The 55,573-nt window shown below is 64.6% G+C and carries 59 protein-coding genes (2 of these 59 only partly in view); 29 read left to right on the top strand and 30 right to left on the bottom strand.

The genetic code is table 11. The annotated features are described in order from the left end of the window. From KFK14_RS04170 to glmM, 5 genes are all read right to left on the bottom strand, one after another. Positions 1–194 carry the 5' portion of a site-specific DNA-methyltransferase gene (locus tag KFK14_RS04170; protein WP_212609977.1) on the bottom strand. Its footprint begins 940 nt before the window's first position, so the window shows 194 of its 1,134 coding nt (coding positions 1–194); its start codon is at positions 192–194; the stop codon falls past the left edge of the window. A gap of 339 nt (positions 195–533) precedes the next feature. Beyond that, entirely contained in the window at positions 534–1,145 is a 612-nt protein-coding gene (locus KFK14_RS04165; RefSeq protein ID WP_246524869.1) for a ribonuclease HII, read from the bottom strand. After that, a complete protein-coding gene (gene thiD, locus KFK14_RS04160) occupies positions 1,138–1,974 on the bottom strand; it encodes a bifunctional hydroxymethylpyrimidine kinase/phosphomethylpyrimidine kinase (protein WP_212609975.1) in 837 nt (278 codons plus the stop codon). The genes KFK14_RS04165 and thiD overlap by 8 nt, the downstream gene beginning before the upstream one ends. Beyond that, positions 1,975–2,202 carry a DUF1272 domain-containing protein gene (locus tag KFK14_RS04155; protein WP_212609974.1) on the bottom strand — a complete coding sequence of 76 codons (228 nt, stop codon included), beginning with the start codon at positions 2,200–2,202 and terminating at the stop codon, positions 1,975–1,977. Positions 2,203–2,313: 111 nt separating this feature from the next. Further along, a complete protein-coding gene (gene glmM / locus KFK14_RS04150; RefSeq protein WP_212609973.1) occupies positions 2,314–3,654 on the bottom strand; it encodes a phosphoglucosamine mutase in 1,341 nt (446 codons plus the stop codon). 92 nt (positions 3,655–3,746) lie between these two features. Here glmM and KFK14_RS04145 point away from each other — a divergent pair, with 92 nt between their 5' ends. From KFK14_RS04145 to KFK14_RS04135, 3 genes are read left to right on the top strand one after another with little or no spacing between them, the layout of a single operon-like run. Continuing rightward, entirely contained in the window at positions 3,747–4,742 is a 996-nt protein-coding gene (locus KFK14_RS04145; RefSeq protein ID WP_212609972.1) for an aldo/keto reductase, read from the top strand. Between the two features lie 57 nt (positions 4,743–4,799). After that, positions 4,800–5,297 carry a hypothetical protein gene (locus tag KFK14_RS04140; RefSeq protein ID WP_212609971.1) on the top strand — a complete coding sequence of 166 codons (498 nt, stop codon included), beginning with the start codon at positions 4,800–4,802 and terminating at the stop codon, positions 5,295–5,297. Between the two features lie 41 nt (positions 5,298–5,338). Beyond that, positions 5,339–6,715 carry an alanine/glycine:cation symporter family protein gene (locus KFK14_RS04135; RefSeq protein WP_212609970.1) on the top strand — a complete coding sequence of 459 codons (1,377 nt, stop codon included), beginning with the start codon at positions 5,339–5,341 and terminating at the stop codon, positions 6,713–6,715. A gap of 788 nt (positions 6,716–7,503) precedes the next feature. On the opposite strand, the gene KFK14_RS04130 is transcribed toward KFK14_RS04135, so the two are convergent. Genes KFK14_RS04130 through KFK14_RS04120 form a run of 3 tightly spaced genes read right to left on the bottom strand, consistent with a single transcriptional unit; the run spans position 7,504 to position 11,770 of the window. Next, a complete protein-coding gene (locus tag KFK14_RS04130; protein WP_212609969.1) occupies positions 7,504–8,814 on the bottom strand; it encodes an amidohydrolase family protein in 1,311 nt (436 codons plus the stop codon). Further along, a complete protein-coding gene (locus KFK14_RS04125) occupies positions 8,811–10,223 on the bottom strand; it encodes an amidohydrolase (protein WP_212609968.1) in 1,413 nt (470 codons plus the stop codon). Before KFK14_RS04125 ends, KFK14_RS04130 begins: the two co-directional genes overlap by 4 nt. Continuing rightward, the gene (locus KFK14_RS04120) at positions 10,223–11,770 is read right to left on the bottom strand and encodes a peptide MFS transporter (RefSeq protein ID WP_212609967.1); all 1,548 of its coding nucleotides are present in this window, start codon (positions 11,768–11,770) and stop codon (positions 10,223–10,225) included. The genes KFK14_RS04125 and KFK14_RS04120 overlap by 1 nt, the downstream gene beginning before the upstream one ends. A 160-nt stretch (positions 11,771–11,930) precedes the next feature. Here KFK14_RS04120 and KFK14_RS04115 point away from each other — a divergent pair, with 160 nt between their 5' ends. Further along, positions 11,931–12,509, top strand: coding sequence for a nitroreductase family protein (locus KFK14_RS04115; protein WP_212609966.1), 579 nt, complete (start codon positions 11,931–11,933; stop codon positions 12,507–12,509). Between the two features lie 76 nt (positions 12,510–12,585). Then, positions 12,586–12,933: a GntR family transcriptional regulator gene (locus KFK14_RS04110; RefSeq protein ID WP_070156665.1), complete on the top strand. Its 348-nt coding sequence runs from the start codon at positions 12,586–12,588 to the stop codon at positions 12,931–12,933. Positions 12,934–12,939: 6 nt separating this feature from the next. Here the strand turns inward: KFK14_RS04110 and KFK14_RS04105 are convergent, their stop codons facing one another. The 6 genes from KFK14_RS04105 to KFK14_RS04080 all read right to left on the bottom strand — a co-directional run bounded on the left by KFK14_RS04105 (position 12,940) and on the right by KFK14_RS04080 (position 18,915). Continuing rightward, positions 12,940–13,620 (bottom strand): head GIN domain-containing protein, encoded by a 681-nt coding sequence (locus tag KFK14_RS04105; RefSeq protein ID WP_212609965.1) that lies wholly within the window; start codon positions 13,618–13,620, stop codon positions 12,940–12,942. A 26-nt stretch (positions 13,621–13,646) separates the two neighbouring features. Beyond that, positions 13,647–14,363 carry a head GIN domain-containing protein gene (locus KFK14_RS04100; protein WP_212609964.1) on the bottom strand — a complete coding sequence of 239 codons (717 nt, stop codon included), beginning with the start codon at positions 14,361–14,363 and terminating at the stop codon, positions 13,647–13,649. Between the two features lie 413 nt (positions 14,364–14,776). Continuing rightward, positions 14,777–15,307 (bottom strand): CarD family transcriptional regulator, encoded by a 531-nt coding sequence (locus KFK14_RS04095; RefSeq protein WP_070156668.1) that lies wholly within the window; start codon positions 15,305–15,307, stop codon positions 14,777–14,779. A gap of 248 nt (positions 15,308–15,555) precedes the next feature. Beyond that, on the bottom strand, positions 15,556–15,894 hold the full coding sequence (gene fdxA / locus KFK14_RS04090) for a ferredoxin FdxA (RefSeq protein WP_070156669.1): 339 nt from the start codon (positions 15,892–15,894) through the stop codon (positions 15,556–15,558). An 83-nt stretch (positions 15,895–15,977) separates the two neighbouring features. Further along, positions 15,978–16,289, bottom strand: coding sequence for an RNA-binding S4 domain-containing protein (locus KFK14_RS04085; protein WP_246524867.1), 312 nt, complete (start codon positions 16,287–16,289; stop codon positions 15,978–15,980). Then, positions 16,282–18,915, bottom strand: coding sequence for a helicase-related protein (locus tag KFK14_RS04080; RefSeq protein WP_212609962.1), 2,634 nt, complete (start codon positions 18,913–18,915; stop codon positions 16,282–16,284). The genes KFK14_RS04085 and KFK14_RS04080 overlap by 8 nt, the downstream gene beginning before the upstream one ends. Positions 18,916–19,132: 217 nt before the next feature. Between KFK14_RS04080 and KFK14_RS04075 the strand changes: the two genes are divergently transcribed. The 5 genes from KFK14_RS04075 (at position 19,133) to KFK14_RS04055 (ending at position 25,250) form a co-directional block, all read left to right on the top strand. Then, positions 19,133–20,677 (top strand): M23 family metallopeptidase, encoded by a 1,545-nt coding sequence (locus tag KFK14_RS04075; RefSeq protein ID WP_246524865.1) that lies wholly within the window; start codon positions 19,133–19,135, stop codon positions 20,675–20,677. 236 nt (positions 20,678–20,913) lie between these two features. Then, positions 20,914–21,921, top strand: coding sequence for a porphobilinogen synthase (gene hemB, locus KFK14_RS04070; protein ID WP_212611032.1), 1,008 nt, complete (start codon positions 20,914–20,916; stop codon positions 21,919–21,921). Beyond that, positions 21,918–22,463 (top strand): GNAT family N-acetyltransferase, encoded by a 546-nt coding sequence (locus KFK14_RS04065; protein ID WP_246524863.1) that lies wholly within the window; start codon positions 21,918–21,920, stop codon positions 22,461–22,463. The genes hemB and KFK14_RS04065 overlap by 4 nt, the downstream gene beginning before the upstream one ends. After that, positions 22,460–24,661 (top strand): fused MFS/spermidine synthase, encoded by a 2,202-nt coding sequence (locus tag KFK14_RS04060; protein ID WP_246524861.1) that lies wholly within the window; start codon positions 22,460–22,462, stop codon positions 24,659–24,661. The genes KFK14_RS04065 and KFK14_RS04060 overlap by 4 nt, the downstream gene beginning before the upstream one ends. A 19-nt stretch (positions 24,662–24,680) precedes the next feature. Continuing rightward, positions 24,681–25,250, top strand: a complete 570-nt coding sequence (locus tag KFK14_RS04055) for a gamma carbonic anhydrase family protein (RefSeq protein WP_212609961.1) — start codon at positions 24,681–24,683, stop codon at positions 25,248–25,250. A 31-nt stretch (positions 25,251–25,281) separates the two neighbouring features. Here KFK14_RS04055 and KFK14_RS04050 read toward each other — a convergent pair whose 3' ends face one another. Beyond that, positions 25,282–25,806 (bottom strand): hypothetical protein, encoded by a 525-nt coding sequence (locus KFK14_RS04050; RefSeq protein ID WP_212609960.1) that lies wholly within the window; start codon positions 25,804–25,806, stop codon positions 25,282–25,284. A gap of 89 nt (positions 25,807–25,895) precedes the next feature. On the opposite strand from KFK14_RS04050, the gene KFK14_RS04045 reads away from it, so the two are divergent. From KFK14_RS04045 to KFK14_RS04030, 4 genes are all read left to right on the top strand, one after another. Continuing rightward, complete coding sequence (locus tag KFK14_RS04045; RefSeq protein WP_212609959.1) at positions 25,896–26,834, top strand: AEC family transporter; 939 nt, start codon at positions 25,896–25,898, stop codon at positions 26,832–26,834. 120 nt (positions 26,835–26,954) lie between these two features. Continuing rightward, complete coding sequence (gene rplU / locus KFK14_RS04040; protein ID WP_212609958.1) at positions 26,955–27,329, top strand: 50S ribosomal protein L21; 375 nt, start codon at positions 26,955–26,957, stop codon at positions 27,327–27,329. A gap of 22 nt (positions 27,330–27,351) precedes the next feature. Beyond that, entirely contained in the window at positions 27,352–27,621 is a 270-nt protein-coding gene (gene rpmA, locus KFK14_RS04035; RefSeq protein WP_070156675.1) for a 50S ribosomal protein L27, read from the top strand. Positions 27,622–27,880: 259 nt separating this feature from the next. After that, positions 27,881–28,453, top strand: a complete 573-nt coding sequence (locus KFK14_RS04030) for a GNAT family N-acetyltransferase (protein WP_212609957.1) — start codon at positions 27,881–27,883, stop codon at positions 28,451–28,453. 104 nt (positions 28,454–28,557) lie between these two features. On the opposite strand, the gene KFK14_RS04025 is transcribed toward KFK14_RS04030, so the two are convergent. Then, on the bottom strand, positions 28,558–29,082 hold the full coding sequence (locus KFK14_RS04025; protein ID WP_212609956.1) for a GNAT family N-acetyltransferase: 525 nt from the start codon (positions 29,080–29,082) through the stop codon (positions 28,558–28,560). Positions 29,083–29,177: 95 nt separating this feature from the next. Between KFK14_RS04025 and obgE the strand changes: the two genes are divergently transcribed. From obgE to KFK14_RS03995, 6 genes are all read left to right on the top strand, one after another. Further along, positions 29,178–30,248, top strand: a complete 1,071-nt coding sequence (obgE, locus tag KFK14_RS04020; protein ID WP_212609955.1) for a GTPase ObgE — start codon at positions 29,178–29,180, stop codon at positions 30,246–30,248. Then, the gene (proB, locus tag KFK14_RS04015; protein WP_212609954.1) at positions 30,233–31,375 is read left to right on the top strand and encodes a glutamate 5-kinase; all 1,143 of its coding nucleotides are present in this window, start codon (positions 30,233–30,235) and stop codon (positions 31,373–31,375) included. The genes obgE and proB overlap by 16 nt, the downstream gene beginning before the upstream one ends. A gap of 23 nt (positions 31,376–31,398) precedes the next feature. Beyond that, positions 31,399–32,310, top strand: a complete 912-nt coding sequence (locus tag KFK14_RS04010) for an SDR family oxidoreductase (protein WP_212609953.1) — start codon at positions 31,399–31,401, stop codon at positions 32,308–32,310. Positions 32,311–32,465: 155 nt separating this feature from the next. Next, the gene (locus tag KFK14_RS04005; RefSeq protein WP_212609952.1) at positions 32,466–32,708 is read left to right on the top strand and encodes an acyl carrier protein; all 243 of its coding nucleotides are present in this window, start codon (positions 32,466–32,468) and stop codon (positions 32,706–32,708) included. A 136-nt stretch (positions 32,709–32,844) separates the two neighbouring features. Then, the gene (spt, locus tag KFK14_RS04000) at positions 32,845–34,113 is read left to right on the top strand and encodes a serine palmitoyltransferase (protein ID WP_246524859.1); all 1,269 of its coding nucleotides are present in this window, start codon (positions 32,845–32,847) and stop codon (positions 34,111–34,113) included. Positions 34,114–34,203: 90 nt separating this feature from the next. Further along, on the top strand, positions 34,204–36,201 hold the full coding sequence (locus KFK14_RS03995; protein ID WP_212609951.1) for an ATP-binding protein: 1,998 nt from the start codon (positions 34,204–34,206) through the stop codon (positions 36,199–36,201). Here the strand turns inward: KFK14_RS03995 and KFK14_RS03990 are convergent. The 3 genes from KFK14_RS03990 to KFK14_RS03980 all read right to left on the bottom strand — a co-directional run bounded on the left by KFK14_RS03990 (position 36,158) and on the right by KFK14_RS03980 (position 38,704). Further along, entirely contained in the window at positions 36,158–37,066 is a 909-nt protein-coding gene (locus tag KFK14_RS03990) for a hypothetical protein (RefSeq protein WP_212609950.1), read from the bottom strand. The two genes, KFK14_RS03995 and KFK14_RS03990, sit on opposite strands and share 44 nt — an antisense overlap. Before the next feature lie 111 nt (positions 37,067–37,177). Then, positions 37,178–38,146 (bottom strand): diacylglycerol/lipid kinase family protein, encoded by a 969-nt coding sequence (locus tag KFK14_RS03985; protein WP_212609949.1) that lies wholly within the window; start codon positions 38,144–38,146, stop codon positions 37,178–37,180. 21 nt (positions 38,147–38,167) lie between these two features. Beyond that, on the bottom strand, positions 38,168–38,704 hold the full coding sequence (locus tag KFK14_RS03980) for a DUF2141 domain-containing protein (RefSeq protein ID WP_139139318.1): 537 nt from the start codon (positions 38,702–38,704) through the stop codon (positions 38,168–38,170). 137 nt (positions 38,705–38,841) lie between these two features. Here KFK14_RS03980 and lptF point away from each other — a divergent pair, with 137 nt between their 5' ends. The 3 genes from lptF to KFK14_RS03965 all read left to right on the top strand — a co-directional run bounded on the left by lptF (position 38,842) and on the right by KFK14_RS03965 (position 42,399). Continuing rightward, positions 38,842–40,050 carry an LPS export ABC transporter permease LptF gene (gene lptF, locus KFK14_RS03975; RefSeq protein WP_212609948.1) on the top strand — a complete coding sequence of 403 codons (1,209 nt, stop codon included), beginning with the start codon at positions 38,842–38,844 and terminating at the stop codon, positions 40,048–40,050. A 14-nt stretch (positions 40,051–40,064) separates the two neighbouring features. After that, positions 40,065–41,168, top strand: coding sequence for an LPS export ABC transporter permease LptG (gene lptG / locus KFK14_RS03970; RefSeq protein WP_212609947.1), 1,104 nt, complete (start codon positions 40,065–40,067; stop codon positions 41,166–41,168). 82 nt (positions 41,169–41,250) lie between these two features. After that, the gene (locus KFK14_RS03965; protein ID WP_070156685.1) at positions 41,251–42,399 is read left to right on the top strand and encodes an N-acetyltransferase; all 1,149 of its coding nucleotides are present in this window, start codon (positions 41,251–41,253) and stop codon (positions 42,397–42,399) included. A 152-nt stretch (positions 42,400–42,551) separates the two neighbouring features. Here KFK14_RS03965 and KFK14_RS03960 read toward each other — a convergent pair whose 3' ends face one another. The 10 genes from KFK14_RS03960 to KFK14_RS03915 all read right to left on the bottom strand — a co-directional run bounded on the left by KFK14_RS03960 (position 42,552) and on the right by KFK14_RS03915 (position 49,347). Then, positions 42,552–43,022, bottom strand: a complete 471-nt coding sequence (locus KFK14_RS03960) for a nuclear transport factor 2 family protein (RefSeq protein WP_070156686.1) — start codon at positions 43,020–43,022, stop codon at positions 42,552–42,554. A 73-nt stretch (positions 43,023–43,095) separates the two neighbouring features. After that, complete coding sequence (locus KFK14_RS03955; protein ID WP_212609946.1) at positions 43,096–43,617, bottom strand: DUF2239 family protein; 522 nt, start codon at positions 43,615–43,617, stop codon at positions 43,096–43,098. A 109-nt stretch (positions 43,618–43,726) separates the two neighbouring features. After that, positions 43,727–44,068: a hypothetical protein gene (locus KFK14_RS03950; protein WP_212609945.1), complete on the bottom strand. Its 342-nt coding sequence runs from the start codon at positions 44,066–44,068 to the stop codon at positions 43,727–43,729. Positions 44,069–44,071: 3 nt separating this feature from the next. Next, complete coding sequence (gene xth / locus KFK14_RS03945; RefSeq protein ID WP_212609944.1) at positions 44,072–44,842, bottom strand: exodeoxyribonuclease III; 771 nt, start codon at positions 44,840–44,842, stop codon at positions 44,072–44,074. Between the two features lie 85 nt (positions 44,843–44,927). Then, positions 44,928–45,644, bottom strand: coding sequence for a hypothetical protein (locus KFK14_RS03940; protein WP_070156689.1), 717 nt, complete (start codon positions 45,642–45,644; stop codon positions 44,928–44,930). 57 nt (positions 45,645–45,701) lie between these two features. Continuing rightward, the gene (gene queA, locus KFK14_RS03935; RefSeq protein ID WP_212609943.1) at positions 45,702–46,730 is read right to left on the bottom strand and encodes a tRNA preQ1(34) S-adenosylmethionine ribosyltransferase-isomerase QueA; all 1,029 of its coding nucleotides are present in this window, start codon (positions 46,728–46,730) and stop codon (positions 45,702–45,704) included. A gap of 43 nt (positions 46,731–46,773) precedes the next feature. Further along, the gene (locus tag KFK14_RS03930; RefSeq protein ID WP_212611028.1) at positions 46,774–47,496 is read right to left on the bottom strand and encodes a peptidylprolyl isomerase; all 723 of its coding nucleotides are present in this window, start codon (positions 47,494–47,496) and stop codon (positions 46,774–46,776) included. A gap of 147 nt (positions 47,497–47,643) precedes the next feature. Next, positions 47,644–48,150 (bottom strand): pantetheine-phosphate adenylyltransferase, encoded by a 507-nt coding sequence (gene coaD, locus KFK14_RS03925; RefSeq protein WP_070158303.1) that lies wholly within the window; start codon positions 48,148–48,150, stop codon positions 47,644–47,646. 1 nt (position 48,151) lies between these two features. Further along, positions 48,152–49,033 (bottom strand): polyprenyl synthetase family protein, encoded by an 882-nt coding sequence (locus tag KFK14_RS03920; RefSeq protein ID WP_246525016.1) that lies wholly within the window; start codon positions 49,031–49,033, stop codon positions 48,152–48,154. A 38-nt stretch (positions 49,034–49,071) separates the two neighbouring features. Then, the gene (locus tag KFK14_RS03915) at positions 49,072–49,347 is read right to left on the bottom strand and encodes an exodeoxyribonuclease VII small subunit (protein WP_070157990.1); all 276 of its coding nucleotides are present in this window, start codon (positions 49,345–49,347) and stop codon (positions 49,072–49,074) included. A gap of 192 nt (positions 49,348–49,539) precedes the next feature. On the opposite strand from KFK14_RS03915, the gene KFK14_RS03910 reads away from it, so the two are divergent. From KFK14_RS03910 to KFK14_RS03900, 3 genes are all read left to right on the top strand, one after another. Then, positions 49,540–49,917, top strand: coding sequence for a hypothetical protein (locus KFK14_RS03910; protein ID WP_070157989.1), 378 nt, complete (start codon positions 49,540–49,542; stop codon positions 49,915–49,917). Positions 49,918–50,211: 294 nt separating this feature from the next. Next, positions 50,212–52,473: a phosphoribosylformylglycinamidine synthase subunit PurL gene (gene purL, locus KFK14_RS03905; RefSeq protein ID WP_212611027.1), complete on the top strand. Its 2,262-nt coding sequence runs from the start codon at positions 50,212–50,214 to the stop codon at positions 52,471–52,473. A 123-nt stretch (positions 52,474–52,596) separates the two neighbouring features. After that, positions 52,597–52,905 (top strand): GIY-YIG nuclease family protein, encoded by a 309-nt coding sequence (locus tag KFK14_RS03900; protein WP_212609941.1) that lies wholly within the window; start codon positions 52,597–52,599, stop codon positions 52,903–52,905. 118 nt (positions 52,906–53,023) lie between these two features. On the opposite strand, the gene KFK14_RS03895 is transcribed toward KFK14_RS03900, so the two are convergent. Further along, entirely contained in the window at positions 53,024–53,791 is a 768-nt protein-coding gene (locus KFK14_RS03895) for a methyltransferase domain-containing protein (protein ID WP_212609940.1), read from the bottom strand. Between the two features lie 104 nt (positions 53,792–53,895). On the opposite strand from KFK14_RS03895, the gene KFK14_RS03890 reads away from it, so the two are divergent. The 3 genes from KFK14_RS03890 to bfr form a co-directional block, all read left to right on the top strand. Next, complete coding sequence (locus KFK14_RS03890; protein ID WP_212609939.1) at positions 53,896–55,143, top strand: DUF418 domain-containing protein; 1,248 nt, start codon at positions 53,896–53,898, stop codon at positions 55,141–55,143. Positions 55,144–55,223: 80 nt separating this feature from the next. Beyond that, the gene (locus KFK14_RS03885; protein ID WP_070157985.1) at positions 55,224–55,394 is read left to right on the top strand and encodes a (2Fe-2S)-binding protein; all 171 of its coding nucleotides are present in this window, start codon (positions 55,224–55,226) and stop codon (positions 55,392–55,394) included. A 106-nt stretch (positions 55,395–55,500) separates the two neighbouring features. Further along, positions 55,501–55,573, top strand: the 5' portion of a protein-coding gene (gene bfr, locus KFK14_RS03880) for a bacterioferritin (RefSeq protein WP_212609938.1). Its footprint extends 407 nt past the window's final position; the window shows 73 of its 480 coding nt (coding positions 1–73); it begins with the start codon at positions 55,501–55,503; the stop codon falls past the right edge of the window.

Genomic DNA, 55,573 nt, shown 5'->3' with positions numbered 1-55,573 from the left:
GGCCGGAACAGGTCGCCGCCCAGTTGCAGATTATAGGGCGGATCAGCGAAGATCATGTCGATGCAGGCGTCGGGCAGCTTCGCCATTTCGGCAATGCAGTCGCCCTTGATCAGGCGGTCGGCCTCGATCGCCGGCTGCGCCAGCGCGACCGCACCTTTTCCCCGCCGCGCCGGAACGCGCTCCAAAACCCCCATAAACCTCAAAGCCCCTGTCGTTACGCCTGTGGGATGAGTCTTCCGGAGTCCTCCGTCAAGATCAAAAACTTAGGGGCCAAGCCTCACATAAAAGTTAACAGCGTGAGAACGAATGGGGAAACCGCGAGATATTGAGTCCCGACTTCACACAAAGTCTCAACATGCGGTGGTGTTGCCATGAGGACTCAGCACAAGATGGAGCGGATATTTTTTTGGGGAGGTTCCAGTTTTAGCCCCGTCACCCCTGCGAAGGCAGGGGTCCCGCTTCCTAATCTGCGTAGAAGATCAAGCGGGACCTCTGCCTTCGCAGGGGTGACGAACGGAACAATCCAGGCTGAATCAGATCAGCACCAGTTGCGCCACCGGCGCGAAGCTGCGCCGGTGCAGCGGAGTCGCGCCATGTTCGCGAAGCGCCGCGAGATGCTTCGCGCTGCCATAGCCCTTGTTGCTCTCCCATCCATAATGCGGATGCTCACGGGCGGCGGCGATCATCATCCGGTCGCGCTCCTCCTTCGCCAATATCGACGCGGCGGCGATCGACAGGCATTTGGCGTCGCCCTCCACTATGGCGGTGGAGGCGTAGGTCCATTTGGGGCAACGGTTGCCGTCCACCAGCACATGCGCGCAGTCCCGCGTCAGCGCATCGACCGCGCGGGTCATCGCCAGCATCGTCGCCCAGAGGATGTTGATTTCGTCAATTTCCTCCACGCTGGCGACGCCAATGCCGAAGCAGACGGCGCGCGCCCTGATCTCCACCTCCAGCGCAGCCCGGCGCGGGGCGCTCAGTTTCTTGCTATCGTTCAGTCCCTCCGGGCAATCGTCGCGGTTGAGGATGACGGCGGCGGCGACCACCGGACCCGCCAAAGGCCCGCGCCCCGCCTCATCGACGCCGGCGACAAGGCCCGGATGATGGCGCAGCTCATGCGCGAAGTCCGGCCCGAAATCAGGCACGGCGCGGCACGCCCATCGGACCGTGGCCAGCGCCCAGCCCCGGCGCAAGCTTGAGAGAGTCCCGCACATAGCGCCGGGCCATGTCGATGGCGCTAACGATGCCCAGCCCCTGCGCCAGTCCCGTCGCCAGCGCGCTCGCCAGGGTGCAGCCGGTGCCGTGGGTGTGCGGCGTGTCGATCCGCTGGCTGCGCCACTGCTTGATCGTGCCGCCGGAATCGAACAGCCGGTCGGTCAGCGTCGCGCCCTCGCCATGCCCCCCCTTGGCGAGCACCGTGCAACCGAAGCGTTTGGCTATGCTATCGCCGCCCAGCGCCGCCAGCTCCGGGATGTTGGGCGTCACCACCGTGGCAATCCGCATCAGCCGCTCGAACGCGGCGATGGTGTCGGCATCAGCCAGCACCGATCCACTGGTCGCCACCATGACGGGATCGAAGATGATGGGCGTCACCCCGGCCACGTCATTCCCGCGCAGGCGGGAACCCATCTCCTGACCTTTGGTCTGGACGATAGCACCGGAGATGGGCTCCCGCCTGCGCGGGAATGACGAAGAGAGAAAATCGGCCACGGCATGCGCCGTCTGCGCCGATCCGATCATGCCGATCTTCACCGCGTCGACGCCAATGTCGGACAGGACGCTCTCCATCTGCGCGATCACCATGTTCGTGGGCACCGGATGCACCGCCTGAACCCCCAGCGTATTCTGCGCGGTAATCGCGGTGATCGCCGTCATGGCGTGGCCGCCCAGCATCGTCACGGTCCGCACGTCGGCCTGGATGCCCGCGCCCCCGCCGCTGTCCGACCCGGCAATGATGAGGACGCGCGCAACCACTTAAGCGTCCTTATGCTTCCGCTCCGTGGAGGCCGGGTTGTTCGCCAGCGCCTTGCCCACGCGCGTCGGCCGGTCAAGCAGTTCGCCGCCGCAATTGGGGCAGATGTCGTCCAGTTCCTCGGCGCAGGGCGCGCAGAAGGTGCATTCGAACGAGCAGATGAACGCGCCGCCCGCATCGGCGGGCAGGTCCGTGCCACAGCGTTCGCAATCGGGGCGCATTTCAAGCATGGGCGCGTCCTTCCCTCCGTTCGGGCTGAGCTTGTCGACGCCCTGCACTTTCTTGAAGAGAAGGACAGCCCTTCGACAAGCTCAGGGCGAACGGAGGTTGGGGAAGCATCATCACGCCGCCGCCTTCTCCACCGCCGCGCAGATGCGGTCCACCACGTCGCGCACCTGATCTTCCCGGTCCCCCTCCGCCATCACGCGGATCACCGGTTCGGTGCCCGAAGGGCGGATGACCAGACGGCCGGAGCCTTTCAGTTCCGCCTCCGCCTGCGCGATGGTTTTCTTCACATCCTCATGGTCGAGCGGCTTGCCGCCGGAGAAGCGGACATTTTTCAAAAGCTGCGGCACGGCGTCGAACTGGTGGAGCAATTCGCTCGCCGGCTTGCCGCTGCGGACCAGCGCCGCCAGCACCTGCAGCGCGGCGATGGTGCCGTCGCCGGTGGTCGCATAGTCGGACAGGATCATGTGGCCCGACTGTTCGCCGCCGACATTGAAGCCGCCCTCGCGCATCCGCTCCAGCACATAGCGGTCGCCGACCTTGGTGCGCTCCAGGCCGATGCCCTTGCCGGACAGGAAGCGCTCCAGGCCCAGGTTGGACATGATCGTCGCGACCAGGCCGCCGCCGCGCAGCGTCCCCTCCCGCGCCCAGTTGGCGGCGATCAGCGCCATGATCTGATCGCCATCGACAATCACGCCATTCTCATCGACCACGATCAGCCGGTCGGCGTCGCCGTCCAGCGCGATGCCGATGTCCGCGCCCGCCGAAAGCACCGTCTCCTGCAGCAGCAGCGGCGCGGTCGATCCGCAGCCATCATTGATGTTGGTGCCATCCGGCGTCACGCCGACCGCAATCACCTCCGCGCCCAATTCCCACAGGGCCGAGGGCGCGACCTGATAGGCGGCGCCGTTCGCGCAATCGACGACGATGCGCAGGCCGTCCAGGCGCAGGTCGGCGGGGAAGCTGGACTTCACCGCATGGATATAACGGCCGCGCGCATCCTCCACGCGGCGGGCGCGGCCGATATGTTCCGACGCCGCCAGCGCGATGTCGCCCGCCAGCAGCGCCTCTATCTTCGCCTCGTCGGCGTCGGACAGCTTATATCCGTCCGGGCCGAACAGCTTGATGCCATTGTCATAATAGGGATTGTGGCTGGCCGAGATCATGACGCCCAGATCCGCGCGCATCGAATGGGCGAGCATGGCGACGGCGGGCGTCGGGATCGGCCCGAATTGCACCACGTCCATGCCGACGGCGGTGAAGCCGGCAACGAGGGCGTTTTCCACCATATAGCCCGACAGGCGCGTATCCTTGCCGATCACCACCCGGTGCCGGTGCTTGCCGCGCAGAAAGTGCGTCCCGGCCGCCATGCCGACCTTCATCGCCAGTTCCGGCGTCATGGGCCATTGATTGGTCCGGCCCCTGATCCCATCTGTGCCGAAATAGCTGCGCGCCATGCCTTGCCTGTGCCTTCATCAATCCGTGCGGCCTCATAGCGCGAAGCAACGGCCTGATCGATCATTTTTCCATGTCCAAAGGGAGAGCCGATATGAAATACCGCACGCTTGGCGACAATCTGAAGGTCTCTGCGCTTGGGGTGGGCTGCATGCCGATGGGCGGCGGCGGGGACGGCGTTTACGGCGCCGGGACCAAGGATGAAACGGTCGCCACGCTGCACCGGGCCATCGATCTGGGCGTCACTTTCTTCGACACGGCGGAGGTGTACGGTCCCCATGTCAACGAACAGCTTCTGGGCGACAGCATCAAGGGCAAGCGCGACGGCCTGATCATCGCCACCAAGTTCGGATTCACCTTTGACGATAATGGCGGCGTCCGCGGCCTTGATTCCACGCCGCAGAATATCCGCCGCGCCTGCGAGGGATCGTTGAAGCGCCTCGGCATCGACACGATCGATCTTTATTATCAGCACCGCGTCGATCCCAATGTGCCGATTGAGGAGGTGATGGGCGTGCTTGTCGAGCTGAAGCGCGAGGGCAAGATCCGCCATATGGGCCTGTCCGAAGCGGGCGTCGCCACCATCCGCCGCGCCAACGCGGTGCATCCGGTGGCCGCGATCCAATCGGAATATTCCCTGTGGGAGCGCGAGGTCGAGAATGACATCCTGCCGCTCTGCCGCGAGCTGAACATCGGCCTTGTGCCTTTCAGTCCGCTGGGCCGGGGGTTCCTGACCGGCCAGATCACCAAAAGGTCGGACCTGGCGGCGGACGATTTCCGCCTGGGCGATCCGCGCTATTCGGAGGAGAATTTCGCCGCCAATCTGAAGATCGTCGATGCGGTGAAGGACATTGCGGCGAAGCATGGCGTCAGCGGCGGGCAGATCGCGCTGGCATGGCTGCTGGCGCAGGGCGACGGCATCGCGCCCATCCCCGGCTTCAAGCGCCGCGCGACACTGGAGGACAGCATGGCCGCGATCGACGTCACGCTGGACGCCGACGATCTGGCCACGCTTGACAAGGCCGCCCCGCTCGGCGGCACCGCCGGGCCGCGCTATGGCGAAAAAATGATGGCGATGACCCGGCTCTAAGGCGCGGCGGGCGTGACCGGAACCCCCTCTCCTCCCCCCGCGCCGGGATGGAGAGGGTTGTCGCGGCGCCGGTGGGGGTGGATCGCCTTTGCCGCCATCCTGCTGGCGGCCGGGCTGGCGATGCTCGCGACGTGCCGGGAACGGCCCGCCCCGCCGAAGCCCGTGGCGCACAAGCCGCCCGCGCCGCCGGTAAATCTGCCCAATTACCGCAAGGCCCTGCTGAAGATGCAGCGCATGGCGCATGCGCCGCTCGATATGGCGCGGGCGCGGCGCAGCATGCCGGGCCTGATCGCCCGGGCGGAGACGCTTTACCTCAAAAATGCCGGGTCGGCGGCGGCGTGCGCGGCGTGGGACAGGGTGGCCGCCAACGCCATGGCGCAGAATGACGCGGCGCTGGTGCATATATGGGGCGTATTGGCCGACCAGCGCTGTAGCGCGGCTGGCCTGCAGACGCGCTATTGGCAGGCGGCCGCGCCTGATGCCGGGAGCGGGAGCGGGAGCGGGAGCGGGAGCAAGAACAAGACCAGTGACGGGGCCGTAAAAGCGCCGCGCTAATTTGATCGACTTTCCCCGATAGCCCGGCCATCTTCCGCCGCATGGAAAATCTGAACCGGGTCGTGGACGCCGTGTCCGCCGCCGTCTTTTTCAAGGTGCCCCTGCTCGGTACGCAGATTGAGCTGATCGTGCTTTATCTCGCTTTGCCGATGCTGTTCTTCACCATCTGGCTGGGCTTTCCCAATATCCGCGCGGTCGGCCACGCCTTCCACATCCTGCGCAACCAGCCGCGCGAGGGGCAGGCGAAGGGCGACGTCAGCCAGTTCGCGGCGCTGACCACCGCGCTCGCCGGGACGATCGGCCTGGGCAATATCGCCGGCGTCGCCGTGGCGCTGACGATGGGCGGGCCGGGCGCGATCCTGTGGATGTTCATCATCGGCTGGTTCGCGATGACGGTGAAGATGGCGGAGGTGACGCTGGGCCTCAAATATCGCATTATCGACCAGTGGGGCCATGCGCATGGCGGGCCGATGTATGTGCTGAAGGCCGTGCTGGCGCAGCGGGGCTGGCCGCGGCTGGGGATCGTGCTCGGCGGCTTCTATGCCTTCTTCGCCTTGTTCGGCGCGATCCCGATGGTGCAGGTGAACCAGAGCTTCCAGCAAGTGTCGGCCGTCACCGGCATCACCAATGGCTGGTATTATGGCATATTCCTGGCCTTCGCCGTCGCGCTGGTGACGCTGGGCGGTGCGGTGTGGCTAGGCGAAGTATCGAAGCGCCTGACGCCGTTGAAGGTCGCCGTCTATCTGATCGGCGTCTGCTCCATCCTTGTGCTGCACGCGGGCGCGATCCCCGGCGCGCTGGCGCAGATATGGGAGGGCGCGTGGAACGGGACGGCAGCGACCGGCGGCGCGGTCGGCGCATTCGTCGCGGGCATGCGCCGCGCAGTGTTCGCCAGCGAGGCGGGCGTCGGCTCCGCCGTCATGGCCCACAGCCTCGCCCGCACGGACGAACCGGTGTCGGAGGGGATGGTCGCGCTGCTGGAGCCGCTGCTCGGCACGATGATCGTCTGCGCGCTGGGCGGGCTGGCGCTGGTCGTGGCGGGGACATGGGATGACGGGCTGAAGGGGATCGCCATCACCTCGGCCGCCTTCGCCGCCGTGTCGCCTTCGTTTCCCTATATCCTTGCGGTGGCGGTGTTCCTGTTCGCTTACTCGACGCTGGTGGCGTGGGGCTTTTACGGGCTGCAAGCATGGGGCTACCTGTTCGGCAACGGCCCGCGCGCGCAATGGGCGTACAAGATCCTCTACGTCGTCGCCCTGCCGCCTGCCGCCGTCATCGACCTGGGCCGGGTGATCGATATCGTCGACAGCAGCTTCTTCCTGATGGCCATCCCTAATGTGCTGGCGCTCTATTTCTGCGCGGGCGAATTGCGGCGGGACGTGCGGGGATATTGGGCGCGGGTGCGGGGGAAGGGATAGGCTGATCCGTTAGGGTGGCCATGCAGAGCGGTAAGTCTGGTGACGACCACTTTGGGACGCTCGACAAAGAAATTGGGCCGCCAATTTGCGGACTTAAGTTCAACGATCTATCGCTGCCAAATGACACATATTTGCCGTTACCTCTGGTTTCTGCCGTTACTCACAGCGTGCTCCAGTTCGAAATCACCAGAGCAAATCGAATTCAGCATGAAAGAAACGGTGCGCAAAGCAGCAAAATTCTGCGGTTTAAAGCCGCAGTCTATCATTGTGACAAGGCGAGGCAGCTATATTTCTGCGGATGGCGGATGTCCTCCTAATCCAGTTAATTCTTGCCTTTGGCATTACAAGGAGACGCATGACTTACTAACGAGGAACTGGTTATCTTTATGCCGGTGTCATGCGGCGCGATACATGGAACGGAGTAGGGCGCTACGGCCCTCAATTCTACTCGTAAACTGACGATCCGCTTTCCACCCCTTTTTGTCATCCCCGCGAAGGCGGGGACCCAATGCGCCTTGGGCATGCGAGCTGTGGGAGGGGAGATGGGTTCCCGCTTTCGCGGGAATGACGGGTCATAGGAGAGCTAAGGCAAATATCCACCCTTCCCGTCATCCCCGCCGTCCACACTCCTCTCCCTGCAAGGGAGGGGTTGGGGGTGGGTGCGCCGCGTCAGCGGCATTTTTCGGGATAGGCTAGGTGCTCACTTCGTTCGCAACCCACCTCGGGCCCCTCCCTTGCAGGGAGAGGAGTAGAAGGTGGCCGCTACGCCGCCCCGTCATTCCATCCCCCTAATGCTCATACGCCTTGGGCAACCGCCCTGGCGCGGGTGTTGCATAGCGGTCGCGCAACTTCGTCTGGCGGTTTTCCATCGGTTGCGCCACGCCGTCGATCCAGACCGCGACCGGCGCGGATTCCAGTTCCAGCGGGTCGCCGTCCCAGATCACCACATCGCCTGCCCGCCCCGGCTTCAGCGATCCAATCCGGTCGCCAAGCCCCACCGCCTCGGCGGGCGCGGAGCTGATCGCGCGCAGCGCCTGACCCCAGCTTAGCCCCGTCGCGCCCGGCACCTTCTGTAGCGCGACCATGTTCCCGGCCTGCTGCGTCGCGGTGCGTACCTGCAGACCGTCGTCGCCGGTGAACATGCCCAGCGCAACCATCACGCCCGCCTTTTCCATGCGGCCGACATTGGACTGGGTGGCGGCGATGGTTTCGAAGCGGGCAGGCAAATCCTCTATCCCGCCCGCGATCACCGGCACCTTCGCCGCCGCGATCTGGCCGGCGACGGTCCACCCCTCAGCCGCGCCAGCGAGGATCAATTTCAGCGCGGGAAACTCCTTCCGCAGGTCGAGCGCCGCCAATATGTCCCGCGCGCTTTCGGCATGGACCATCAGCGGCACCTTGCCCTGCACCACCGGAACAAGCGCCTCCGCGTCGGCGCGGGTCAGGATGCTGTCCTTCGACCGGCCGTCATAGGCGGCCGGGTTGCGCGCATAATCCTGCGCCTCCCGCAGCGAGGTGCGGAACAGCAGATAGGCGGCGGGCCTGCTACCCCCCGCCCGCTTCGCGCCGGTCTCGCCCAGTTCGACAAATTGGAACGCCTGCGCCTTCGTGATCGGGGCCATGTCCGCCCCAAGGTCGATCACCGCGCCCTGCCCGGCGAACACGCTGCCCGCCCCTCCCGGCACGACGACGGCGCGGGTGATGCCGCTCGTCCGGCTGATCGCAATGGGGTTGGCCAGCGGATTGATCGCGGTCGATACGTCTATCGCCGCCGAGAAGGGCGATTTCTCCGCCGTGCTGTCATTGGTTTCGGAGACATAGGTCACTTCGACCAGACCCATGCGGGAGAAGCCGGAGACCAGGCCCGGCGTCACCCACTTGCCCGTGGCGTCGATCCGCTGCGCGCCCGCCGGAATGGCGACCCCAGCGCCCGCCGCAACGACCTTGCCATTGGCGATGACCACCGTGCCATTTTCGACAGGTTCGCCGCCGTCGCCGATGGCCAGCTTGCCGCCGGTGATGGCGATGGTCTGCGCGAGGGCGGGGGCAGAAAGCGACGCCAGCAGCGTGGCGGCGAGACAGAGAGTTGTGCGCTTCATTTCACGTCTCCCGCACCGATCTGGCCCAGTTCGAAGTCGCTCACCGGCCGCTTCTTCGGGTCATTGGCGTCGTACATCATCGCGCCGTCGATCCACACCTTCTCCGGCCTTGTGTAGACGCTGAACGGATTGCCGTTCCACAGCACGATGTCGGCCATCTTGCCGACCTTCAGGCTGCCTGTTTTGTCGCCGATGCCCATCGCCTTGGCCGGGTTGTAGCTCAGCCATTCCCACGCAATTTCGTCGGGAATATTTATGCCCATGCGGCGTCCGGCGGCGATGGCCTTGGCGGCTTCCTGGTTCAGGCGCTGGATGCCGTTCTCATCATCGCTATGGACGATGGCGCAGGCGCCCGCATTATGGACCAGCGCGATATTCTCGCGAATGCCGTCATAGCTTTCCATCTTGAAGCCGTACCAGTCGGCCCACATGGCGGAGCAGATGCCGTTTTCCTTCAGCAGGTCGGCGATCTTGTAGCTTTCGACGGCATGGTGGAAGGCCGTAACCTTGTAGCCGAACTCCTTCGCCATATCGATGACGTTGGCCATTTCGTCGGCGCGATAGCAGTGGTTCTGGACAAGGATCTTGCCCTCCAGCACATCGGCCAGCGTCTCCATGCCAAGGTCGCGGGTCTGCTCCTTCCCTGCCGCGCGCTTCTTCTGATAGTCGCGTGCCTTGATCCATGTCGCCCGGTCGACGGCGATATTGCCCATGCGGGTCGAAGGCTTCGTATTGCGGTTGCCATAGACGCGCTTGGGATTTTCGCCGCACGCCATCTTCAGGCTGTAGGGCGCGCCGGGGAATTTCATGCCCTGCATCGTGCGGGCATAGACATTCTTCAGGCTCACACCCCGACCGCCGAACAGATTGCCCGACCCCGGCAATATCTGCAGCGCGGTGACGCCGCCATTGACGAGCGCGCGGGAAAAGCCAGGGTCCTGCGGCCAGATGCTATGTTCCGCCCATACGTCGGGCGTCACCGGCGACGTCATCTCATTGCCGTCGCTCAGCGCATCGACGGAGGGCGAGGGATAATCGCCCAGATGGCTGTGGATATCGATGATGCCGGGCGTCAGATATTTGCCCGTGCCGTCAAACACGGCGATGTCCGCCGGGATGGGCGTGTCCGGCCCGCCGATCGACGCAATCTTGCCGCTGACGAAGAAGATGACGCCATTGTCGATGCGCCCGCCCTCGCCGTCGAAGATCGTCACGTTACGCACGACGGTCGGCATGCCGGGATAGGGTTTATAGGTGGAGGGGTAGGGATCGTCCGGCTCGGCGGAGGGATTTTCCTTCGCGGCGGAGGATTTGGCATTGGCCGATTTGGGGCCTTCGGCAGCCGGAGCCGCGCAGGCGGCGAGACCGGCGCAGGCGAGAAGCGCCAGACGGGTGAGCCTGAATGCCATTATGCTTTCTCCCCTTCGATCCGCATGTCCATTTCCCCTTCCCTGCCGATCAGGTCGAGGTGCATCAGCCGCGTGATGAACGGCGCCAGCGCCATGACGCCCAAGCCCACGGCGACGGCGAACCAGCCTATCTGGGTATAGACCGCCAGCACTTGGTCCACGCCAGCACCGGCACTGTCCGTCGCGCGGGCGATAAGCCCGGCGATGAAATTGCCCGCCGCCATCGCCAGGAACCACGTTCCCATGATCAGCCCGACCATGCTGGGCACCGACAGCCGGGTCATGGCCGACAATCCAACGGGCGAGAAGCATAGTTCGGCCATCGTATGAAACAGGTAGACGAGGAACACGAAGATGACCGGTGTCAGGTTGCTCCCCGCCGCCGCCGCGCCCGCGACCAGCACCAGGAAGCCCGCACCGCACAGCATCATGCCGATGCCGAACTTGGCTGGGGCGGACGGCTCCAGCCTGCGCTTGTCCAGCCAGGTCCACAGCACGGCGAACATAGGCGCCAACAGGATGATGAAGACCGAATTGACGGACTGGAACACCGACGCCGGGACATCGACGCCCAGCATCACCCGGTCGACCCGCCGGTCGGTGAAGATATTGAGCGACGACCCGGTCTGTTCGAACAGGCCCCAGAACAGCGGATTGAGCGCCAGCAGGAACAGCGCCGCCAATATGCGGTCGCGGTCCACCCGGTTCAGCGTCCAGATCGCCCGGTAGAGGATATAGATCACCGTCAGCGCCGAGAAAGCGAGGAGCATATAGCCCAGCAGTTCGGCGTAGCGGATCAATATCCAGATGCCGAGGATGCCGATCGCGCCGCCCACATAGATGGCCCATTCGACGGACAGGCCGGAGGATGTGCGGCGCGCGATCGCCGCTGGGGAAGGCGGCTCGCCCGCGCCCTGCAGCCAGGGCCGGTATATGACGAACACGACCAGGCCGAGCAGCATGCCGACGCCAGCCGCGCCAAAACCCCACCCCCAACCAACCGTTTCGCCAAGCACGCCGCAGATCACCGGGCCGATCGCACCGCCCAGATTGATGCCCATATAGAATATGGAGAAGGCGGGATCGCGCCGGGCATCGTCGCGCGGATAGAGTTCGCCGACCAGCACCGAGATGTTCGCCTTTAGGAAGCCGGTGCCGACGATGATCGAGGCAAGCGCCAGATAGAAGCCGTTGAGGTGCAGGGGACTCTGCCCGCTCGGCCCCTCCGCCACCGCGATCAGGAAATGGCCGAAGGCGATGAACACGCCCCCCGCCAGCACCGCCCGGCGCGCGCCGAGATAGCGGTCGGCCAGATAGCCGCCGATGACCGGCGTGATGTAGACCAGCGAGGTGTAGGCGCCGTAGAGCAGATAAGCCTGGGTGTCGCCGAACAGGAAATGCTTGGTAAGATAGAAGATCAGCAGCGCGCGCATGCCATAGTAGGAGAAACGCTCCCACATTTCGGCGAAAAAGAGGATGAACAGACCACGGGGATGCCCCAGGAATGTCCCTGCCGCGTCGCTCGCCGAACCAGGGTGCGCTGCCATTCTGGCGAACCTTTCGACCACGGATTACGAGCCGCCCATGACCCGCGGGTCCAGGCGTTATGGGCAAAGCCTAGCACCAAAATTGCCGGTGTGAAGAATATAATTTCGTTACGCATCCGCACTCTTGCGAAGCCGGAAATGACCATCCATCTACAGGCCGATGTTCAACGACCGCACCGACCCGCTCACCCTTCTCCAGACCCGCCGTTCGGGCAAGCCGCGCGACCTTGGCGCACCCGGTCCTGACGACGCGCAGCTCCGCGCAATGCTGGAGGTCGCCATCCGCACGCCCGACCATGGCAAGCTTGCCCCGTGGCGCTTCATCATTGTCGGCGACGATCAGCGGGATGCGCTGGCGGCGCTGTTGGAGCGCGCCTATCGCACGGAAAATCCCCTGGCCGGGCGGCTGGAAATAGAGGCGATGCACCAGTTCGCGCGTCAGGCCCCTACGCTGGTGGTGGTGCTGTCATCGCCACGGCAGGGGTCGAAGATTCCGTTGTGGGAACAGGAATTGTCCGTGGGAGCCGCCGCAATGAACCTGTTGCACGCCGTCCATGCGCATGGTTTCGCCGGCGGATGGCTGACCGGATGGCCCGCATTCAGCGACACGGTGCGCGATGCGTTTGGCGGCCCCGACGAGCGGATCGCCGGTTTCATCTTCATCGGCACGCCGCAAAAGCCGCTAGAGGAACGGCCCCGGCCAGAATATGACACCGTTGTCACGCGCTGGGATATTTAATTACAATTTGTTGATGTGCGGTTTCGTTTAATTTCGACATTGACGCGCCCGGCTGTATTATGTCACTGAAGCAGTCATGGCCGACGATTCCAAGCCCGTCTATCTCCGCCTGCGGGAGATTATTTCAGCGTCGATCCTCGACGGCGCTTTCCGCGACGGGGACATGCTGCCATCTGTCCGCGCCTTCGCTGCGCAGCAAGGCGCGAACCCGCTGACCGTCGCCAAAGCCTATCAAAGCTTTCAGGATGACGGCCTTGTCACCGTGAAGCGGGGCGTCGGCATGTTCGTCGCCGATGGCGCCACACGCCGCCTGCGGGCGATGGAAAAGGCGCATTTCCTGGAAAATGTCTGGCCGCCCGTGGCCGCGCAGATGCAGCGGATCGGCGTCAGCCTGTCCGACCTGTCCAACATGCAGGACGCCTGAACAGGCTTAGAAGCTTTTCCCGCCGCACTGGATATTGCCGGTGCCGCCCCGGTTCACCTTGCAGGCCGCCTTCCCCAAAATCGTGACGTCGCCAGATCCGCGCGCAACGACGTCCGCCGAAACAGTCGCCGTCACTGTTGCATCGCCCGGCCCGTCACCCAGCAATTTCACCTGCTTCGCTTTCAATCCCTCACCGGCCAGAGCGCCCGGCCCGGACAGGGTTGCGTTCAGCACGTCGGTCGCGCCCGCCGCCGTCAACCGCCCACTGCCCATGATGGCGATGTCGAGGCGGTCGGCCGCAACCGTTCCCACCGACACATCGCCGCTGCCGGACAGTTGCACCATTGCGTTCACGCCCTTCATCCTGTCGATGGACAGCGATCCGCCGCCCGCGAGCATGGCGCGCTGCAATTGCCCAGTGGACAGGATGATGGTGGCCTGGCCCCCGGCCGCCTCGTTCATTTGCGCGGGTTTCATGCGGACCGTCAGGGTGCTGCCCGCCATGGACAGGTCGACGCGATCCAGCGCATTGCGATCCCCCTCGCCCCGCGCCGAAACCCCCGCGCCGGTCGTCACCAGAATGCGGACGGGGGCCAGCACGCGAATGCTGTCGAAGCTGGAAATGCTGTAGGATTGATTGGCGGCCTGGGCGGGAACGGCAAAAAGGACCGCCAGCGGCAGGAGCATAAGGCCCCGCCCGAAACCAGGCCGCGCTAAGCGGCGCAGTGCGCCTCGCCTGAACCCATCGCCGAAACCTTGCACTGCGCCCTGCCCTTCACATCGACGTCGCCGGAACCCATGATGCTGATATCCACCGGCCCATCGGACGCCAGCCCGACATTGCCCGATCCCAGCACTGATACCGATGCGCGTCCGGCCTTCAATCCCTTGCCATCGACATCGCCCGATCCGGTCGAGGACAGCTTGGCGCTATCCGCCGTTCCAGTCAGGGCGATATTGCCCGACCCGGTGACATCGGCGGTCAGCGCACCGACCTTAGCCGCGCCGATCTTTAGATTGCCTGAACCCGTGAGCGAAAGATCGAGGCCGCTCCCCTGCGCGCGGTCCACATCGACATCGCCCGATCCGGTGAGTCCCACGCCGTTGATCGCCGGCATCGCCACATGGATCGTAGCGCCTTCATCCATGCCGCCGAACATGTTCGCCCAGCCTTCCCGGCGGCCGATCCGAAGCTCGCCGTTCACCACCTTGATCTCCAGCACCTTCAGCGCCCGGTCGCTCCCATCCGCCTTCACGGCGAAATCCTTGCCCACGGACACGATCACATTGTCCGGACCGGTGGATTGGATGCGGGTGAAATCGCGCAGGCCCGATGTGTTCACGGGGCTTGCGGACGGCACGGCGTCGCTGGGATCGGAACAGGCCGTGACGGCGCAAAGGCTCATCGCGACAAGCAGGGCTCTGGACATCGGCAACTCCCATAACTGTATTGCTCACACAATACACGAGGAGGGCGTCAGTTCCAAGCAAAACCGGACATTATGGCTGGGCGCTATTATCCACCGCCCCGATAGTCGCATTTTCCCCATCATTCGGGCCGGTCAATCGAGGTTCCTGACGGCATCCGGCCAGCGCGATCAATGCGGCAACAGCAAATGCGAATTTGGCCATTTCTACTCCCTTCGGTCGGTACAGACCGCACATAGGTAGCAATGGGAGCAAAACGAACGAGGGATCAGCCCATTATGGGTCAAACGCCCGAATAGGGCGATGTATCAGGCAGAAATTCCGACCAATATCGGCGCATCATGATAACCAATCGGCCAGAGACAAAAAAAGAGGCGCCGGAAAGCGCCTCTTTTTCCTTGATCTGAATCAAATATTATTCAGCGCGTTCCTTGTTATACTTCGGCGCTGCTTCGTTCAGGATACGCAGGATTTTCTTCAGAGCGCCCGGCTCATCGGTTTCTTCCATCGCGGCCAGTTCCCGCGCGAGACGGCTCGACGCCGCTTCGAAGATCTGGCGCTCCGAATAGCTCTGCTCCGGCTGGTCGTCGGCGCGGAACAGGTCGCGGGTCACCTCGGCGATCGACACCAGGTCGCCCGAATTGATCTTCGCTTCATATTCCTGCGCGCGGCGCGACCACATGGTGCGCTTCACCTTGGGCTTGCCCTTCAGGGTTTCGAGCGCTTCGCCAAGGGTCTTGTCGGAGGACAGCTTGCGCATGCCCACGCCCTCGGCCTTGTTGGTGGGAACACGGAGCGTCATGCGCTCCTTTTCAAAGCGGAGCACATACAGCTCCAGCTCCATGCCCGCGATCTGCTCCTTCTGGAGCTCGATCACACGGCCGACGCCGTGCTTGGGGTAAACGACATAGTCACCGACGTCAAAGGACAGCGCCTTGGCAGCCATTGGGTACCTTTCCTTCAATCAACTGGGAGGCCAGTGTCGCCGGGGCGCATGTAAAGGGGGATACATGCAGGACAGCCCGCAACGTCACCGTAGGATCATGGGACGATTTATCTCCACACGGACGCGAAGGCGCCCGCTGCGGCACAGCATGTAGCAGATTCGTAATAAAATTACCAGCCCACGTTGCACAACGTGAACGGCAGGCCGTAATTTCGCTTCAATTCCGTCAACGAACGGAAGCGAAAGACTCAGTCTCCGGCGCCAGGCTCCGCAGAGAAATATTTCTCATACTTGCCTTCTTCGCCCTTGTGATCGTCGGCATCGTCAGGGGCGTCGCCCTTGGTCGTGATGTTGGGCCATTCGGCGGAGAATTTGCTGTTAAGCTCCATCCACTGCTCAAGGCCGCTCTCGGTATCGGGCAGGATCGCTTCGGCCGGGCATTCCGGTTCGCACACGCCGCAATCGATGCACTCGTTGGGATTTATGACCAGCATGTTCTCACCCTCGTAGAAACAATCCACGGGGCAAACCTCGACGCAATCCATATATTTGCAGCGGATGCAGGCGTCGGTCACGACATAGGTCATTGCATGGCACTCTTTGTTACGGTGCGGTTCTGCTATTCCCGGCCCGCTCCCACGTCAACAATATGCGCGCAAATGATTTCTTTTCAGTCACCGACGCGAATTTCCTCGTAACAGCCCTGGGCCTCCGGCGCGGGGCCGCGGCGTAGCGGCAGGGCATTGACCCGCACGACCCGCGCAGACGCGCCATGCGGCAGGGTGATGAGGTCCCCAAGACGCACCGGCGCATGCGCGCGCTCCACCCGGCGGCCGTTCAGGCGGATATGCCCTTCCTCCGCCAGCGCCTGCGCATAGGAGCGGCTGCGCGCCAGCCGCGTGAACCACAGAAATTTGTCGATGCGCAGCGAACCGCCTTGGGGCGGCAGGCCGGACGCATCCTTCCGCCGCGGGTCAGCCACCGCGTTCCAGCAATGCAGCGAGACCGGCAAACGCCTGATTTCCGCCGCCCGTGGCGGTTGGACCCGCCTTCTGCCGGGGGCCGCCATCCTTCTGGCGCGGACCGCCTTTCCTGTGCGCATCCTTTTGCGCTTCGGGCGGTTTCGCCTTGCGCCGTCCGCGGAAAGCCCAGTTCGCGCCCTGCGGAGCCGCCTCCTCGCCTTCGCCTTCCGCCTTTGCGGGCGGCGTGACGGGGCGGAAACCGGCCGCGCGCATCAATTGGAGGAATGCGGGTTCCAGCACGCCCAGCGACACCACCTGCGGGTCCGCCGCGGTAAAGGGCTGCCCCTTGGCGATCGCCTCATGCGAAGCGCGGGCGACGCGCTCGGCAATGTCGATGCGCAATTGCTGCGCCCCGAAAGCGCGGAAACCGGCGATGCGCGCGCCCATCTCCACGGCGCGGTCGCCCGCAGGCAGGATGACAGCGCCGGCCGGCGGCAAGGGCAGCATCGGCTTGCCCTTGCGCGCGCTCAGCAGCGCCATGCGCCACAGCGCAGCGCCGGGTTTCAGCAATCCATGATGGAACAGGTCGAGCACGCCGATGGTGATGCCCGCGCGGCGCAGGATCGACCGCTGATCCTTGTCGAGATGCCCCAGCGCGGAATCCAGGTCGTCGCGCGGGGAAATGCCGCCCGCGTCGGCAAGCTGCGCGAACACCGCCCGCACCACGGCGGGCACGGCGGGGTCGGACGCGCTCTCCGTCATCTTCATCAGCGGCAGCAGATGGCGCTCCTTCTGCGCCGTCATCCACGCGCCCAGCCGTTCGGAAATGCGCTTCTGCAAATCCTGGCCCAGCTCATTCATGGCGCGATCCAGCTTCACCGAAGGCGCGGTCAGCGACGGTCCGGCGGCCAGCATCGCCACCACATTGCCGTCCCACAGGATCGCGGGCATCTCGCCAGGCCGCGTCTCCAGCGCAAAGGCGGCGTCGGCCGCAGCAAGCAATTCTTCCGCCTTCATTCCCAAAATCCTTCCGAGCCGCCTCTCCGCAGCCGCCAACAGCATCCTGCGATCTTCGCCGCGTGCATCGGGATCGACCGAGAAACGGAATCCGTCAAGCCGTCCAATGACTTCCCCGTCAATACTAACCTCGCCATCGGAACCGATATGGACCGGAAGATCGCCCGCCTTCTTGCCGATGTCGCGCAGCAGGACCGATGTCCGCCGGTCGACGAAGCGCTGCGCCAGAGCCGCATGCAGCGCATCCGACAACTTCTCCTCCAGCGCGCGGGTCCGCTCCGCCATTTCCGCCGGATGCGCCAGCCAGTCGGGCCGGTGCGCGACATAGGACCAGGTGCGCACCGCCGCGATCCGCGCCGACAGCGTGTCGATGTCGCCTTGGGCGGTATCCAGCCGCGCCAGATGCTGCGCGAACCAGTCGCGCGGGATATGACCGTTGCCTTCCGACAGGAAACGCCAGATGCGCGCCACCATGCGGGCATGATGGTCCGGCCCCAGCTTCTGGAAATCGGGCAGGCCGCAGGCAGCCCATAGGCGCGTCACCTGCCTTTTGCCGCGCGCGCGCTCCATGACCAGCGGGTCCTCCGCCATGCGCTTCAGCACGGCGAGATCCACCGCCTCCGGCGCGGCGCGCAGCTCCGGCCGGTCGGGCCGCGCCTCCAGATCGGCGATCAGCGTTTCCACGCTGTCACATCGCGGCGCGCCGTCGCGCCAGTAAAGCGCCTCCACGCGGGGAAAGCGATGCTCCTCGATCGCGGAGATTTCCTCCGGCGTGAAGGCGGCCGCACCATCCTCGCCGCCCAGGCTGCCGAAGGTGCCGTCCTTGTGATGCCGCCCCGCGCGCCCGGCGATCTGCGCCATTTCCGACACGGTGAGCCGCCGGATGCGATGCCCGTCAAATTTGCGCAGAGAGGCGAAGGCGACATGCGACACGTCGAGGTTCAGGCCCATGCCGATCGCGTCGGTCGCGACCAGATAGTCGACCTCGCCCTCCATGAACATTTTCACCTGCGCATTGCGAGTGCGCGGCGACAAAGCGCCCATCACCACTGCTGCCCCGCCCCGGAACCGGCGCAGCATTTCGGCGACGGCGTAAACCTCCTCCACCGAAAAGGCGACGATGGCGGAACGCTTCGGCAGGCGGGAGAGCTTCTTCGCCCCGGCATAGGAAAGCGTCGAAAAGCGCGGGCGGCCGATAATCTCCACATCCCGGACCAGCGCCTTCACCAGCGGCGCGACGGTGGCGGAACCCAGGATCATCGTCTCCTCCCGGCCCCGCGCATGCAGCAGGCGGTCGGTGAACACATGGCCCCGTTCCGGGTCAGCGCCAAGCTGCGCCTCGTCCAGCGCGACAAAGGCATAATCGCCCGTGATCGGCATGCTTTCGGCCGTGCAGAGGAAATAGCGCGCCTGTGGCGGGCATATCTTCTCCTCGCCGGTGATGAGGGCGACGCTCTCCCTGCCCTTCAGCGCGACGACCCGCTCATAGACTTCCCGCGCGAGCAGGCGGAGCGGGAACCCCATCATGCCGCTGGAATGGGCGCAGAGCCGCTCGACCGCCAGATGCGTCTTGCCGGTATTGGTCGGGCCGAGCACGGCTGTGACGGCGGAACGGGCGAAACTGGCCATGACATTTCCTATGTCGGGGAAGCAGCCGGGCCGCGCAAGGGAAAGGCGCGTTGTCCACAAAATATGCGCGCGATCCCCGACGGCGCACGGTTCACCGCAGGATTCGGCGCAGAATCCGTGTGTTAAGTTGACTTTAACCCTATCCCTTCACAACACGCCAAGCGGAGAACGCGACGGGGGTCGCAGCCGCAAGGAAATATCCGGGGGATTGCCGGTCTTGTTTCAGAAGAACGATTTCGGGTCCGGTCAGGGCGGCGCAGCCGCATCCCTGTGGATGGCCGACGCTTCGCCGGCGCCCTTTGTCGACCGGCGGGACTGGCGCGCGAAGGTTCGCGACTGGGCCGAAGACGTCAATCTCGTTCCCGACCTTGGCCAGAATATCGGGTCGCTCGAATGGTTTCGCGGCCTCGCCACCTGCACGGCGCTGTGCGCCTGCGCGCTCGCGCTTTCGCCCGGTTTCCGCCCGATTCCGGCCGCGCCTGAGCCCCTGCTTGGCCAGAAGCAGTATCAGGAGATGCGCAGCCAGATGACGACACCGCTGGCGCTGGGCGCCGACAGCGGCCGTCACATGGCCCCGACCGACATGGTCTCCCCGCTCGCGGAAACGCCGGAGCGTCCCCAGATCGAACTCAGCGCCGCTATCGGCGACGGCGACAGCTTCGGCCGCGCTTTGTCCCGCGCCGGCGTCAGCAGCAATGACGCCTCGCAGGTCATGGACCTGGTGGGCAACGACGTGAAGCCGGGCAAGCTGAAGGCCGGGACCCGCCTCGACATCGTGCTTGGCCGCCGTCCGACCCGCAACGTGCCGCGCCCGCTCGACCATCTCGCCTTCCGCGCCCGCCTGGACCTGGCGATGGAGCTGAACCGGGTGAACGGCGTGCTGCAGGTGACGCGCATCCCGATCAAGGTCGACGCCACGCCGCTGCGCATTCAGGGCGTCGTCGGCGACAGCCTCTACCGCTCCGCCCGCGCGGCGGGCGCGCCGCCCAAGTCGATCCAGTCCTTCCTGCGCGTCATCGCCCAGCAGATCCCGATCGAGGATATCCGGTCGGGCGACCGTTACGATATCATCCTCGATTATCGCCGCGCCGAAACCGGCGATGTGGAGGTCGGCGACCTGCTCTATGCCGGTCTTGGCCGCACGCGCGGCAAGTCGCTCGACATGCTGAAATGGACCAATGGCGACCGCACCGAATGGTTCGAGGCGTCCGGCGTCGGCCAGCGGCGCGGCGTACTCTCCATGCCCGTGTCCGGCCATGTCTCGTCCAGCTACGGCATGCGCCGTCACCCGATCCTGGGCTATACGCGGATGCATGCCGGCATCGACTTCGCCGCATCCTATGGCTCACCCATCTATGCCGCGACCGACGGCATCGTCGAATATGCCGGGCGACATGGCGGCCACGGCAATTATGTAAAGCTGCGCCACGGCGGCGGCATCGCCACCGGCTACGCCCATATGAGCCGCATCGCTGCCAGCGTCGGCCAGCGCGTCCGCCGCGGCCAGGTGATCGGCTATGTCGGATCGACCGGCCTGTCGACCGGCCCGCACCTGCACTATGAGCTGTATCGCAATGGCGTGAACATCAATCCCAACTCGGTGAAGTTCACGACCGTCGCGCAACTCACCGGTAAGGCGCTCGCCAATTTCAAGGCCCGCCTCGCCCAGCTCAAGTCGCTCCGCGTCGGCCTGCATACGAGCGAACCGGCGAAGGTGGCGCAGGCGGGCGGCGTGGTTGGCGCGACTGCCAAAGGGAAATAATCTGCTCCCGCAAGCCAGCTAAGCGGCTTTTATATCCGCGACATCGTGCTCCTGCGCAGGCAGGAGCCCAGTCCCGCCCTCCGAACTGGGCTCCTGCTTTCGCAGGAGCACGCTGCTTTGATATACCTAGTCAGGAAACGCTTCAGGCCGATCGCGCGCGCCAATGTCGATCCCCGGCGGTTCATTCACACCCTGCGCCTTGATCCCGCCAGACCTCCCGCCTAAACCCCATGCGCATGTCCCGCGCTTTCCAGTCCGCCGCCTATCCCGCCCTTCGCCTGCGCCGCACGCGCGCATCGGCGTGGAGCCGTTCGCTGCATGCCGAGCATCGCATCGGGCCGCAGGATTTCATCTGGCCCCTGTTCGTCACAGAGGGTTCAGGCGTCGAGGAGCCGATCTCCAGCCTGCCCGGCGTATCCCGCTGGTCGGTGGACGGCATCGTCGCCCGCGCGAAGGAAGCGCGCGATGCTGGCATCCCCTGCCTCGCCCTGTTCCCCAACACGCAGGCCGACCGGCGCAGCGACGACGGCAAGGAAGCGCTTAACCCCGATAATCTGATGTGCCGCGCCATCCGGGCGATCAAGGACGCCGCGCCCGACATCGGCATCCTGACCGATGTCGCGCTCGACCCTTATACCGTCCACGGCCAGGACGGGCTGCTCGACGATAGCGGTTATGTCGTCAACGATGCGACGGTGGAGGTGCTGATCGGCCAGTCGCTCAATCAGGCGGCGGCGGGCGCGGACATCATCGCGCCCAGCGACATGATGGACGGCCGCGTCGGCGCGATCCGCGCCGCACTGGAGCAGGACGGCCATCATAATGTGCAGATCATGGCCTATGCCGCCAAATATGCGAGCGCCTTTTACGGCCCGTTCCGCGACGCCGTGGGTTCGCGCGGCCTGCTGAAAGGCGACAAGAAGAATTACCAGATGGACCCGGCCAATGGCGCGGAGGCGCTGCGGGAAGTCGCGCTCGACCTCGCCGAAGGCGCGGACAGCGTGATGGTGAAGCCGGGCCTGCCCTATCTCGATATCGTTGCGCGGGTGAAGGACGCCTTCGACGTGCCCGTGTTCGCCTATCAGGTGTCGGGCGAATATGCGATGATTGAGGCGTCCGCGGCGGCGGGGGCCGGCGACCGCGACGCGCTGGTCCTGGAAACGCTGATGGCGTTCAAGCGGGCGGGATGTTCGGGCGTGCTCACCTATCACGCACTGCATGCGGCGCGCCTGATAAACGGATGAGCGATACGATTATAGAAACGCCCCGGCTGCTGCTGCGCGGATGGCGGGAGGCGGACGTCGAGCCGTGGCAGGCCATGTGCTCCGACCCGGAAGTCATGCGCCACCTCGGACCGCCGATGACGATGGATGAAGCCCAAGCCTATGTCGCGCGCATGCAAAAGATGCAGACCGATCATGGCCATTGCTTCTGGGCGTTGGAGCATCGCAGCACAAGCACCTTCCTCGGTTTCTGCGGCGTGAAGCCCGGAGCCGCCGGAACGCCCATAGTCGACAGGGTGGAGATTGGCTGGCGCATGGCGCGGCCCTGGTGGGGGGCGGGCTATGCGCGCGAGGCGGCGCAGGCGAGCATCGATTGGGTGTGGGCCAATCTGGACGCGCAAAGCATCTGGGCGATCACAACGCACGACAATAGGCGCAGCCGTGGCCTGATGACCCGTCTGGGCATGGCCCGTCGCGACGATCTGGACTTTGAGCATCAGGCGCTGGCGGAGAATGATCCGCTGCGCCCACATGTCACCTATGAAATAGAGCGCCCTGCTTGACCGGAACGGCGGGATCGCTCCGGCTACGGTTCGTCGCCACCATCTGCGCGGGGTCCTTCCTGCTGTTCCTTGTCCAGCCGATGATCGCCCGCATGGCGCTGCCGCGCCTTGGCGGCGCGCCGACCGTCTGGAACTCGGCGATGGTGGTGTATCAGGCACTGCTGCTTGGCGGTTACGCCTATGCCCACTGGCTCGGCCGCCTCGCGCCCCGCCGCCAGATGCAGGCGCATCTGGCCCTGTTCGCGCTCGCCGCGCTGATGCTGCCCATCGGCCTTGCCGCCGGCAATCCGCCGCCACAGGCCAGCCCGGTCCTGTGGGTGCCCTGGCTGCTGGCCATTTCCATCGGCCCGCTATTCTTCATGGTCGCCGCGCAGGCCCCGTTGATGCAGCGTTGGTATGTGCTGTCGGGCGGCGGCGATCCCTACCCCCTTTACGCAGCATCCAATCTGGGCAGCTTTGCCGGTCTCATCGCTTATCCGCTGCTGGTCGAGCCGTTGCTTCCCGCCTCTGGGCAAAGCCTGTTGTGGAGCGGCGGCTATATCCTGCTTCTGCTGCTCGTCGCCGCCTGCGGACTGCGCCTGCCGCGTTCCGCCGCCGCGCCCGAAACGCAGGCGGACACGCCCGCGCCCGACTGGCGGACGATCCTGCACTGGATCATCCTTGCCGCCGTTCCGTCCGGCCTGATGCTGTCCACCACGCTGCACATCACCACCGACATCGTGGCGATGCCGCTGCTGTGGGTATTGCCGCTCGGCCTCTACATCCTTTCCTTCACCGTCGCCTTTTCCGCGCGCCGGACATGGGCGAACGGCATCACCATGGTTGCGCCTTTGGTGTTGCTGATGGGCGCATGCACGGCCTTTTCGGATTCGACGTCGGTGCCGATACTGGTCGGCGCGGCGGTCATCCTGGTGCTGTTCGTGGTCTCGATCGCGCTGCACAGCGCGCTGTTCGATGCGCGGCCCGACGCCGCGCACCTCACGGCCTTCTACCTCGCCATGTCGGTGGGTGGCGTCGTTGGGGGCATATTCTGCGCCATCTTCGCCCCGCTGATCTTCGACTGGACCTATGAATATCCGATCCTGCTGGCGGCCGCCGCGCTGCTGCTGAAAGGGGAACCGCTGTTCGTCTGGAGCCGCCTGCTGTGGGAGGACCCGCGCCGCAACGTCTGGCTGACGGCGATATTGCTGGTCGTCAGCGTGTTGGCGTCACTGATCGGCGGCGGCATCCTGTTCTCCAGTCCCGGCTCCGCCGCAAAGGCCGCCTCCTTCACCCTGATCATCGCCCTCGCCATCGCGAGCATCGGCAACCGCATTCTCTATGCGGCATGCGCCGCCTATCTGATGCTGTGCCTTGGCGGATGGGAAAAGCTCGCGCTTTCGCAGGCCGAAGGCATCATGACCCGCAGCTATTTCGGGGTCTACGCCATCCGCGACAATAAGGATGGCACGCGCCTTCTGGTTCACGGCACCACTGTCCATGGCATCCAGATCCGCAAGCCCGGCATGGAGCGCACCACCACCAGCTATTACGCCCCGCAATCGGGCGTCGGCCTTGCGCTGGGCGCTGCGCCGCAATTGTTCGGCCCGGCGGCCAGGATCGGCGTCGTCGGCCTCGGATCGGGGACGCTCGCCTGCTATGCCCGCCCCGGCCAGCGCTGGCGCTTCTATGAGATCGACCCGGCGATCGAGCGCATCGCCCGCAACCCGCGATCCTTCACCTTCCTGTCGCGCTGCATGCCGGACCCGGACATCGCGATCGGCGACGCCCGGCTGGTCCTCGCCGCCGAGCCGCAGGACCAGGCCGACCTGCTCGCCATCGACGCCTTCTCCTCCGACTCCGTGCCCATGCACCTGCTGACGCGGGAAGCGTTCGCGCTCTACGCCCGGCATCTGAAACCGGGCGGACTGCTGCTCGTCCATATCTCGAACCGCTATCTGGACCTGAAGCCGATCGTTGCGGCGGCGGCGCGCGATGGCGGATGGGCGACCGCGGCGCGCCTTTACACGCCCGACCGGCGGGACGACCGCTATCATTATTCCATGTCCGCCTGGATCGCCCTGTCGCGCGATCCCCGGAGCCTGAAGCGCCTGACCGCGTTAACCGGGCAGGCGCTGTGGATACCGCTTGAAACCCGGCCCGGCATTTCCGCCTGGACCGACGATTATGGCAGCATCCTGCCGATCCTTAAACTATAAGACGATGCAAGGAGCTATCATGGAAAACGATCACCCCGGGGCATCGATCATCAGCTTTGGCGGCCATACGCCGCGCATCGACCCCAGCGCCTTCATCGCGCCGGGCTGCAGGATCATCGGCGATGTGGAGATCGGGCCGGACGCCAGCATCTGGTATAATTGCGTCATCCGCGCGGATGTGAACCGCATCCGCATCGGCGCGCGCACGAATATTCAGGACGGCACCATCATCCATTGCGACAGCGACAAGGACGGCAGCGGCGGTTTCCCCACGATCATCGGCGAGGATGTGCTGATCGGCCATATCGCAATGATCCACGGCTGCACATTGATGGACCGGGCCTTTGTCGGCCTTGGCGCGATCGTCATGGACGGTTGCGTGGTGGAGGGGGACGCGATGCTTGCGGCGGGTGCGATGCTGACCCCCGGAAAGACCCTGCCCAACCGCCAGCTCTGGTCCGGCCGCCCCGCCAAATATATGCGCGACCTGCCCGATATCGCCGTGGCGGGCATGCGCGCGGGCGTCGACCATTATGTCCATAATGCGAAGGCGCACAAAGGCGCGGTCAGGGCGATGGAGGAACATTGATCGCAGCGCGCCCGAAGCTGCCCCGTCCGGATTACATCGTAGGCAGCAGCGCCTTCAGCTTGTCCAGCCGGTCATTCTGGGAATCGACGATCGCCAGCACGTCACGGCGGACCATTTCTATCGTGTCCTGCCCCTCCGCCGACTGGCCGTCGGCTATCGCATTGACCTTCTGCGAATAGAGGGTGTCGAGGCCCGCCAGGGCGGACACGCTGTCGTTGCGGACGGATTCCAGGCCGCTGATCGCCGTCTGCGCCGCCACCCATGCCTCGCTCGACACGGCCGATGTCGATGCCGTGCGGGCGCGGCGCTCTGCGTCGGGATAGGCTTTGTCGAACGCCGCCGACCCCGCCTGCGCCTGCATTTCCAGCTTCGACACCTCCGAATCCAGTGCCGGATCGGACATGGGGGCGGACGGCAGTGTCGGAGCGGGGGCGTTCGTGACAGGCCCGCCGCCTTCGATCGGCCGCTTCGCCAGCGAAGGATAGGACCCGCCCGGCGCCGGCGTGCATCCGGCCAGCAACAGCGCGAGGGAGGGGAGAAGCGGCCGCAGGTTCATTGGCGGCATCTAGGCATGGGGAGAGGCCGATGCAATGGGCCGATCCGCCATGTTGGCATGCCGCGGCGAAAAGGCTAGGCGCAACAGGCATGCTTGCAACCATCATCACCATATTGCCGGTCTTTCTGATCATCGCGGCGGGTTATGGCGCAGCGAAGCTGGGCGTGATCGGCGATGGCGCGTCGCGCGCGCTCAACCGCTATGTCATCTGGCTGGCGCTGCCCTGCCTGATGTTCGAGGTCGTCGCGACGACCGACTGGCGTCATCTGTGGGACCCTGGGTTCGTGGCTGTCTCGATAACCGGCAGCCTCGCCGTATTCCTGCTGGGCCTTGTCGTCGGCCGGATGCGGGGCCTCAGCCTGCAGGACATGGCGGTGGACGGCCTCAACGCCAGCTATTCCAATTCCGCCTATATCGGCTTTCCGCTGCTGCTGCTGGTGCTGGGGCCGGAAAGCCGCCCCTTCGTCGCCATCGCCGCCACGCTGACGCTGGTCGTGCTGTTCGCCAGCGGCGTCATCCTGATCGAACTGGCGCGCAGCCACGGGCATGGCATCGGCCGCGCACTGCTGTTCGCGCTAATCGGCGTGATGAAGAATCCGGTTCTGGTGTCGCCGCTGCTGGGATTGTTCTGGTGGCTGGGCGGCATACCCCTGCCCCATCCGGCGGAAAGCTTCTTCACGATGCTTGGCGGTTCAGCCAGTCCGGCGGCGCTGGCCGCCATCGGCATGTTCCTGGCGGAGCGGCCGATCCTGGAATCGATGACGAATCGATTCTCCCTCGCGCTGACCACGATCAAGCTCGCCATCCATCCCGCGGTGACCGCCTGGCTCGCCTGGCATGTTTTCATGCTGCCGCCGCGCGTGGCGGTGACGGCCATCGCGCTGGCCGCCCTCCCCACCGGCACCGGCCCGTTCATGATCGCGGAATTCTATGCGCGGGACGGAAAAGTGACGGCGGGCACAGTAATTGTCAGCACGATGCTGTCGGTGCTGACGCTTGCCGCCATCCTTTCGCTGCTGCGGGTTTAGGCGAAAAACGGCCGCCGACTCAGGTTGACAGCACCGGGTGAATCCCTTAACGGGCCACGTTCCTGCGCGGGCACCCCTCTGGGTTCTTGCGCCAAGCAGTCTGGATTAAAGAGAAAAGCCATGTTCGCAATTGTGCGCACGGGCGGCAAGCAGTATCGCGTCGCCGCCGGAGACAAGATTGTCGTCGAGAAGCTCGCTGGCGAAGCCGGCGACAAGATCACCCTGGACGACGTCCTGCTCGCCGGCCAAGGCAGCGAGCTGAAGGATACGGCCGGTCTGACCGTCGCTGCTGAGATCATCGCGCAGGCGAAGGGCGAGAAGGTCATCGTTTTCAAGAAGCGCCGCCGGCACAATTATCGCCGCCGCAACGGCCACCGTCAGCGCCACACGATCCTGCGCATCGTCGCGATCGGCGCCGAGGAAAAGAAAAAGGCTGCTCCGAAGAAGGCAGCCGCTCCGGCCGACGACGCGGCGCCCGCCGCCACCGAAGCCTGATCGCATTCGAGGAGTTTGAGCAATGGCACATAAGAAAGCAGGCGGTTCCTCGCGCAACGGTCGCGATTCGGAATCGAAGCGCCTTGGCGTGAAGAAGTTCGGCGGTCAGGAAGTGATCGGCGGCAACATCATCATCCGCCAGCGCGGCACCCGCGTCTATCCGGGCCGCAATGTCGGCATCGGCAAGGACCACACGCTGTTCGCGCTGACCGAGGGCCGCGTGGTGTTCCACGACGGCAAGCTCGGCCGCAAATATGTATCGGTGGACATGCCGGCGAAAGCCGCGGAATAACCGGACGATCTTTTAAGGGGTCGTCCATGGAGGCGATCCCAGATGGGTCCGGGAAACCGGCCCGATCGAACAGAGGGAAACGGGACGCCTCAGCCAAGAGGTTGTCCCGTTTCTCTTTTTTTGTTTCCCTCGCCCGGCGGGCCGGAACAACCGCCCATCGCAAGCGTCACGCATGCGGGGCCAATCCGGACCATAATGTCGCCAAGCCGTCATCATCATGCGGCAAAGGCGGCGCACATAATCGAGAGGAGGCGAATGTATGTTCGCTCGCACACCAAGACTTTTGCTCCGTCCGGGCTGGCTGGAGGATTCGCAGGCTCTGGCGCAGGCGCTGGGCGACGAATCCGTCGTCCGCAACCTCGCCCGCGTGCCCTGGCCCTATGGAGAGCGGGATGCGCAGGCGTGGCTGACCCGCGACCGCGACCCGAACCTGCCCGACTTCCTGATCTTCTCGCGCACGCTCGGCGCTCCGCGCCTGATCGGCGGCTGCGGCATCGGGCGCGATGCGGAGGGCGGGCTGAAGCTTGGCTACTGGATCGCGCGGCCCTATTGGGGCCTCGGTTTCGCGACGGAGGCGGCGCGCGGCGTGATGCGCATTGCGCGGGCGACGGGCCTCTCCGGCATCACCGCCGGACATTTCCTGGACAATCCCGCGTCAGGCAATGTGCTGCGCAAGATCGGCTTCCGGCCCACCGGCCAGATCCTGACCCGCTACAGCATCGGCCGCGGCGCAGACGTCGCCTGCGCGATCTTCGAGCAGGGCGAGGAGGAGGACATGCCAAGCAACCTGCACCTCGACCTCTATTCGGACGCCCGCTCTCTGGCGGCGTAGGAAATCAGGATATCTCCGTTCGCCTTGAGCCTGTCGAAAGGCTGTCCTTTTCTTTGGAAGAAAGACAGTGCTTCGACAGGCTCAGCACGAACGGATATTAGTTATCAGGCCGCTTGCCGCTCCAGCACGATCACCGCCTTGTCGCCCAGTTCGGCGCGGCCGATTTCCGCATAGCCCGCCTTCTCTGCCACGCGCAGCGACGCGGCATTGTCCGGCTCGATGATGCAGCGCGTGACTCGCGCCTTCAGCGTCCCATCCGCCCAGCCCGTCACCGCCGCCGCAAATTCCGTCGCCAGTCCGCGCCCGCCGGCCTCGGGCAGCAGCGCCCAGCCAATTTCCGGCGCGCCGTCGAGCAGTTTTATGCCCCGCCGCCCGTCCATCAGGCCGCCATCGCCCAGATAGGCCCCGGTCTCCCGATCCTCGATCGCCCAGAAGCCATAACCCAGCAGCGCCCACATGCCCGCATAGCGCAGCAGGCGGAACCATACGGTCTGCGCATCCTGCACATGGCCGCCGATGAAACGCACCGTCCGGGGATCGCCCCACAGCGCCTGCATGTCCTGAAAATCATCCGCGCGGTGCGGCCGCAGCCGCAGCCGCTCTGTCTCGATAACGGGAATCTCGTTCATGGCCCCCGTCATGAAACGCCGCGGGATATGTTGCAATGGATCGCGAAAATACGGCAATGGTTTAACTTGTGCGGGAATGGGGCTAAGGGCCGCCGATGCATTTTCTCGACCAGGCAAAAATCTTCATCAAATCGGGTACCGGCGGCCCCGGCGCCGTCGCGTTCCGGCGCGAAAAGTTCATCGAATATGGCGGCCCGGACGGCGGCGACGGCGGCAAGGGCGGCGACATCATCTTCGTGGCGGTCGAGGGTCTGAACACCCTGATCGACTTCCGATATACCCAGCATTTCAAGGCGGAGCGCGGCCATGGCGGCGCGGGCAAGAACCGCACGGGCGCTGGCGGCAAGGATCTGGTCATCAAGGTCCCCATCGGCACCCAGATCATTTCCGATCCCGAAGATGGCGAGGAAGGCGAAATCCTGGCCGATTTCCTGGAGGCGGGCAAGGAAGTCGTATTCCTGCGCGGCGGCGACGGCGGACGCGGCAATCTCAGCTACAAGACCAGCACCAACCGCGCCCCACGCCAGCACGGCACCGGCTGGCCGGGCGAGGAGATGTGGGTCTGGCTGCGGCTGAAACTGCTGGCCGATGTCGGCCTTGTCGGCCTGCCCAATGCTGGCAAGTCCACCTTCATCAATCAGGTGACGAATACCAAGGCGAAGGTCGGCGACTATCCCTTCACCACCACAAAGCCGCAACTGGGCGTTGTCAGCCATAAGGGCCGCGAGTTCGTGCTGGCCGATATCCCCGGCCTGATCGAAGGCGCGGCGGAGGGCGCAGGGATCGGCGATCGCTTCCTTGGCCATATCGAGCGGTGCCGCGTCCTGCTGCACCTGATCGACGCCAATGGCGACGATCCGGTCGAGGCGTGGCGCATCGTTCAGGACGAACTGTCGGCTTATGGCGCGGGGCTGGACGAAAAGCCGCAGATCATCGCGATCAACAAGGGCGACCTGCTGGGCGAGGAGCTGATGGAGGACATCGCGGCACAGCTCCGCGAGGCTGGCGCAGAGGACATCCACATCATATCCGGCGCGACCGGCGAAGGCGTGTCCGAACTGCTCGACGTCATCATCCCCGTCCTTGGCGACCGGGCGCGCGAGGCAAGGGCTGACGAAGACGGCGAAGGGGATGAGGGGGAAGCGGACACATGGTCGCCGATCTGACCGAGACCCTGGCCGGATTCCCGCCCGCCCTCTGCCGCCGCATCGTCGTAAAGATCGGGTCCGCCCTGCTGGTCGATCCGTCCGGCGCGGTGCGCGACCATTGGCTGCGCACCGTCGCCGCCGACATCGCCGCGCGCAGGGCGGAAGGGCAGCAGATCGTCATCGTCTCGTCCGGCGCAATCGCGCTCGGCGCGCGCCGCCTTGGCCTGCCGAAAGGCGGACGCGGCAGCCTGGAGGATGCGCAGGCGTCCGCCGCCGTGGGTCAGATCGCCCTGTCGCAGACATGGGCCACCGTGCTTGGCGAGCGCGACCTGACCGCCGCGCAAATGCTGGTGACGCTCGACGATCTGGAAAATCGCCGTCGCTATCTCAACGCCTCCGCCACGCTCGAACGGCTGCTGTCGCTCGGCATCGTGCCGGTGGTGAATGAGAATGACAGCGTCGCCACCGCCGAAATCCGCTTCGGCGACAATGACCGTCTCGCCGCCCGCATCGGGCAGGCGGCGCGTGCTGACGCGGTTGTGCTGCTATCTGACGTGGACGGGCTTTACACGGCCAATCCGCAGGTCGATGCCAGCGCGATGTTGGTAGAGAGGGTGGAGCGGATCGATTCCGCGATAGAGGCGATGGCGGACGGCGGTTCGGGATCAGGCATGGGGTCGGGGGGCATGCTCTCCAAGATTGAGGCGGCGAAGATCGCGACGGGCGCTGGCGCGCACCTCGCCATCATCACCGGCCACCGGGATTCGCCGCTGTCGGCATGGGCCGGCGAAGGGCGCGGCACGATATTCCAGGCGGCGGCGGGCAAGCGCGCGCGCAAGACATGGCTTGCCGGGCGGCTGACCACGCGCGGCCGGATCACTGTCGACGCTGGCGCTGCGGGCGCATTGGCGCGCGGCAACAGCCTGCTGCCCGCGGGCGTAAGGGACGTTTCCGGCGTATTCGTACGCGGCGACGTCATCGACATATTGGCCGAGGACGGACGCACCATCGCGCGCGGCCTGTCCGAATATGATTCTGAGGATGCGGTGAAGATCGCCGGTCGCCGCAGCGAGGAGATTGCGGCGATCCTTGGCGAAGTCTCCCGCTCCGTGCTTGTCCACCGCGACCATATGGTCATGCTTTGAAAGTGACCGGAATGCGGATTGCCATGACCGGCGCGACGGGATTCGTCGGCGCTGCTACGCTTGACCTCGCTTTGTCGCGCGGTTTCACCGTCAACGCCCTCACCCGCCGTCCGCAGCCTGCGCGCAAGGGCGTGACGTGGATAGCGGGCGCGCTGGACGATGCGGACAGTCTGGACCGGCTGGTCGCGGATGCAGACGCCGTGCTGCACATTGCGGGCGTGGTGAACGCCCATAACCGGCAGGGCTTTATCGACGGCAACGTCAAGGGCACGATGTTCCTGGTCGACGCCATCCGTCGCGGCGCCGTCCGCCGCATGGTGCATGTCTCCTCGCTCGCCGCGCGGGAGCCGGAGCTGTCGAGCTATGGCTGGTCGAAGGAGCTTGCCGAACGGCATGTGATGGCCGGTGGCCTCGACTGGACGATCGTCCGCCCGCCCGCCATTTACGGCCCCGGCGATCAGGAGATGCTGGAGCTGTTCCGCATGGCCTCGCGCGGGCTGATGGTCTTGCCGCCCGATGGCAGGCTGTCGGTGATCGAGGTGCATGACCTCGCCCATCTCCTCCTCGCCTTGTGCGAGGACCGGTCGGACAGCGTCGCCCAAATTTATGAGGTCGATGACGGCACGCCCGGCGGGTGGAGCCATGCCGATTTCGGCAGGGCCGTCGGCAAGGCTGTCGGCCGCGAGGATGTCCGCACGCTCGCCGCGCCGCGCTGGCTGCTCAACACCGCCGCGCGCGCGGACGGCCTGTTCCGTGGGAAGGGCGCAAAGCTCACGACCGACCGGGTCAGCTACTTCTGTCATCCCGATTGGGTCTCCAATCCGTCCATGCGCGTGCCGCCCGCCATCTGGCAGCCGGTGGTGGGCATGCCCGCAGGCCTCTCCAACACAGTGAAGGCCTATCGCGCAAAGGGGTGGCTGAAGGCCGCAAGCTGACCCCCGCGCCATCGCCTGGCCGGACATAGTGGGGCTACACGGGCACATTAGGGCTAGAAGCTGCCCGATTGCGGCCTTATTCGCTTGCCAAAGCATATGCCGCAGGAGCAGACACCACGGCCTGTTTTCGCCGCACTACCCATCGGGACATGATAATGACGGATCGCCAGAACATATTCGACAGCGTCACGGCGCAGATCGCCCCCTTCAACAAGAAGGAGATCGCGCTTACCGAAACCACGACTTTTGCGGGCGACCTGGAGTGGGACAGCCTGACCGTCATGGATTTCGTCGCCGCGATCGAGGATGAGTTCGACATCATCATCACCATGAACATGCAGGCGGAGATCGAGACGGTGGGCCAGCTCGTCGATGCAGTCGCCAAGCTTAAGAGCTGAACAGGAATTATAGTGCCGTTCACCCTGAGCGAAGTCGAAGGGCTCTGCCGAGCGGAGCGAGGCATAAAGCCTTCGCCACGGCTCAGGCGAGGGCTTCGACTTCGCTCAGCCTGAACGGTTTGAAACGGATGAGATCATGACCGAAGCCACTGCCACCAAGCTTGATGCCCACGCCGCCGCGCCCGTTGCCGCATCCGTCGACCGCGACCTGTTCTCCAAGTTCGATCCGCTGATCGCCGAGCGCGAGGCGCTGTTGGCGACTGGCGTGCGCGATCCCTTCGCCATCGTCATGGATGAAGTGAAGTCGCCGACGCAGGCGGTCATCAAGGGCAAGGACACCATCCTGCTCGGCACCTATAATTATATGGGCATGACCTTCGACCCGGATGTTGTCGCCGCGGGCAAGAAGGCGCTGGACGAATTCGGCGCGGGCACCACCGGCAGCCGCGTCCTCAACGGCACCTATCAGGGGCATAAGGAAGTCGAGGACGCGCTCAAGGAATTTTACGGCACCTCGTCGGCCATGGTGTTCTCCACCGGCTATCAGGCCAATCTGGGCATGATCTCGACGCTGGCGGGCAAGGGCGATTATGTCATTCTGGACGCCGACAGCCACGCTTCCATCTATGACGGCTGCTTCCTGGGCGATGCGGAGATCGTCCGTTTCCGCCACAACAGCGTCGAGGATCTGGACAAGCGCCTCGGCCGTCTGCCTGCCGACGCGCTGAAGCTGGTGGTGCTGGAGGGCGTCTATTCGATGCTCGGCGACGTGGCCCCGCTGCCGGACATGGTGGCGGCGGTACGCAAGCACGCCAACTGCATGATCCTGGTGGACGAGGCGCATGGCATGGGCTTCTTCGGCCCCAACGGACGCGGCGTCTATGAGGAGCAGGGGGTCGAGAAGGATGTCGATTTCATCGTCGGCACATTCTCCAAGTCGGTCGGCACGGTCGGCGGCTTCTGCGTGTCGAACCATCCGAAGTTTGAGGTGATGCGCCTCGTCTGCCGTCCCTATGTGTTCACCGCCTCGCTGCCGCCCAGCGTCGTCGCCACCGCCGCGACATCGATCCGCAAGCTGATGCATGCGGGCGAGAAGCGCGCGCATCTGTGGAAGAACAGCCAGCGTCTGCACAAGGGGCTGACCGATCTCGGCTTCACGCTCGGCACCAAGACGCCGCAGTCCGCGATCATCGCGGTGATCCTGACGGACCAGATGCAGGCCGTCGCCATCTGGCAGGCGCTGCTGGAACTGGGCCTCTATGTGAACATGGCGCGGCCCCCGGCGACGCCAGCGGGCACATTCCTGCTGCGCTGCTCCCTCTGCGCGGAGCATTCGGACGAGCAAGTGACTCACATCATTGGCATGTTCGAGGCGGCGGGCAAGGCGGTCGGCGCCATCGCCTGATCGTTACGCTGGCGGCGAATTGACTCTCGCCAGGGACGGAATGAAGGCTCTCCTTTCCCCGCGCGGCATTCTGGATTAGATTGCAAGCAGATGGACAGGTTTTCGATCTTCGGCGATGAGGAGATTCCGGCATGGCTGGAAAGCCTTCAGCGCGCCCTGCCCTTTCTTCTCGGCATTCCCCTCATACTCGCGCTTGGCGCTCTGCTCTATATTGCGAGCACCGCGTCGAGCGAGCGCGACCAGGCGCTCAACCGGCAACGCCACAGCTATGAGGTGATCACCCTCGCCCGCCGTCTCGACGGATCGATGGCGAAGGCGGAAAGCAGCCTCGCCCGTTATGTCATCAGCCTTGATCCCGACACCGGCCGCCTGTTCCAGTCGCAATGGCGCGGGGCCGGGGCGGAGCTGGATGCTCTGGCCTTCTCCACTCGCGATGATGAGCATCAAAGGACGCTCGTCCGCCATTTGCGCATCGCCTATGCGGATCGCGGCAAGACGCTGAGCGAAATCGGCCTGCGCACCACCTATGATCAGCGGATGGGCGCGCTCGCCCAATTCCATGATGCGGGCCGCGCGGAAAATCTCGAACGCATCAACACGCTCCTGCGCGATGTGATCAATACCGAAAACGCCCGGCTGCGGGAGCGCAACGCCGCCGTCAGCCAGTCGAACAACCGCAATGAAAATCTCGCTTATACCTACCGGCTTGTTGGCCTGGTGCTGGTCGTGGGCGGCCTGTTTGCGGCATGGGCGGCGAATGCGGCGCTGAACGACCGCCGTTTCGCCCGGCGTCTCGCCGATTCCGAAGCGCAGCGGGCATGGGGGCTGGAGGCGGCCGTCGCCGCGCGCACCGCGGAGCTTCAGGACGCCAACCGCATGCTGCATCAGGAGGCGCTGGACCGCGCCGCCGCGGAGGAAAGCCTGCGCCAGATGCAGAAGATGGAAGCGGTGGGCCAGTTGACCGGCGGCATCGCCCACGACTTCAACAATATGCTGGCGGTGGTCGTCGGCGGGCTGGAACTGGCCCGGCGCAAGCTGCGCGAAGAACCGGCGGATGCGGAACGGCATATCGACAATGCGATGGAGGGCGCCAATCGCGCCTCCGCCCTGACCCGCCGCCTACTCGCCTTCGCCCGGTCCGAACCGCTGCTGCCCTCGGCCGTCAGCGCGGACAAGCTGATCACTGGCATGGTCGACCTGATCGACCGCACGATCGGCGACCAGATCCGCGTCGAACTGCACAAGGATGCGGGCGGCTGGGCGATCTTCGTCGACCGGCATCAGATGGAAAACGCCATCCTCAACCTGTGCGTCAATGCGCGCGATGCGATGGAGGGGCGCGGCGTCCTCACCATCTCGACCAGCCGCGCGACATTGACCGAAGGCGAAATCGGGGAGTGCCCGGAGGGCGACTATGTGTTGCTCTCAGTCGGCGATTCCGGCTGCGGCATGACGCCCGAAGTGCTGGCCCGCGTATTTGAACCCTTCTTCACCACCAAGCCGATCGGCAAGGGCACCGGCCTTGGCCTGTCCCAGATCTTCGGCTTCGTGCGCCAGTGTCAGGGCGAGATCCGCATATTGTCGCAGCCCGGCCAGGGCACGCAGGTTCAGCTATTCCTGCCCCGCCGCATCGTCGAGGGAGAGGGCAGCGCGCCCGTCACCCTGTCGCCCGCCGAAGCGGAAACCACGGATCAACCGCCGACCCGCATCCTGGTGGTGGAGGATGATCCCCGCGTGCTGGCGCAGACCATCGACGCGCTGGCGGAGCTGGGCCATCTGCCCATCGGCTGCGACCATCCCGCCAACGCCGCGGGCATGCTGGCCAAGCATCGCGACATCGGCCTTGTCATTACGGACGTGCTGATGCCGGAAATGACCGGGCCGGAAATGGTGCGGCAGTGGGCGGACGAGTTTCAGCATCTGCCCGTCCTGTTCGTCACCGGCTATGCCGGCGATGTCGAGGACAGCGCGATGTTCCGGGGGCATCCGGTGCTGCGCAAGCCCTTCACCCTGGGCGGCCTGTCCGCCGCCATCAGTCAGGCGATCACCGGATCGCACCGCTCCGAAACAGCCGCGGCAGCAGAGTAATCGCGCCCGCCAGCGGCCAGCGCCGCTGCCACGGCTTGATGACGATCTTTGTCCCGGCGTGCCGGTTGATCTTCCACGCGAGATAATCGATCCCGCCCGCGAAGGTGAAGCTGGCCTTGATGAGGCGCAGGACCACCGTTCGCTTGCCCCGACGTTGCATTCTCCGCCATCCGGCGCGCGCACCCTCGCGCGCTTCGGTTGAAGCGACGCTGGGCGACTGACCCGCGACCTCTCTGGCGGCCACGCCGAACCGGCGATAACGCCCCGGATCGGCATCGACAATCGACCCTGGCCGCGCGGCCCGTTCGGCGCGCAGTTCAGCGCCATAGGTCAGGGTGAAACCGGATCGCCAGACCGCCAGCGGATCAGCCTCAGCCTCGCCCGGCTCCATCGCCGGTTCCGTCAGCGCCACCAATGTCGGCGCGGCCTGCGCGACGGCGGCCTGCGCCATTGTCCGGGCGCGTTCATCCGCCGCCCATATCAGGCGGCTGGGTTGCGCGAACCGCGCCCATACAGAGGGATCGGGCGCACTGACGCTGCACAGCCGCGCGAAATCCGCCTCGCTCAGCACTGCATATTTGGAGATCAGCCCTTCATGTTCGAAGGGAAAGACATTGGGCGGGATCAGCCGGTTGGCGCTGGCCAGCCAGCGCTTGCCATAGGCCACGCGATAATCCGACACGATCAGGTAGAAATCGAGCATCAGCCCGTCGAGATTCTTTTCCCGCAGGCACGATCCATAAAACAGCACCGCCCGCGCCGCGCCAGGATATTGCGCCGCCAGCGCAGCCGCCATGGCGACAGCGCGCGGATCAGCGGGTTCGGCAAGTTCGGCGGCGACGAGAGTTTCCAGAGGAGAGGACATAATTTCCCTTACCCCGTTCGCCCTGAGCTTGTCGAAGGGCTGTCCTGTTCTTGAGAAGAAGTGCAGGGCTTCGACAAGCTCAGCCCGAACGGTGGTGTATATATGCTTTGACTAAGCCGCCAACCGCAGGAACGGCACCGGCGTCGTCGACCGCAGCACGATCGGATGGCCCTCATTCGCCTCGAACAATTCGCCGTCCAGGATCACGCTGCTGCGGTCGCCCTCGATGCGGATCGTGTCGCCCTGTTCCAGATGGATGCCCTGCATCCGCCGCGTGCCGAACCGGCCGGACAGGATCGCTACGACAGCCCGGAACAGCGCCGGGCCATTCTGGTCGACCGCCATCAGCTTCATGCTGCCCCGCGCCTCCTCGGTCGTTCGCGCGCCGAGCAGAAGCCGTTCCAGCGTCGTCACGATCAGCACCGTGAAGCGCCCGGCAAGCTGCCCCTCGCGGATCAGCGAGATCGACACCGGCCGGGTCGCGGGCGGCATATATTTGCCCCGGATGCCGAACAGCAGCGACAGCACCACGGCAATCGCCGTCAGCACATGGCTGACCGTATTGGACAGGCCCAGCGGGTAAATCTTGTTGCGGCAATAGAGGATATAATCGGCCAGGCCCGCCCCGCCCAGGAACATGCCCAGCACCGGCCGGCTTCCCGCCTGCCCGTCGGTCAGCGCGATCAGTTCGCGCGCCACCACATGCTTGTCGAGGCCGGTCTTGGCGATATCAACGATCCGCTCCAGCGCCTTGATCGGGTCGCCATGAATGCCCAGGTCCAGCGCGATCAGATTGGTCTTGCCGTTGGGCAGCACCGCGATCGGCGGCACCTTGTCGGTGAAATGTTCGCCCTGATACAGTTCGGTCAGCGCCGCCTGCACCGTGCCGTCGCCGCCATTGATGACGATGACGGACGGTTCGACGCGGGCGATGGTCTGCAGCGCCCGGCCGATCTGGTCGACATGCTCCACCTCATAATGGAAGATGTCGGGATTATTGGCGCAGAATGTACGGACGCGCGGCAGCGACTGCCGGTTGCCGGTTGACTTGGGATTGGACAGGAGCGCCACGCAGACCATATTCTTGCCGCAATCCTCCCGTCAGGCGCCGATAGGCTTGAAGCTCAAGCCCTGCACATAGTTGAGTACGACCTTGACCTCCGCCGTCGATCCGCCGACCGAGAATTTGGTCTTGTTGAGGTCGGGCTTCCGCTTGAAGGCAAGGTCCATCAGGCTCATCTGCGGATTGCCGGAAAAACCGCCGCCGTCGCTCTTGCTGCTGCCCTCGCCCTTGCCCTCGACATAATGGCGGACATAGAGCGCGTAATTGCCCGGCTTCGGCACGGATACGCAGACATTCATCGCGCCCGCCTTCGTCACCGGCAGTTCGATTCGCTCGACATACTGCTTTTTCTCAAGGAACGTCTTGGGATTGGCTTCGTATAGCTGGACACGCAGCAGGCCGGATCGCGACTTGAATCCCTCGACATGGACCAGCACGGCCGACCCATTGCTCTCGCAAGCCTCAGCCTGCGGGCCAAGCGCCGCTGCGCCAGCGACCGCAGGCGCGCCAGCCAGCACGAACGCCGCAGAAGCTGCGAGCGCCGCCAGTTTCGGCAGACCTGGAAAATTCGACATGACCAACACTCTCCTGGAAGCTATAGCCCGCCCGGCATGGCGTTTTTCCACACCGGCGCGAGCGAGCCCCTGTTCGCCCCGTGCTGTTGATATGGAAGGGGTTTGCGGCCAAAACATGGTGATGGGACGACCACATATTGAAATTCCTGACCGCCACTGACCGCTACATCGCCCGGCTGATCGCCGTTCCCCTCATCGGTACGCTGGTGATCTCCGCCATGCTGCTGGTGCTGGACAAGATGCTGCGCCTGTTCGACTTCGTTGCGGCGGAGGGCGGCCCGGTCAGCGTCGTGTGGCGCATGCTGGCCAATATGCTGCCGGAATATCTCTCGCTCGGCATTCCGATCGGGCTGATGCTGGGCATATTGCTGGCCTTCCGCAAGCTGGCCCTGTCGTCGGAACTGGACGTGTTCCGCGCCGTCGGCCTGTCCTACGGCCGGTTGCTGCGCGTGCCCTATATGTACGCCATCGCCCTGGCGCTGGTGAATCTCGCTATCGTGGGCTTCGTCCAGCCCTATGCCCGCTATGCCTATGAGGGGCTGCGCTTCGAACTGCGCTCAGGCGCTCTGGGCGCATCGATCAAGGTCGGCGAGTTCACGAATCTGGGCAAGAAGATGACGATGCGGATCGAACAGAGCCGCGACGCCGGCCGCAACCTCCAGGGCATTTTTGTGCGCGCCAATGGCAAGGACGGGCAGACGCTGGCCGTCACCGCCGCGCAGGGCACCTTCCTTGCGACCGACGATCCCGACACGATCATCTTCCGCCTGCACAATGGCGTGCTCGTCCATGACGATCCCAAATATAAGACGCCCCGCATCCTCAGCTTTTCCAGCCACGACCTGCCCATCGACCTGCCGCAGATCGAGAATTTCCGCGGCCGCGGCGATGCCGACCGGGAACTGACGATCCCGGAACTGGTGCGCGTGGGCAAGGCGCCGGAATCCAGCCCCGCCCTGCGCGCGGAGGTCCGCGCCAATTTCCATTTCCGGCTGGTGGAGGTGGCGATGATGCTGCTGCTGCCGCTCGCCGCCCTCGCCTTCGCCATCCCGCCCAAGCGGTCGACATCGGCGCTGGGCGTGTTCCTCTCGATCGTGTTCATCGTGACCTATCACAAGATCAACGAATATGGCGAAGCGGTCGGCGCGCTGGGCCGGATCAATCCGATCTTCGCCCTGTGGGTGCCCTTCTGCGCCGTCGCCGCGCTGATCCTGTGGATGTATCATGTGGTCGCGCACCGGCCGGGCGGCCAGCCGATCGGCGCGCTGGAATATGCCTTCGCCAAGATCGGCGGACGGGTCGCCAAATTCTTCCGCTTCGGCCGCAAGCCGGTGCAGGCGGCCTAGGGGGCGGATAAGGCATGCAGCTTCAATTCTTCCCCTCCCGGACGATGGCCCTCTATATGGGCCGCCTGTTCCTGACGCGCAGCTTCGCCGTGCTGGCGCTGCTCGTCATCGTGCTCCAGACGCTCGACCTGCTGGGGGAATCGGGCAATATCCTGGCCTATAAGGGCAATGGCGACGCGCAGCTCTGGCACTATATCTTCCTGCGCGCGCCGCAGATCATCGCGCGCTTCCTGCCTTTCGCGGTCCTGCTGGGCACGCTGATCACGCTGGCGACGCTGAACCAGAATAGCGAGGTGATCGCGATGAAGGCGGCGGGCCTGTCCGCGCACCAGATTCTCGCGCCGCTGATCGTCGTCGCCATCGGCATTGCGGGGATCAGCTTCGTCTTCAACGACCGCATCGTCTCCCCTTCGACCGCCGCGCTCGACGCCTGGTCCAATGTCGATTACGGGCCGATCCCGACCGACAGCGGCGTAAAGACCAACGCCTGGGTGCGCGACGGCAACAACCTGATCAACGCCGGGATCATCGCCGGGCGCGGCAAGGCGACCCAGTTGCGCAAGATCGTGATCTTCAACCGGGTCGACAATACGCTGATCAGCATCATCCAGGCCCCCCGCGCCCATTTCGACGCGCAGGCGGGCAAGGGCTGGGTGCTGCAGGACGCGCAGCAATTCGATGTGACGCGCGGCACCGGCAAGGCGATCGGCACCATCCGCTTCGGCCCCGACATCCGCCCCGACCAGTTCACTCTGGCCAAGGTCGATGCTGACGGCCTGACCGCCAACGAGCTGGGCATGGCCATTGCCGACCTCAAGGATGCGGGCCGTCCCACCGCCGCGCTGGAGGGGAGCCTGTGGCACAAATTCTCCGGCCCGCTTTCCGCCGTGCTGATGCCGCTTCTGGGGTCCGTCGCCGCCTTCGGCCTGGCGCGGTCCGGACGGCTGTTCATCCGCGCCGTCATCGGCATGGCGCTGGGCTTCACTTATTTCGTGGCGGACAATTTCGCGCTGGCGATGGGCAATCTGGGCGCATATCCGCCCTTCATGGCCGCCTGGGCGCCGTTCCTCCTGTTCCTTCTCGTCGGCGAAACCGTGTTGATCCGCACAGAGGAATAGAAGGCGGAATAGGGAACGCCCTTTCTTTTCCCCGGAAAGAAACTAGAGCCGTCGAACGCTTCAGCGCGAACCGGGAGGCCCCATGTCCGTTACAGTCACGCCCGTAGCCGGAAAGGCCGACCTGAAGGCCTTTGTGGACCTGCCGTGGACGATCTACGCCAACGATCCCAACTGGGTCGCCCCGCTCAAGAGCGAAGTCTACGGCCTGCTGACGCCGGGGAAGAATCCCTTTTTCGAACATGCCGAGGCGCAATATTTCCTGGCCCGGCGTGGCGCGGAAGTCACTGGCCGCATCTCCGCCCATATCGACCGTCTGGCGCTGACCATCACGCCGGAACAGGGCATGGGTCCGGGCACCGGCAATTTCGGCTTGTTCGAGGCGAAGGACGCGGAAACCGCCGCCGCTTTGCTGTCCACCGCCGAGGAATGGCTGCGCGGGAAGGGCATGACTCGCGTGCTTGGCCCGCTTTCGCTTTCCATCTGGGAGGAGCCGGGCCTGCTGATCGAGGGCCATGACCATCCGCCCACGGTCATGATGGGCCATAACAGCGCCGCCTATCAGCCGTGGATCGAATCCGCCGGCTATGCCCCCGTGAAGCAGCTCAAAACCTATGATCTCGACATCACCAAGGACTTCCCGCCGCTGATCCAGCGTATCGTCCAGTCGGGCGAGAAAAGCCCGCGGATCAACATCCGCAAGGTCGACAAGTCTCACTTCGACAAGGAGGCTGCGATCATCCTTGGCATCCTCAACGACGCCTGGGGCCGCAACTGGGGCTTCGTGCCGATCACTGACAGCGAAGTGGCCTTTACCGGCAAGAAGCTGAAACCCATCGTGTTTGAGGATCTGATCATGGTCGCCGAACTGGATGGCGAGCCTGTGGCCTTCATGATGACGCTGCCCGACCTCAATGAAGCCATCAAGCCGCTCAACGGTTCGCTGCTGCCCTTCGGCTGGGCGAAGCTGCTGCTATGGCTGCGCAAGCCCAAGGTCCGCACGATGCGCGTGCCGCTGATGGGCGTGGTCCAGCGGTTGCAATCCTCCCGCATGGCCAGCCAGCTCGCCTTCATGATGATCGAATATATCCGCCGCGCCGCCATTACCGACTATGGCGCGACCCGCGGCGAGATTGGCTGGGTGCTCGACGACAATCAGGGCATGAACGCCATCGCCGAGGCGATCGAGAGCCGGGTCAACAAAATCTATCAGGTCTACGACAAGACGCTGTAGGGGCCGTAGGGGCGCGTCCCCCGATCGTTACAGCGCCGCGTACTCCTGCGAAGGCAGGAGTCCAGGGCGGCTTGGCGCTTTGAGGCCCTGGGCTCCTGCTTTCGCAGGAGCACGCGTCCATCTAAACAGGTCAGGCCCCAGCGCCGCCACCCCTATGCCTCGCCCAGCCGAATCGACAGCCGGGTGATCCGCGAGCGATGGATGCGCCACTGCCCCTCCACGCAATGATAGGTCTCATGATAATGGCCGGTGCCGTGCAGGACCATTGTCCCGTCCTGCTCCCATATCTGGTCCTCCATCGCGATGACGCCGGTCGCCCGCGTGTCGCTCTCGATGCTGATCTCGTGGCAATGGCCATGATGCACGGTCGTCTTTGTGCCGATAACGGTGCTGATGAACTCGACCACTTCGTCGCCGCCTTCATACACCCAGTCATTGCTTTCCGCGGCCATGCCATCCGGCGCCTGGCCATCTATGCTCAATGACGGGCGGGCATCGAAAATCGCGTCGTCGCAAAAGACCGTGCGCAGATTGGCCCAGTCCTTCGTATCCATCAGGCGGAAATAGCGCGCCTTGAGCTGCTTGATCGCCTCTATGGCCAGAAGCTGATCGATCCTATCCATGCATGTCTCCTCTTTCTGACGTTATTAGGCCACCCGGAGCGGCCAGTAACTACCGGTTGTCAGAGGCGCGGGATCAGGCATCGAATGCGGGCATGGCCAGAGCCAGTCCATGATCCCGCACTGCGGATGGCCATCCTTCCGACATCTTCACAAATCCGTCCCGGTCTTTCGCGTAAAGCGCCCGGATGACCGCTTCATATCCCGGCCGGTCGCCCGCCATCGCCGTCAGGAAATGATAGGCGGCATCCATCGCGGCGCGGGGCGATGGCTGAGCGGTCCCTTCCTTGCGCGCCGCCTCAACCAGCTTGCGCAGCGTAACCGACGCCCCGCCCGGCTGCGCGCCCAGCCATTCCCAATGGCGCGGCAGCAAGGTCACCTCGCGCGCCTGCACGCCAAGCCTGGGCCTGCCCCGCCCCCGCGCCGGTTCATGCCCCGGCCCCCGCAGGTCGATGTCCACCTGCCGCCCGGTCGCATCGTCAAAGACCAGGATCATCGGCGCATCGCCATCCATCGCGCGCATGGCGGCGCGTATCTCCGCCTCCTCGCCCGTCCCGATCCAATAATCGCCCGCAAAGGCCGTCAACGTGCGCGCCATGCCGAATCTCCTTCGGTCCGGCTATTATTACCCGGATTTTATTCCGTCAATATTGTCCGGGTATAATTCCGCCCGGCGGCGTTGGCGCATCGGCCGCCATCGGCTCTGCCTAAAGCGAGACCCCCAGCCTCTCCAGCCATGCCCGCGCCTGTTTCGGTTCACCCACCGCACTGGGCGCTACCGGCCCGCGCGCGTCCAGAAATTCCCGGTGCAGCGCAAATGCGTCCATGCCCAGTTGCGCGCGCATGGCGTCAATCGCGTCGGCAAGCTCGCACAGAGTGTCGATGACGGGCGCAACTTTCGCCCGCGCCGCCTTGTCGCTCTGATGATCGAACAATCCCCATGACCCCGCCGCCGCAACCCGCAGCGCGGCGATCAAAGCCTCTTGATAGTCCGACTCCAGCTCCGCCCTGCGGATGTCCATGCGTTCCAGACGATCGGCCCTTGCCATCTGCTATCGCAACTCGACCCACACCGGCGCATGGTCGCTGGCCTTTTCCCGGCCGCGAAATTCCTTGTCGACTTGCGCATCGAGCAGCCGGTCGGCGGCGGGCGGGCTGAGCAACAGATGGTCGATACGGAAGCCAGCATCGCGCGGCCAGGCGTTCATCTGATAATCCCAATAGGTCCACACGCCCCCGGCCGGGTGACGGGAAAGCAGCGCGTCGGTCCACCCGTCGCCCAGAAACCGGCGATAGGCCGCCCGGCTTTCCGGTTGCATCAGCGCATCGTCGGCCATTGCCTTGATCGAATAGACGTCCTTGTCGCGCGGAATGACATTATAGTCGCCCGCCAGCACCGCCGGGACTTCCTCCGCCCAGATCTCCGCCGCCCGCGCGCGCAGCCGCTTCATCCAGCGCAGCTTGTAATCGAACTTCGGCCCCGGCTGCGGATTGCCATTGGGCAGGTAGATGCTGGCGATCCGCACGCCGTCCACCTCCGCCTCCAGATAGCGGCTATGCTCATCCTCCGCCTCGCCCTCAAGGCCCCGCGCGACCTCTACCGGAACCTGCCCCCGCGCCAGGATGGCGACGCCGTTGAACCCCTTCTGCCCATGCCAGATCGCGCCATAGCCGGCCTCCTCGATATCCTTCACCGGGAAGGTCTCGTCGGACGTCTTGATCTCCTGCAGGCAGGCGACATCGGGCCGGGTCTCGCTCAGCCACTCGACAAGGCGAGGCAGCCGCGCCTTGATGCCGTTGATGTTGAACGTGGCGATACGCATGTGGTGGGGTCCTTGGGCGGCCGCAGGGCGAACGGATATCGGATCACTCTTTGGAGAAAGAGAGACAAGTGAGCAAGGTGATCACTTATTCTTCGACAGGCACTATCGAACACTCACCTGTTGCAGCATCATACAGAAGCTTCGCAAGGTCTGGCCCTTGGGCGGGATCGTCATTCTTGGCCCCAAGAGAAATCAGTATCTCGGCATTGCCATTTTCATGAAGAACAACAGCCGTGGAGACGTCATCGTTAACATGAGGCCACTCAGGACCGAAATGATGAGCAGACAAATTTTTGGCAGCTAATTCTTCTGCTAATATTGCGGCAGCCAAAAAGGCATCCGCGATCTTTTGCACAGCCTGCGCCTCACTTAAACCGGCGAGGGTAGGCACAGCCAAAGTGCTGTTCCCAACGGCGATAAGAAACTGACCAACCGCCTGCTGGGCCGTGACAGCTTTCGTGATGACATCAAGTGTTACTTGATCGGAATTCGGAAAAGCGGCTTGCCGTTCCATAGATGTCAAACGTCGAAATTGGCGTTTCGTGAATGAGACCAGCCTAGCAGTGGCTAATCCTGCAAGGGCGGTCACTGTACCTTGCGCTATCCACTTGGCCAAATCGTGTAGTGTGAATACGTCCAAAACAAGTCGGAGATACTCATTCGGCCCGGCAAGCAGAGGGCCAGGTTTGACTGCGACTTCACTTTCAGTAATCTCAGTCAGTAGCCGACTTGTCTGCGTTAGCGCATACATATTAGCGAGCGGACCGACTGCGATCGTGAGAGAGGGGGCTTCATGCTCCATCAAAATCACCTTCTTGGTGCATTCCTACATCGACAGCCGACCAGCTTTAAGCTGTGATCACGGCAACAACAACGACGCGTCCCCATAACTATAAAACCGATACCCCTCCGCAATCGCGTGCGCATAGGCCGATTGCATCCGTTCCCGTCCCATCAGCGCGCTCACCAGCATAAACAGCGTCGACTTGGGCAGATGGAAATTCGTCATCAGCCCGTCGATCGCGCGGAAGCGGTATCCCGGCGTGATGAAAATCCGCGTCTCCCCTTCGAAGGGCGCGATCACGCCATCCTCGCCGGTCGCGCTTTCCAGCAGGCGCAGGCTGGTCGTGCCGACGGAAATCAGCCGCCCGCCCTTCGCCCGCACGGCGTTCAGCCGCTCCGCCGTCGCTGCGTCGATGCGCCCCCATTCCGCATGCATCCTGTGGTCGTCGGTATCGTCCGCCTTCACGGGCAGGAATGTCCCCGCGCCTACGTGCAGGGTCAGCGTCTCGGTCGCGATCTCCGCCGCCGCCAGCCGCTCCATCAGACCCGGCGTGAAATGCAGCGCTGCCGTTGGCGCTGCCACCGCGCCATCCTCCCGCGCGAACAGGGTCTGATAATCCTCCCGGTCGCGTTCATCGGTCGGGCGCTTGCTGGCGATATAGGGGGGCAGCGGCATCCTCCCCGCCCGCTCCAGCAGTATTTCGACCGGCTCCTCGCCCTCGAAGCTGAGGCTCACCCCGCCATCCTCGTCGCGCGGCCCGGCGATGGCGGTGACGCCCGCGCCGAAATCGATCCGGTCGCCGTCCCGCACCCGCTTGGCGTTGCGCAGAAACGCCTGCCACTGGCGCAGCCCCAGCCGCTTGTGCAGCGTCGCGCCGATCCGCGCCGCGCCGCGCATGCCCTCCAACTGCGCCGGGATGACCCGCGTGTCGTTGAATATCAGGCAGTCGCCCGCGCGCAGCGCATCGGGCAGGTCGGCGACGCCGCGATCCTCCACGCCATCCGCCCCGCGCAGCACCAGCATCCGCGCGGCATCGCGCGGCGCGGCGGGGCGCAGCGCTATCCGCTCCGGCGGCAGGTCAAAATCGAACAGGTCAACGCGCATGGATGCGTCCGGGCCGCCGCAATATCGGAGCAGCCCTGGGCGGTTATTTCTTCTTGGGCGCCGGCTTCTTCGCCGCGGGCTTGCCGCCGATCGGCCTGTTGAGGTCGGCGACGCTGGGCGCGGGCGGCGGCGGCGCTGTCAGGACGGCGGGCACGGGCTTGCCGTCGCTCTCGATCGACGCCTGCACGATGACCGCCGGATTGGCGGGCGGCTCGCCCAGCGGGATCGCGTCGACATATTGCATGCCCTCGATCACCCGGCCGAACACCGTATATTTCTTGTCGAGCTGCATGCGCGGCAGGAACAGGATGAAGAACTGGCTGTTGGCGCTGTCCTCGCTCTGCGCGCGGGCCATCGACACGGTGCCGCGCAGATGCGGCATCATGTTGAACTCCTGCTTCAGGTCGGGCAGCGTCGATCCGCCGGTGCCGTCGCCCTTGGGGTCGCCGCCCTGCGCCATGAAGCCCGCGATCACGCGGTGGAACTTCAGGCCGTTATAGAGGCCCTGGCGGGTCAGCTCCTTGATGCGCGCGACATGGTTGGGCGCAATATCCGGGCGAAGCTGGATGCGCACGCGGCCGCCGGTGGACAGGTCCAGGTCCCAGATGTCCTCTGGGTTGAGCGGCAGGCTGGCGGGCGGGATTTTCGGAGCGCTCTCGGCACGCAGGGCCTTGACGTTGTCCTCCGCCTTGGCCGCCGATTCCGCTTCCTTCGCCTCGTCGGTCTTGCCGCCGCCCTGCGCATGGGCGGGCACGCCGGCTGTCATGACCAGAGCCGCGCAGGCCAGGGTCAGCACCCTGCCCAAGGAACCGAAGCCATTAGTGAACGCCATGTGCCTGAACTCTCCCGCGCTGGACGCGCGCCTAAGAAATATGCGCCTAGAAATATATCGATGAACGGCGGCTGAGCGAACTCAGTCCCCCTTTCTCCCGATGCGCTCTACCCGCTCCATCACTTCCTCGCAAACCTTCGCGCTGACGAATTTGTGGATAGGCCCGCCATAGAGCGCGATTTCCTTCACCAGCCGCGACGCGATCGGCTGCAGCGACACGTCCGCCATCAGGAAAACCGTCTCCACCCGGTCGTTGATCTGCTGGTTCATGCCCGCCATCTGATATTCATATTCGAAGTCCGCGACGGCGCGCAGGCCCCGGATGATGACGCTGGCGCCCTGCCGCTCAGCAAAGTCCATCAGCAGCGAGTTGAAGCCGGTGACGACCACCTCTGCATCCACATCGGCGCATTCCCGCCGCACCATTTCCAGCCGCTCCTCGTCGGTGAACATGGGGGATTTGCTGATATTGGTGGTGACGCCGATCACCAGCCGGTCGACCAGCTTCGCGCCGCGCCGGATGATGTCCATATGGCCCAGGGTGATCGGGTCGAATGTTCCCGGATAAACACCGATGCGCATAGCCATCCTATCTGTCCCTCTCGATCACATAATCCGCTATCGCCCGCAGCAGATCGGCTTCCTCGCCAAAGCCGCGCAGATGCGCCTTGGCCTGATCGACCAGCATCTGCGCCTGTTCCCTCGCCCGGTCCACGCCCAGCAGGGACAGGAAAGTCTCCTTGCCCGCGGCCGCATCCTTGCCCAGCGCCTTGCCGGCGGCGGCCTCATCGCCCTCCACGTCCAACAGGTCGTCGGCGATCTGGAACGCCAGGCCCAGGTCGCGGGCATAGCCGTGCAGGCCGGTGCGGCCCTCCGGCGGGACGCGCGCCATGATCGCCGCCGCCTCCACGCAATAGCCGATCAGCGCGCCGGTCTTGAGCTGCTGCAGCCGGGTGACGGTCGGCAGATCGAAACTCGCCCTCTCGGCCTCCAGGTCCATCATCTGCCCGCCCGCCATGCCCGCCGGGCCGCTGGACAGCGCCAGCGCGCGGATCAGCTCCACCCGCACGAACGGTTCGCTATGCGTGCGCTCGTCGCTCAATATCTCGAACGCGATGTCGTGCAGGCAATCGCCCGCCAATATCGCCGTCGCCTCGTCGAACGCGATATGCACTGTCGGCTTGCCCCGGCGCAGGGCGTCATCGTCCATCGCGGGCAGATCGTCATGGATCAGCGAATAGACGTGAATGCACTCGACCGCGCACCCCACCCGCACCAGCGATTCTTCCGGCAGGCTGAACAGCGATCCGGTGGCGCGCACCAGCAAGGGCCGCAGCCGCTTGCCTCCGCCGATCGCTGCGTGCCGCATCGCTTCATACAGGCGGTGGCGCGGATCGTCCGGCACCTGCAGTATCGCATCGAACAGCGTATCGATGGCCTGCGCCGTCTCCTGCGCCGCCTCGCTCAGCAATGTCGCGCGTGCGCCCCCCGGTGCCAAAACCTGGCTCCTCAGTCCGCGCCGAAGGGCTGGGCACCCCCGATGGCGCCGCTGGCGTCGACCGTCAGCTTCTGGATTTTCGCCTCGGCGTCCTCCAGCCGCTTGGCGCATTGCTTGCGCAGCGCCTCGCCCCGCGCATAGAGCGCGATGGAATCGTCCAGCGGCACGTCACCGCTTTCCAACTGCCGGACGATCTGTTCCAGCTCGCGCAAGGCGGCCTCGAAAGTCAGGGCGGAAAAATCCTGTCCCGACGCATCCTGTCCAGCAAGTTCACCATTTTCGACCATGTGCATGCATTGACGTCCGGCAGGGGCGGGGTCAAGCCTTGGCGGACAGCCATGCGCGCTTCAGCGCGCGTTCATGACGCGCCTGTCATGAAGCCGTCATGCTGCCCTGCAAAATTGCAGGCCGGAAAAGCATAGTTAATGCGCAGTTTTCCATTGACGGTCGATGCTGCAATTGCACATACGGATAATGCTATGAAACTTTATATCCCCTTGCTCGCCGCCGCACCGCTGATGTTCCTTTCCGCCTGCGGCCAGTCCGAACCCGAAGTCGTTGGCGGCCCTGCCGATCCGCTCAAGGATCAGCTTGCGAACGCCTCGGCGGTCAAGCTGCCCCCGTCGGTGAAGAACAGCCGCACCTATCGCTGCAAGGACAACAGCCTGATCTTCGTCGACTTCCTGTCGGACGACACGACCGCGAACCTGCGCCTGGAAAAGAATGGCGCGCCGACCAAGCTGGTCGCGGCGGAAGCGGGCAAGCCCTACACGGCGGAAGGCTTTGAAGTCGACGGCAGCGGCCCGACCATCAACGCCACGGTCCCCGGCAAGAGCGCGCAGAGCTGCAAGGCCTGATCGCACGGCCGGGTCCGCCCCAACGGACCTGACATTCCACACGACAACAGGGTCGGACGCGACAAGCGCCCGGCCCTTTTTCTTTGCGCGCGGCATCATCCATGCCTTCGTCATCCCGGACTTGATCCGGGATCCATGAGCATAAACATGGGTGTAATCATTCAGGCGCAGAGCCAATGGATCCCGGATCAAGTCCGGGATGACAAGCGCGGCGGCCTTGCATTGTCCCAACCAACGTCCGGAAATCCGCACGCCCGGTTGCCCAATCCCCGCGGCCTCGCTAAACGCGCGCACATGTCCAGCACCGCCACCCAGATCACCCCGGAAATCGTCGCCGAGCATGGCCTCAACGAGGAGGAATATGCCCGCGTCCTGAACGCGCTGGGGCGGGAGCCGAACCTCACCGAACTCGGCATCTTCTCGGTCATGTGGTCGGAGCATTGCTCGTACAAATCCAGCCGCATCCACCTGAAGAAGCTGCCGATCGAAGGGCCTCAGGTCATTTGCGGCCCCGGCGAAAATGCGGGTGTCGTCGACATTGGCGACGGGCAGGCGGCGATCTTCAAGATGGAGAGCCACAACCACCCGAGCTATATCGAACCCTATCAGGGCGCGGCGACCGGCGTCGGCGGCATCCTGCGCGACGTGTTCACCATGGGCGCGCGGCCCATCGCCAATATGAACGCCCTGCGCTTCGGCCGGCCCGATCATCCCAAGATGCGCCACCTGATCAGCGGCGTAGTGCGCGGCATCGGCGGCTATGGCAATTGCGTGGGCGTGCCGACCGTGGGCGGCGAGGTGAATTTCCACCCCGCCTATGACGGCAATATCCTGGTCAACGCCATGACCGTCGGCGTCGCCGACACGGACAAGATTTTCTATTCGGCCGCCAGCGGCGTCGGCAATCCCATCGTCTATGTCGGCTCCAAAACCGGCCGCGACGGCATCCACGGCGCGACCATGGCGAGCGCCGATTTCGGCGAGGATTCGGACGCCAAGCGCCCCACGGTGCAGGTCGGCGATCCCTTCACCGAAAAGCTGCTGATCGAGGCGTGTCTGGAACTGATGGCGTCGGACGCCATCGTCGCCATTCAGGATATGGGCGCGGCGGGCCTCACCTCCTCAAGCGTGGAGATGGCCAGCAAGGGCGGCGTCGGCCTGCTGCTCAACATGGACGCCGTGCCGCAACGCGAAACCGGCATGACGGCGTACGAGATGATGCTCTCCGAATCGCAGGAGCGCATGCTGATGGTCTTGAAGCCCGGCCGCGAAGCCTTTGCCGAGGCGATCTTCCACAAATGGGAACTGGACTTCGCGATCATCGGCGAAGTCACCGACACCGGCCGCATGGTCCTTGTCCATCATGGCGAGACCGTCTGCGACATCCCGCTCGCCCCGCTGGCCGACGACGCCCCGCTCTACGACCGCCCGGCGGCCAGCAAGGAAGAGTATAAGGCATGGGCGGGCATCAAGCCGCTCGGCGACATCCCCGAAAGCACGGACATCGCCGCTGACCTGTTGAAGCTCATGGCCTCCCCGGACATCGCCAGCCGCCGCTGGATCTGGGAGCAATATGACCACATGGTCGGCGCCGACACCGTCCAGCGCCCCGGCGGCGACGCGGCCGTCGTTCGCGTCCACGGCACGCAGAAGGGCATCGCGATCAGCACCGACTGCACCCCGCGCTACTGCTATGCCGACCCCTATGAGGGCGGCAAGCAGGCGATCGCCGAATGCTATCGCAACCTGTCGGCGGTCGGCGCAACGCCGCTCGCCGTCACCAACTGCCTCAACTTCGCCAACCCGCAGCGCCCGGAAATCATGGCGCAATTCACCGGCTGCCTCGAAGGCATGGGCGACGCCTGCCGCGCATTGGATTTCCCCATCGTGAGCGGCAACGTGTCGCTCTACAATGAAAGCAAGGCGACCGGCGGCGGCAGCGCGATCCTGCCGACCCCCGCGATCGGCGGGATTGGATTGCTGGCGGATGTCGACAAGATGGCGACGGTGGCGTTTAAGGCGGAGGGCAACATAGTCTTGGCCATCGGTGCAAACGGTTATGGCACTCACCTTGGTCAATCAGTTTGGCTACGGGAAGTGCTAGGCCGGGAAGATGGGCCACCGCCTCCCGTTGATCTTGAGAAGGAGAGGCAGGCCGGGGAGTTCGTCCGTCGTCTGGTTTCGGATCAACTGGTGGCTGCGGTTCACGATGTGTCGGATGGCGGCCTGCTCATCGCGGTCACCGAAATGGCGCTTGCAGGTAACTTGGGCGCGCGCCTCAATCCCAGCTTCAAGTCTGACGACCTGGAGAATGGCGCAAGGCTGACCGGCATGATGTTTGGCGAAGATCAGGGGAGGTTTGTTCTGGAAGTTTCAGAACAGAATTGGCCCAAGGTTAGAGAGCGAGCGCAAGAACAGAACCTATCCTGCCTGCATCTCGGTTTTGTCGGCGGTAATACGATCTCCCTTTCAGGAGGCGTTTCGAAGTGGCAATGGCCCCTTACCGACCTCCGTACCGCACATGAAGGCTTCTTCCCGGCATTGATGGACGGCTGACCGCCCCTTAACTTCGTCATTCCCGCGAAAGCGGGAACCCATCTTTCCTCAAACGCCTGGCATGCACAAAGGCGCGATAGGTTCCCGCTTTCACGGGAATGACGGGTGGGATAGCTTCAACGCATGGTCCGCCAGCCCTGCGTCTACATCCTCGCAAGCAAACGCAACGGCACGCTCTATATCGGCGTAACGTCGGACTTCATCCAGCGCCTTCATCAGCATCGCATTGGCGCGGTTCCGGGCTTTACCCAGGAATATGGCGTAAAGCGCCTGATGTGGTTTGAGCAGCACGGTACGATGGACGAAGCGATCCTGCGCGAAAAACGCCTCAAGAAATGGAACCGCGCCTGGAAGATCGCGCTGATCGAGGCGTTGAACCCGCATTGGGATGATCTGGCTATCGGCTTAGGGTTCGAGCGATTGCCGGATTAGACATCTTCAACACTCGTCATTCCCGCGTAGGCGGGAACCCATTTCGCCTTCGGCACGCCAGCAGCGATGGGAGAGTTAGGTTCCCGCCTACGCGGGAATGACGAAGTGGAATCGGATTTTACGACACCCGCGTCACCCGCCCGAACACCACATGATATCCATCCCGCGCCCCGCCAGCGTCGAACGCCGCCATCACGCGCCGCAAGTCCCCCGGCGATAGCGGCGAGCGCCCCTCCACCGGGACCACCGCGCCGATGCCCTTCAGGTGCGCGATCAGACCCTTCGCGCTCCCGCATTCCAGCGCATAATCCTCGTCGAAGGCGAAGGCGTCCGCCTGCCCCGCCAGCATCGCCTGCACATCCGCCAGCGATGGATAATCCGGCACCCCCGCCACAACCCCGCATGCCGCATGCGCCACCCGCCACGCCGCAAAGCTCCGCTCCGCCATCGTCGAGAAGATCAAACTTCCCCCCGGCCGCAACAGCCGCGCCAGCCGCGCCACCGCGCTGGCCAAATCATCGAACCACTGGAACGCCAGGCTGGAGAGGATCAGGTCGAAATGCGGCCCCTCGAACCAGGGAAATTCGCCATCCATCGGCAGGAAGGTGCCCGCGATCATCGCCCCCTTCGCCGCCTGCCCCACCATCTCGGCCGACAAGTCCGTCGCCACCAGCTCCGCCCCCGGCCAGCGCAGGCCGATCTCGCGCGTCAGCAACCCCGTGCCACAGCCAATCTCCAATATCCGCGCGCTGTCGGGAACCTTCAGCAGCCCCGCCAGATCGGCCACCGTCCGCGCCACGACCTTCTGCACCCCGGCATGGTCCTCATAGCCCGCCGTCGCCGCGCCGAAGGCAGCGCCTATCCTGTCTTTCCGCGTCGGACTCATGCGATTGGGCCTGACAGAAGCCGCGCCTGATTTCCAGTGCCCCGGCATGGCCCTCGCCCTATCCTGGCCTTGCGGCGTGGCGCAAAGCGCTCTAGCCCCGGCCGATGCACGCCAGCGACCGGATTTTCCCCCTCGACGCCCTGCGCGGATTCGCCGTCATGGGCATTCTCCTGATGAACATCGTCAGCTTCGCGATGCCGGAGCAGGCCTATATCAATCCGGCCGCCTGGGGCGGGCAAGGCGCGGCCGACATAGCCGCCTGGGCCATCGCCTGGGTGCTGTTCGACGGCAAGATGCGCGGGCTGTTCTCCCTGATGTTCGGCGCGTCGATGCTGCTGGTGATCGACCGGGCGGAAATGTCCGGCGGGGATGGCCGCCGCACCCATATGCGCCGGGCCTTCTGGCTGTTCTGGTTCGGCCTCGCCCATTATCTGCTGCTGTGGTGGGGCGACATATTGATGCTCTACGCCCTTGTAGGGATGGTGGCGCTGCTGTTCGTGGGGAAGGAGCCGATCGCGCTGGTCAAATGGGCCTTTGCCGCATTCGCCCTGCATTTCCTGATCGTCGCGGCCATCATGGCGCCGCTCTACGCCTATCAGGATGCCGCGTCGCAGCCCGGCGCATCCGCCGAAACGGTGCAGGGATTCGCCGCCATGGCCGCCGCGCTGGGCAAGCCCGGCACGCAGGCGATCATGGAGCAGGCCGCCATCTACCGCTCCGGCTTCTCCGCCATATTCGCGCATGAGCTTCATGCCTTCCCGGCCGCCTTCCCCGCGATGCTGCTCTATTTCGGCCTCGATACGCTGGGCTTCATGCTGCTGGGCATGGCGATGCTGAAGGGCGGGTTCCTGACCGGCGACTGGGACGGGGAGCAATATCGCCGCACTGCCCGGCACTGTTTCCTGATCGGCCTGCCACCGATGATCGCGCTGGCGGTCTGGGTGCTGCTGTCGGGCTTTGACACGCTCGCCACCTTCGGCGCGCTCATGGCCTGGTCCTTCCCGTTCCGCATTCCCCTGACGGTGGGTTATGCCGCGCTGTTCCTGTGGATCATCGGCCGGGCGCAGGGGCACTGGCTGATCATCCGCATCGCCGCCGCCGGCCGGGCGGCGTTCAGCAACTATCTGGGCACCAGCCTTGTGATGTGCGCCATCTTCTACGGCTGGGGCCTCGGCCTGTTCGGGAGGGTCGACCGCGCGCCGCTCTATCTGTTCGTGCTGCTCGCCTGGGCGTTGATGCTGCTATGGTCGAAGCCTTGGCTGGACCGATTCGCCTATGGCCCGATGGAATGGCTGTGGCGGAGCCTGGCGCGCGGCAAGCTGCAACCGATGCGCAAAAGCGTTCCGCGCTGACACAATTCGGCGCATTAGCCATTCTTTACTATTGCGACCTATTATCACTATCGCTATCTATGGGTTTCAGGAGAGCGTGCATGGTCGTTTGCGTCTGTAATGCCATTCGGGAAAAGGACCTTCGGGAGGCCGCTCGCGACGGTGCGGACACGCCCTGCAGCGCTTACGCCAAATTCGGCCGCCGTCCGAAATGCGGTCAGTGCGTATCTTTTGCGCGAACCATTATCGCTGCGGAGCGTGCGACTGCCTAGCAGTTGCATCCCAAAAAGTGGCGGAAATCCGCCACTTTTTGCCTTAACAAAAGTGCGTCCAACCCTTATATAACGCTCCGACATCAATTGTTCCGGAGCCTATCCCATGAAGGGCGACCTCAAGGTCATCGAATTTCTGAACGAGGCGCTCAAGAATGAGCTGACCGCGATCAACCAGT

Source organism: Sphingobium phenoxybenzoativorans, assembly GCF_018286635.1.
GTDB classification, from domain to species: Bacteria; Pseudomonadota; Alphaproteobacteria; order Sphingomonadales; family Sphingomonadaceae; genus Sphingobium; species Sphingobium phenoxybenzoativorans.
This window is presented reverse-complemented; position numbering and strand designations above follow the sequence as displayed.

Bases quoted from the DNA above. Each gene is read 5' to 3' on its own strand.
- KFK14_RS04050 (WP_212609960.1), bottom strand. From the start codon at position 25,806: ATGAACCTGCGGCCGCTTCTCCCCTCCCTCGCGCTGTTGCTGGCCGGA.
- purL (WP_212611027.1), top strand. From the start codon at position 50,212: ATGTCCAGCACCGCCACCCAGATCACCCCGGAAATCGTCGCCGAGCAT.
- KFK14_RS03885 (WP_070157985.1), top strand. From the start codon at position 55,224: ATGGTCGTTTGCGTCTGTAATGCCATTCGGGAAAAGGACCTTCGGGAG.
- KFK14_RS04055 (WP_212609961.1), top strand. From the start codon at position 24,681: ATGGAAAACGATCACCCCGGGGCATCGATCATCAGCTTTGGCGGCCAT.
- rplU (WP_212609958.1), top strand. From the start codon at position 26,955: ATGTTCGCAATTGTGCGCACGGGCGGCAAGCAGTATCGCGTCGCCGCC.
- KFK14_RS04105 (WP_212609965.1), bottom strand. From the start codon at position 13,620: ATGCTCCTGCCGCTGGCGGTCCTTTTTGCCGTTCCCGCCCAGGCCGCC.
- fdxA (WP_070156669.1), bottom strand. From the start codon at position 15,894: ATGACCTATGTCGTGACCGACGCCTGCATCCGCTGCAAATATATGGAT.
- queA (WP_212609943.1), bottom strand. From the start codon at position 46,730: ATGCGCGTTGACCTGTTCGATTTTGACCTGCCGCCGGAGCGGATAGCG.
- KFK14_RS04135 (WP_212609970.1), top strand. From the start codon at position 5,339: ATGGAAAATCTGAACCGGGTCGTGGACGCCGTGTCCGCCGCCGTCTTT.
- KFK14_RS03940 (WP_070156689.1), bottom strand. From the start codon at position 45,644: ATGGAGCATGAAGCCCCCTCTCTCACGATCGCAGTCGGTCCGCTCGCT.
- KFK14_RS03995 (WP_212609951.1), top strand. From the start codon at position 34,204: ATGGACAGGTTTTCGATCTTCGGCGATGAGGAGATTCCGGCATGGCTG.
- KFK14_RS03965 (WP_070156685.1), top strand. From the start codon at position 41,251: ATGTCCGTTACAGTCACGCCCGTAGCCGGAAAGGCCGACCTGAAGGCC.
- KFK14_RS04025 (WP_212609956.1), bottom strand. From the start codon at position 29,082: ATGAACGAGATTCCCGTTATCGAGACAGAGCGGCTGCGGCTGCGGCCG.
- KFK14_RS04045 (WP_212609959.1), top strand. From the start codon at position 25,896: ATGCTTGCAACCATCATCACCATATTGCCGGTCTTTCTGATCATCGCG.
- KFK14_RS03990 (WP_212609950.1), bottom strand. From the start codon at position 37,066: ATGTCCTCTCCTCTGGAAACTCTCGTCGCCGCCGAACTTGCCGAACCC.
- KFK14_RS04005 (WP_212609952.1), top strand. From the start codon at position 32,466: ATGACGGATCGCCAGAACATATTCGACAGCGTCACGGCGCAGATCGCC.
- KFK14_RS04130 (WP_212609969.1), bottom strand. From the start codon at position 8,814: ATGAAGCGCACAACTCTCTGTCTCGCCGCCACGCTGCTGGCGTCGCTT.
- KFK14_RS03960 (WP_070156686.1), bottom strand. From the start codon at position 43,022: ATGGATAGGATCGATCAGCTTCTGGCCATAGAGGCGATCAAGCAGCTC.
- KFK14_RS03955 (WP_212609946.1), bottom strand. From the start codon at position 43,617: ATGGCGCGCACGTTGACGGCCTTTGCGGGCGATTATTGGATCGGGACG.
- KFK14_RS04120 (WP_212609967.1), bottom strand. From the start codon at position 11,770: ATGGCAGCGCACCCTGGTTCGGCGAGCGACGCGGCAGGGACATTCCTG.
- lptG (WP_212609947.1), top strand. From the start codon at position 40,065: ATGCAGCTTCAATTCTTCCCCTCCCGGACGATGGCCCTCTATATGGGC.
- KFK14_RS04100 (WP_212609964.1), bottom strand. From the start codon at position 14,363: ATGTCCAGAGCCCTGCTTGTCGCGATGAGCCTTTGCGCCGTCACGGCC.
- KFK14_RS04155 (WP_212609974.1), bottom strand. From the start codon at position 2,202: ATGCTTGAAATGCGCCCCGATTGCGAACGCTGTGGCACGGACCTGCCC.
- KFK14_RS04145 (WP_212609972.1), top strand. From the start codon at position 3,747: ATGAAATACCGCACGCTTGGCGACAATCTGAAGGTCTCTGCGCTTGGG.
- KFK14_RS03980 (WP_139139318.1), bottom strand. From the start codon at position 38,704: ATGTCGAATTTTCCAGGTCTGCCGAAACTGGCGGCGCTCGCAGCTTCT.
- proB (WP_212609954.1), top strand. From the start codon at position 30,233: ATGGTCGCCGATCTGACCGAGACCCTGGCCGGATTCCCGCCCGCCCTC.
- KFK14_RS03985 (WP_212609949.1), bottom strand. From the start codon at position 38,146: ATGGTCTGCGTGGCGCTCCTGTCCAATCCCAAGTCAACCGGCAACCGG.
- KFK14_RS03895 (WP_212609940.1), bottom strand. From the start codon at position 53,791: ATGAGTCCGACGCGGAAAGACAGGATAGGCGCTGCCTTCGGCGCGGCG.
- KFK14_RS03915 (WP_070157990.1), bottom strand. From the start codon at position 49,347: ATGGTCGAAAATGGTGAACTTGCTGGACAGGATGCGTCGGGACAGGAT.
- KFK14_RS04095 (WP_070156668.1), bottom strand. From the start codon at position 15,307: ATGGCTGCCAAGGCGCTGTCCTTTGACGTCGGTGACTATGTCGTTTAC.
- spt (WP_246524859.1), top strand. From the start codon at position 32,845: ATGACCGAAGCCACTGCCACCAAGCTTGATGCCCACGCCGCCGCGCCC.
- obgE (WP_212609955.1), top strand. From the start codon at position 29,178: ATGCATTTTCTCGACCAGGCAAAAATCTTCATCAAATCGGGTACCGGC.
- KFK14_RS03910 (WP_070157989.1), top strand. From the start codon at position 49,540: ATGAAACTTTATATCCCCTTGCTCGCCGCCGCACCGCTGATGTTCCTT.
- KFK14_RS04115 (WP_212609966.1), top strand. From the start codon at position 11,931: ATGTTCAACGACCGCACCGACCCGCTCACCCTTCTCCAGACCCGCCGT.
- KFK14_RS03930 (WP_212611028.1), bottom strand. From the start codon at position 47,496: ATGACAGCCGGCGTGCCCGCCCATGCGCAGGGCGGCGGCAAGACCGAC.
- glmM (WP_212609973.1), bottom strand. From the start codon at position 3,654: ATGGCGCGCAGCTATTTCGGCACAGATGGGATCAGGGGCCGGACCAAT.
- hemB (WP_212611032.1), top strand. From the start codon at position 20,914: ATGTCCCGCGCTTTCCAGTCCGCCGCCTATCCCGCCCTTCGCCTGCGC.
- KFK14_RS04010 (WP_212609953.1), top strand. From the start codon at position 31,399: ATGACCGGCGCGACGGGATTCGTCGGCGCTGCTACGCTTGACCTCGCT.
- KFK14_RS03950 (WP_212609945.1), bottom strand. From the start codon at position 44,068: ATGGCAAGGGCCGATCGTCTGGAACGCATGGACATCCGCAGGGCGGAG.
- KFK14_RS04080 (WP_212609962.1), bottom strand. From the start codon at position 18,915: ATGGCCAGTTTCGCCCGTTCCGCCGTCACAGCCGTGCTCGGCCCGACC.
- KFK14_RS04110 (WP_070156665.1), top strand. From the start codon at position 12,586: ATGGCCGACGATTCCAAGCCCGTCTATCTCCGCCTGCGGGAGATTATT.
- KFK14_RS04030 (WP_212609957.1), top strand. From the start codon at position 27,881: ATGTTCGCTCGCACACCAAGACTTTTGCTCCGTCCGGGCTGGCTGGAG.
- KFK14_RS03900 (WP_212609941.1), top strand. From the start codon at position 52,597: ATGGTCCGCCAGCCCTGCGTCTACATCCTCGCAAGCAAACGCAACGGC.
- KFK14_RS03890 (WP_212609939.1), top strand. From the start codon at position 53,896: ATGCACGCCAGCGACCGGATTTTCCCCCTCGACGCCCTGCGCGGATTC.
- rpmA (WP_070156675.1), top strand. From the start codon at position 27,352: ATGGCACATAAGAAAGCAGGCGGTTCCTCGCGCAACGGTCGCGATTCG.
- KFK14_RS04125 (WP_212609968.1), bottom strand. From the start codon at position 10,223: ATGGCATTCAGGCTCACCCGTCTGGCGCTTCTCGCCTGCGCCGGTCTC.
- KFK14_RS04065 (WP_246524863.1), top strand. From the start codon at position 21,918: ATGAGCGATACGATTATAGAAACGCCCCGGCTGCTGCTGCGCGGATGG.
- xth (WP_212609944.1), bottom strand. From the start codon at position 44,842: ATGCGTATCGCCACGTTCAACATCAACGGCATCAAGGCGCGGCTGCCT.
- coaD (WP_070158303.1), bottom strand. From the start codon at position 48,150: ATGGCTATGCGCATCGGTGTTTATCCGGGAACATTCGACCCGATCACC.